Genomic DNA, 57,671 nt, shown 5'->3' with positions numbered 1-57,671 from the left:
AGGCAGTCGAAAAGACCAGCGTTACCCTCAAGTGGCAAAAGGTGTCCGGCGCAGCCGCCTACCACGTCTACCGGTCCACCTCCCCGGACGGGCCTTTCGGATACGTGGGCCGCGCCACCGAGGTGAACTACACGGACACCACCGTGCTGACCACCATCAAGTACTACTATCGCGTGACCACCGTGAACAAGGGCGGCGAATCCGCGCCGTCGGCAGTTATCGGAACGGAAAAAGTCAGCGTGGTGAACCGGCAAATGGAAAACCTGGACCGAGCCCCGGTTGCGCTGGTCACAGACCAGGGAGTCCGCGTGGGCTGGCGCATGCTGGGCCTGGATCCCGAGCAGATCGGCTTCCATGTCATCCGCGACGGTGTCCAGCTCACCACGGAGCCCATCAGGAACAGCACCACGTTCCTGGACCCCGCCGGAACGGCCGCATCGAAGTACGTCATCAAGGCCGTGGGCAACGGCGGGGACCAGCTCACCGCCGAGTTCACGCCGCTCGCCCGGGACTACCTGGCCATCAAGCTGGACAAGCCCGCTGATGACTACACCAAGGATGGGCAGCCCTACAGTTACTCCGCCGGCGACGCCAGCGTTGCAGACCTGGATGGGGACGGCACGTACGAAGTGATTCAGATGTGGTCACCGTCCATCTCCAAGGACAACTCGCAGGCCGGCTATACCGGCATCGTGTATGTTGACGCGTACAAGATGGACGGCACAAAGCTCTGGCGGATCGACCTGGGCAGGAACATCCGCGCCGGCGCGCATTACACCCAGGTGCTGGCCTACGACTTCGACGGTGACGGCAAGGCCGAAGTGGCCATGAAGACTGCTGACGGTACCCGGGACGCCGCCGGTACCGTGATCGGGAACGCCAGCGCTGATTACCGAAACAGCAGCGGCTACGTCCTTACCGGCGACGAGTTCCTGACGGTGTTCCATGGTGTCAGCGGCACCATTATGGACACCGTCAAGTACGATCCTCCGCGCGGCGACGTGGGAGCCTGGGGCGACACCTACGGCAACCGCGTTGATCGTTTCCTGGGCGCCGTGGCCTACCTCGACGGCGAGCACCCCTCCATGATGTTCAGCCGCGGCTACTACACCCGGGCGGTGCTGGCGACCTACGACCTCGTTGGCGGGAAGATCGTCAAGCGCTGGGTCTTCGACTCCAACGTCTCCGGTGACCAATACCGCGGTATGGGCAACCACAACCTGTCTGTTGCTGACGTGGATGCTGATGGAAAGGACGAGTTCGTCTTCGGTTCCATGACCATCGACGACAACGGACAGCCGCTATACACCACTGGCCTGGGACATGGCGATGCTATTCACACGAGCGACCTGGATCCCTCCCGCCCTGGCCTGGAGACGTTCGCCGTCCACGAGGAAATGGGCGCCAGTGGCAACCGCGGGGCCACGTTCCGCGACTCCGCCACCGGCGAAGTCCTGTGGAGCATCCCTGCTACCAAGGACACCGGCCGGGGGGCCGCCGGCGACATCGATCCGCGCCACCTCGGCGCCGAGGCGTGGGCTGTCGGCGGCGACGCAGCCTGGAACTCCCCCGTGGGCGAACTGAGGTCCGCCAAGGGCGAGCTCCTCAGCACCAATATCCCTGCGGCCAACTTCCTGGCCTGGTGGGACGGTGACCTGCTCCGGGAGATCGTTGACCACGACTGGGACGCCCCGGCCAACAGCGGCACCCCAACCATCAGCAAGTGGAACTGGAACACCCAGTCCAGTGACCGCCTGCTGACGGCGGCCGGTGCCAAGACGAACAACAGCACCAAAGGAACCCCCGCCATCCAGGCGGACCTGTTGGGCGACTGGCGTGAGGAAATCGCCTGGCGTTCCGCAGACAGCACCGAACTGCGGATTTACACGACAGCGTCCGGCACCGACGTCCGGCTGCGAACGCTGATGCACGACCCCGTGTACCGGCTCTCGGTTGCCCGCGAAAATGTAGCGTACAACCAGCCTCCGCACCCGGGCTTCTACATCGGCGAAGGCATGGAAACTCCGGCGATGCCAGACATTGCCTATACCGGAACCAACTAATTCAGCTGCCCTGACCGGACATGAACCACGGTGCCCCCTCCGCAATCTGGGGAGGGGGCACCGTTTCTTTGCGGGCGACCGGCGGGTAACGTTCCTCCTCAGTAAGATCGCAGCATGACTGAGACCGCCTCCAACTCCGTAACGCTCCGCTTCCTGGCCGCTCCCATGGACGTGGGACACAGCGGTTCGGTGGACGCCGGAACCGTGTTGGAGTGGGTGGATAAGGCCGCCTATGCCGCCGCGGTGGGCTGGGCCAAGTCCTACTGCGTCACGGCCTATGTGGGGAACATCCACTTCGCAGACCCGGTGAACAGCGGTGACATGGTGGAGGTTGAGGCCACGATCGTGTACACCGGGCGCTCCTCCATGCATATCCGTACGGTGGTCTCCTCGGGGGATCCGAAGGGCGGGCCGGCCACCATGAGAAGCCAGTGCATGGTCATTTTTGTAGCCGTGGGCGAGGACGGGAAACCCATTCCGGTCAAGCAGTTCGAACCTGTCTCGGCCGCGGAAATCGAACAGCGCGACCACGCGCTGGCCCGGATCAAGGTCCGGGAACAGATCGTCGAAGCCATGAACAGCCAGGAATATACCGACGCCGGCACGGCCGAACGCGTGACGTTGCGGTTCATGGCCGCCCCTACCGACGTGAACTGGGGAGGCAAGGTACACGGCTGCATCGTGATGAAGTGGATCGACGAGGCTGCTTACGTCTGTGCGTCCAGGTACTGCGGAAAGGACACCGTGGCAGTGTTCTCCGGCGGCGTCCGATTCTACCGCCCGCTGCTGATCGGCCACGTTGTGGAAGTCGAAGCCCGGCTGGTCTATACCGGGACCAAGGGCATGCACGTCGCAGTCCACGTCCGCTCGGGGGATCCCAAGGGCCGGGAGCTTAAGCTGACCACGTACTGCCTGACCGTCATGGTCGCCCGCGACGCCGAAGGCACGTCAGTACCTATACCGCCGTGGGTTCCTGTGTCCGAAGAGGACAAGAGGCTGCACGCCCATGCCCGGGAACTGCTGGAAATCCGTGGCACGGCACCGGGAAACCGGCTGCCCAACCACCTGTTGACGCAGCGGACTGCGCGGCCCTGAACCGCCGCGTCACTGGGCGCACAGGCGGGCCGGCGCTAGAAGCCGCCGCCGGCGTCGGCCGCCATATTGGCGAACCGCGAATAGTGGCCCTGGAAGGCAACCACAATGTCCTTCGTGGGACCGTTTCGGTGCTTGGCGATCAGAATGTCTGCCTCACCTGCACGCGGTGACTCCTTGTCGTAGACGTCCTCACGGTGCAGCAGGATCACCATGTCGGCGTCCTGCTCGATGGAGCCGGATTCCCGAAGGTCCGAGACCATAGGGCGCTTGTCCTGGCGCTGTTCCGATCCACGGTTCAGCTGGGACAGGGCGATCACCGGGACCTGGAGTTCCTTAGCCAGCAGCTTGAGGGCACGGGAGAATTCGGACACTTCCTGCTGACGCGATTCCACCTTCTTGCCGGAGCTCATGAGCTGGAGGTAGTCAAGGATCACGAGCTTGAGGTCGTGCTGCTGCTTGAGGCGGCGGCATTTGGCCCTGATTTCCATCAGCGACATGTTGGGGCTGTCATCGATGAACAAGGGGGCATCGTTCATCCGGCCCATGGTGGTGGCGATCTTGGACCACTGCTCGTCCTTTATGGTGCCCTTGCGGAGGTCCTGGAGACCGATAGTCGCCTCGGCAGAAAGGAGGCGCATCGCGATCTCGTTCCGCCCCATTTCCAGCGAGAACATGACTGTTGCCAGGTTGTTCTTGATGGCTGCTGACCGCGCGAAATCCAAGGCGAACGTCGACTTACCTACGGCCGGACGGGCAGCGATAACAATCATCTGGCCCGGGTGCAGGCCGTGGGTCAGCTCGTCCAGCTCATAGAAACCGGTGGGAACACCGGTCATGCCTTCGCCGCGGTGGCCCGAGGCTTCGATCTCGTCCACCGTGGCTTCCATCACGTCCTTGAGGACCACATAGTCCTCGGCGGTGCGCCGCTCGGCAACGGCGTAGACCTCGGCTTGGGCCTGGTTGACCAGGTCCTCCACTTCGCCGTCGGAGCCGTAACCCAGTTGGACAATCTTTGTGCCGGCGTTGACCAGCCGGCGCAGGACGGCCCGTTCAGCCACGATCTCTGCATAGTAGCCGGCGTTCGCCGCCGTCGGGACGGTCTGGATGAGTTCGTGCAGATAGGCGGGACCGCCAATCCTGTTGATCTCGGCGCGCTTGGTCAGCTCATCGGACACCGTAACGGCGTCGGCGGGCTCGCCGCGGCCGTAGAGGTCGATGATGGCTTCGTAGATGGTCTCGTGTGCAGGGCGGTAGAAGTCCTGGCCGCGGAGGATCTCCACGACGTCGGCTATGGCGTCCTTGGAGAGCATCATGCCGCCCAGCACTGACTGTTCGGCGGGAATGTCCTGCGGAGGCTTCCGGCTGCTTTCGGATCCCCGGGTGTTCTCGATCGGATCCAAGTGCGTTACTGACAAAGCTGCCGTCCTCCGTTGTGTGCTGCGGCTATCCAGCTGCCGCGGCGCGTAAGCCATCTTTCCTGCGGGTGGGTGCGGACCATTGGGACGTCCACAGCGCCATACTCTTTAGGTCTACCGGCGGGCACCGACAATTCCGGGCGGGCGACCCAACGAGCCCCTTTTGGCGCCTGCACAGAGACTTATCCCCACAATCCACAGGTTATCCACAGAGGACATCACCGCGTTCAGGTCCGGGGACTCGTCGTGGTGGGCCACCTATCGGCGGCAGCGTTTCTGCCCCCAAAACAGGTATTCCGCTACGCTAGCCGTCCTCGTGCCCGCAGCAAAGCCGGCAGCCGTGCCCGGTTGTGGATAACCTGTGCACTAAGTGGCATAGCTTGTGCACAGCCTGTGGGCGACACTGTGGAAACAAAAAAAGTTTTGCCTCGCATATGGCTTTGACCTGCGAAAACATTCAGACCAGGGTGTGGAGTAAATATTCTTTCGGGGAACCTTCATCCACAGCTTGCAGGCCGCCACTGTTGATAGTGGCCAGATTCTGCAGGGTGAATGTCACGACCCATGCGCTTTTTGTGATCGATCACACACCGAACGGCTTCGCTTTGCGGTACGGCCTCCTGCGTCCATGCTGCCTGCGGAATATGCTGTGGATAACGCCGAACTGGCCTAAGCTCTATTTATGGGCGAAATACTGATGGTGTTACTGCCTGCCTTAATCCTGGTGGCGGTGCTTTGGGGGCTCGCAACAGCCCTGCGCCCGCGCGATTCCGGAATCTCTGACGCCGAAAGGTATCAGCAGGACCTCGCAATGCGATCGGCTGAGCACTATGCGTCCCAGGTCCGGGCAGCCACAGCAGCACGCGCACGAGTAGACGCCAACACCCGGCCCAGCCAGAACGAGCAGCAGCAGTCGCAGCAGGAGGACCACGCCCGCGCAGCCTTGCATGGGCAGCCGGGCTCCGCCCCTGGGCAGCATGGCTACCTTGCACTTCCCGGCGGGCAGCTGAACCCCCAGCTCTCGCAGCAACTGCAGTCGATGGCGCGTAACGGACAGAAGATCCAGGCCATCAAACTGCTCCGCCAAGCAACCCACGCGGACCTTGCTACCGCCAAAAAGTATGTAGATCGGCTTTAGACATGCAATCCCTATTGATCCCTGCCCTCATCTCGGTTGTTGTGGCCGTTGGCGTGGCGCTGGCAGCGCGGGCCATCAGCAAGCGGGCGGCAGCGGGCGGCCGGTCCTCCACCCCCGCCGTGAATCCCGTGGAGCTTGCCCGTTCGGCCTCCGCCAAGCTTACGGAGGATCAGCACAGGCGGCTCTACGCGCTCATCGCCCAGGGACAGGCCATGGCGGCCATCAAGCTCTACTACGAGGCGACCGGAGAGGGCTTGCGGGCCGCCCGGGATGCCGTGGGCGCATTGGCGGCCCATCCACAGCCTTACCGGAACCCCACGGCTGAACCTGTGCTGGCGGACCCCGATGACGATGATGCGCCCCAGCGTTTCCCCTACCGGTACCGTGCCATCGCCAGTAAAGGCGACGTCACCCGGGAGGTTAGCAGCAACATGCTCAACGACGAGATCTACGGGCGGATCCGCACGCTCGCCCGCAGCGGGGATCCCGAAGGCGCGGCGAACGCCCTCACGCGGCATTCAGACATCTCATTGAAGCAGGCGCGTGAGTTCATCGCGCTCCTGGACGACTGACACCACGCACTGCGATCCCCGGGCGCCCAAGGCGGCAACAGCTAGAAGTCGAACAGGTCCCCTAGCCAGCCCTCTTTCTTTTTCGGCCGGCGCCGGTCGTAGTCGCGGTCAGAGGCCTGCTTCCCGTAGTCCCGGTCATCGTGGCGGTGTTGCTCGCGGCGGGGCTCAAAGTTTTGATACAGCGGCGGCGGGGCCATCCCAGGGCCCGGGGTCACCGGCCGGGCAGCACCGGCCGCTCCCCCGCCCAGGGAATCGGCGGCGCGGTCGATAATCTTGTCCAACTCACCCCTGTCCAGCCACACGCCACGGCACTTGGGGCAGTAGTCGATCTCGATACCACTGCGTTCGCTCATTATCAGGTCAACAGAATCCACAGGACACTTCATGTCCCGGTCAACGTGCGGGGCGGCCGGAAAGTTCGACCACCCGCGTCCGTTCGTGGGCCGGGCCTTCTCAGCGGCTGCCCGAGATCCCGGCCAACAGCTGCTCAAACGGCAGGGATTCAGGCGCTGCCGGCTCCCGGCGCGGCTGGCTTCCCTGGAGCAGCAGGGCGAACTCACCCGCGGCGCGGTCGATCCGCACCGAAAGCGGGGAGCCGCCGTCGTCCGCGTTTCCCCAGTCCTGGGGGCCGGCAAAGACGCCGGTCGGAGTCATCCGCGTCCGCAGGTAGCCAAAGAGCGGGCGCATGGCGTAGTCCAGCACCATCTGGTGCCGGTCAGTGCCGCCTGTCGCTCCCAGCAGCACGGCTTTCCCCTCCAGCGACTTCGGGTCCAGGACGTCGATGAAGGATTTGAACAAGCCGCTGTAGGACGCGCTGAACACGGGGCTCACGGCGATAAGGCCGTCGGAGGCCTCCACCGCCGCGATGACCTCGGAAAGGCGCGGTCCGGCGTAGCCAGTGACGAAGTTGTTGGCGATGTCCACGGCAAGGTCCCTGAGCTCTACAACGTCCACGTCCACGTGGTATCCGGCTGCACTGAGCACCCGTTCCGCGGAGGCTGCGAGCTGGTCGGCAAGCAGCCTGCTCGACGAGGGGACGCCCAGGCCGGCTGAAAGGACGGTGATGCGGCGGGTTTCCACGGTGTGCTCCTGAGGTTCGGCTCGAAAACTACAATACATGTGTATGCATGTATCTGGCTAACCGCGGGTCTTCGGTGTTTATTCCCAGGGGTCAGATGTGGGATCAATCGCAGCTACCTTACCCATGGAGCGCCACGTTTCCACTGATGCAGGTGATGGAGTTTCCCCCCACCCAGATGTCGCCATCGACCGCCTCCACAGTGACTCTGCCCGCACGCCCCAGCACCGTCCCCTGTGCTGCAGTGTAGGACGCCGGTGCGCGGCCCGTCCCGATCAGCCACTCCGCGGCACCGGCGTTGAAACTGCCCGTCACGGGGTCTTCGGCGGCAGCGTCACCCGGGATGAAGGTCCGAACTTCGAAATCTTCGCCGGCGCCTGCTGCATGCGGTCCGATAACACCTATCTTCAGTCCTTCCAGTGCTGGGTAATCGGGCGTGATGGCCAGGACCTGCTCCGCGGATTCAAGGAGCACGCCGATCCAGTCGGGGCCGTTGACCAGCCAGGAGGCGTCCAGGAGCGCTGTAGGGGGCAGACGGAGCCCCGCTGCGATCCTGGCAAGGTCTGTATCGTCCACGGGCCCCGAGCGCGTGAGGGGCGGAGCAGCGAAAGCCAGCGTGCCGCCGTCGTGCTTGACGCGGACCAGTCCGGCGCCACACTCCTGGACCAGCACGCCCTCCTGTTTGGGCACTCCACCGGCTTCAAGCCACGCATGTGCGGAGCCGAGGGTGGGGTGCCCGGCGAACGGGAATTCCTCCCGGCACGTGAAGATCCGCACCCGGTAATCGGCATCCGGATGGGTGGGCGGCAGCAGGAACGTCGTTTCCGAAAGGTTGGTCCAGTTGGCGAATTGCTGCATCTGCTCGGTGGTCAGCCCTTCAGCCTCGACCACCACAGCAAGCGGGTTCCCGCGGTACGGTTCGGTGGTGAACACGTCCACCTGGGCGAACGGACGACGACGGCTGGCAGGGGTTGCGCTCTGAGTCACCGCTGCAGGCTATCACCGCCTGCCGGCCTGCTGACAACAGCGAAGGCCCCCGCTTTCGGTTCCCGGAGGATCCGAAAGCGGGGGCCTTCAGCAGTTCAGGACTGCATAGCGCTCCGCGGCCAAAGGCCGGAGGCGCTACTTGCCTGCGACTACGTCGAGTTCGATCACAGCGGCAACGTCGTCGTGCAGACGGACGTTGGCCTGGTAGGAACCAACCGACTTGATGTGTGCCGGCAGTTCGATCTTGCGCTTGTCGATGCTGCCAAGGCCAGCGGCCTCAACAGCGTCGGCTACATCGCCCTGCTTGACGGTGCCGAACAGGCGTCCGGTCTCGCCAGCCTTGACAACGAGCTTGACCGGCTTGGCGGAGAGTGCAGCGGCCTGCTTCTGAGCATCTTCCAGGGAAGCGTGCTCGCGGGCAGCACGGGCAGCTTTGATGGACTCAACCTGCTTCTCGCCGCCCTTCGACCAGGTCAGGGCGAAGTTGCGGGGCAGCAGGTAGTTACGTGCGTAACCGTCCTTGACCTCGACAACGTCGCCAGCAGCACCGAGACCGGTTACTTCGTGGGTCAGAATGAGCTTTGCCATGTTAGTTAATCCCTTCCTTAGCCGCGGCCAGCGCCGGAGTAAGGCAGCAGAGCAACTTCGCGGGCGTTCTTGATTGCCTGTGCGATCTTGCGCTGTTCCTGCACCGTGACGCCTGTGACGCGACGGGCGCGGATCTTTCCGCGGTCGGAGATGAACTTGCGCAGCAATGCTACGTCCTTGTAGTCGATGACAGTGATGTCAGCGGCCTTCAAGGGGTTGGACTTTGGTTTGGGCTTACGGAGTTCAGCCTTAGCCATCGTGGAGCTCCTATTCTAGGGAGCCCGTGGATATTGATCCACGGGATGGTGGTAGTCCGACAGCGGCAGTCCCTGAGGTGCCTTGCGGCAACCAGGGTGGTCCCGGCGTCGGGCCTTAATTGGTTGTTAGAAGGGAGGTTCGGAATCGGGGCCGTTGCCCCAGCCGCCCGCATTGGAGACTCCGGGCGTTGCCCAGGGGTCTTCCTGCGCTGCGGGCTGGTTGCCGCCGCCCCAGTTTCCACCGGAGTTGCCGCCCTGGTTTGCACCAGAGTTACCGCCTCCGAAGCCACCGCCGCTGTTACCGCCGCCGAAGCCACCTTGGCCACCCTGGGCGCCGGAGCGCTGGGTGCGGTTGACCTTGGCGTTGGCGTAGCGAAGGCTCGGGCCGATTTCATCGACTTCGAGCTCGATAACGGTGCGCTTTTCGCCTTCTTTTGTTTCGTAGGAGCGGCTCTTCAGACGGCCGGAGACGATCACGCGCATGCCCTTGGTGAGGGACTCGGCCACGTTCTCGGCCGCTTCACGCCAGACAGATGCGCGGAGGAACAGGGTTTCCCCGTCCTTCCACTCATTGGACTGGCGGTCAAACGTGCGTGGGGTGGAAGCGATGGTGAAGTTCGCTACTGCCGAACCTGACGGTGTGAACCGCAACTCCGGGTCATTGGTGAGATTACCGATGACCGTAATGGTGGTTTCGCCTGCCATCTACTGCCTCCTTGTTCGATCCTGGGTTGAAGAGAGTTCGTTCCTGCGGGGTAAAGAATGAAAATTGGAGCTGAAATTACTCAGCAACGACCTTCTGCTCTTCGGGGCGGGTGATCTTGGTGCGCATGATGGTCTCGTTAAGAGACAGCTGGCGGTCAAGTTCTTTGGCGGTGTCCGGCTTGGCGGTGAAGTTCACCACGGCGTAGATACCTTCGGACTTCTTCTTGATGTCGTAGGCCAGTCGGCGACGGCCCCAGATGTCAACCTTTTCGATGGTTCCACCATCGTTGGTGATGACATTCAGGAACTTCTGAAGCGACGGCTCAACGGTACGCTCTTCGACCTCGGGGTCGATGATTACCATCAATTCGTAAGGACGCATATGTGAACCCACCTCCTTTGGGCTAAGCGGTTACGGCATTTCCGTAACAGGAGGTTCATTTGCGGTGCGATGCAATGCCCCGCCACCGGAACGGAGGCAGGACGCAGCACAGACTTCAATATCTTAGTGCATTTGTGCCGGTAAAGGCGATTCGCGCTTGACTCAAGGCTAAGGGGCCGGCAGCAGTCCGGACAGCGCCGGTGCGGCTATGTGGAAAACCCGCCTGGCGTGAAGGGGGTGCCTACCACCGGCGGTGTGTCCCGCCGTTAGAGTTCAGAGCATGACTGAAACCACGCCGCCAAGGGTGCGCCGCAGCCGGCTGAGATTCGTGGCCATGATCGTCGCGGGACTGGCAGCAGCGGCGGCCATGGGCGGGACGGGGCGTTGGCTGCAGGCACCCGCGGCAGGCTGGGCCACTGCAGCCCTGGTCTACGTGGCGTGGGTGTGGGTGGTGATCGGCGGTATGGACCCCGCCGAAACCAAGTCGCATGCCACCACGGAGGACCCTTCGCGCGCCACCACCGACCTGCTCATCCTGGTGGCGAACGCTGCCTCGTTGGCGGCCGTCGCCGTCGTGGTTATGGACTCACGTCAAGGTGATGGCGGCACCAGGCTAGGCGGCGCCGCTTTGGTGCTCGCGAGCGTGGCGTTGTCCTGGATGCTCGTGCAGACCCTGTTCACGCTCCGCTATGCGGAGCATTACTACGGCGGAGAGAACGTGGGCGGGGTCAGCTTCAACCAGGACGAGTCCCCGCAGTACACGGACTTCGCATACCTGGCAACAAGCATCGGCATGACATACCAGGTGTCGGACACCAACCTTGAAAACCCGCGCATCCGGCGCGAAGCCCTCAAGCACAGCCTGCTGTCCTACCTGTTCGGGACCGTGATCCTGGCTGCCACGATCAACCTCGTACTCGGTCTCGCGGCCTGAGCCTGCCGGCCCGCCGCACTCCGGCCGCCTGCAGGTGACCTGGGAGGGACATCTGCAGGCGGCCTAGAAGGATTACGACGCCGGGCCGGCGCCTATGACTGCATCTTCACCTTCAGCGGTGTCACCCTGGCGGAGATCGGCGGGGACAACAGCCTCGCCGCCCTTGCGGTACCGCCAGACACCGATGCCCACCACCACAGCGGCCAGCGCCAGCGACAATACGAGCGATTCGCGGGTGGACTCGAGGATGACCATGCCGATGAGCAGCGCCACGATGCTGACAATCGATACCCACGTCAGGTACGGAAACAGCCACATCTTCAAGGCCAGGTCCTTTGCCGCCGCCCCCATGCGCTTGCGCAGGATGAGCTGGGAACCTGCGATCACCAGCCAGACGAACAGGGCGATGGCGCCGGAAGTGTTGACGAGGAAGAGGAAGACCGTGTCCGGCGCGATGTAGTTCAGTCCCACCGTCACGAAGCCAACAACAGTGGATGCTAAGACAGCGGCAGCAGGAACTCCGCGCCGCGAAATCCTGGTCCACGCCTTGGGTGCGTCGCCCCGCTTGGAGAGTGAGAAGAGCATGCGGCTGGCCGTGTAGAGCCCCGAGTTCAGGCAGGACAGCACGGACGTGAGCACCACAATGTCCATGATGGTGCCTGCACCGGGGATCCCGAACAGTTCGATAACCGCGACATACGGGCTCTTGGCCACATTCGCGGAGTTCCAGGGCAACAGCGTGACAACAATCGCGATGGAGCCGATGTAGAACACCAGGATGCGCCAGACGGTGGACTTCACGGCTTTCTTGACGGCATCCACTGGATTCTCGGATTCACCGGCGGCAATGGTGGCGATTTCCGCGCCGAAGAAGGAGAAAACCACTACCAGGATGCCTGCCAGGACAGCTCCCGGCCCGTTGGGCAGGAACCCCCCGTTCTCGGTCAGGTTACTCAGGCCCGGTGCCTGGACACCCGGAACCAGTCCCAGGATGGCCGCGACACCGAAGAGCAGGAACAGCACGATCGCCGCAACCTTGATCGAGGCGAACCAGAACTCGAACTCGCCGTAGGATTTCACCGAACCAAGGTTGGTGAGGGTCAGCAGCACCATGAGGATCAGGGCCCACACCCACTGGTCGATCCCTGGCACCCAGCGGTGCATGATGGCCGCACCTGCTGTTGCCTCGATGCCCAGGACGATGATCCAGAACCAGGCGTAGAGCCAGCCGATGCTGAAGCCTGCCCACCGGCCCAGGGCCTGGTCCGCGTATGTGGAGAATGATCCGGTCTCCGGATTCGCCGCCGCCATCTCTCCCAGCATCCGCATCACCAGGATCACCACGATCCCGGCAGCCATGTAGGCCAGCAGGATGCCAGGGCCGGCCTGCTGGATGGCTGCGCCGGAACCAACAAAAAGGCCTGCACCGATAACGCCGGCGATGGCAATCATGGAAAGGTGCCTCGGCTTGAGGGACTTGGATAATTGCTGGTCAGTTTGCATGCCTGCGCCGTCCTTATTTTGTTGCAGAAAGATTCTGTATGAATGCTAAAAAATCGGGAGCCTGGTTGAGGCGCTGCGGATCCCCGGAACCGAAGCCGATCGTGCCGGTCCAGCCGTGGGGTGGATCACACGTTTCTCCCACCCTAGACGCGCCCGGCCCGAGGGTGAATGTGCACTGATACAGAAGAGTAAGGCCTAAATCGGATGCTTCCACAAGGCAAAACACCAGTGTGAATCAGCTGATGCTTCATAGGCAATTTGGAAACGCGCCCGAAATACGAGTACTTGGACCGGCATTATGAGTACTCGGGCCGACGAAGTTCTCTGGCGCGGACTCTGGATCAGGGTTATATTGGCAAGCAACGGCTGGGTACCGTGCTGGACGCGACAAGCGGACAGGAGTTGGTCCGCTTGTCATCATATTGCGACGGGCAATACCGACAGGACAAAGAGCTACGGGTCTCCTTCTTCAATGGATGGGGACCACATGTCGTTAATAGGCCGAAGCAAGGAGCTGGACCGGATCCTTTCCGTGATCCGGGGCCCCAAGGAGTCAGCACTGACGGTTGTTGGACGGCGGGGTGTGGGAAAGTCCGCGCTGCTGTCCGAGATCCCGAGGCTTACCGGTGACCGGACTGTCTTCCTACGCGCAAGCGCATCAGAGTCCGACTGGCCGCTCTCCGGCCTCACAGCGCTCCTGAACGGAATCGATGATCCCGTACTCAACCGCTTCGCGGACGAGTTGCTCCGCGATTACACAGGCACCATGGATGTTCCCATGGCCTCCACCATGCTTCTTAATGGGCTGCACCAGCGCTCGTCCTCCCGCACCGTCATCGTCATCGATGACGGTGACCAGCTGGATCCCAGCAGCCAGGCGGTGATCGGGTTCCTGGCGCGCCGTCTGTCCGGAACCGACATGGCGCTGTTCATCAGCATGGGCGAAGAAACCCCTGACAGCCCGTTCGCCAGCCTGCCGACCCTTCAACTGAGGCCCCTGAGCTACAACGACACTGTCCGGATGCTTGAGTCGATCCCGGCACCGCAGACCACCACGGCGGCGGTCCATGCGGTTGCCGCCGCAACCCAAGGCAACCCGCTCGCCGCCGTCGAACTTTACACCTGCCTGCTTGAGCGGCAGGCCGAAGGGAAATACGCCCTGCCCGTGCCGTTGCCCTGCAAGGGCAGCTTCGAATCCGAATTCGCCGCGACCGTCGGAGGGCTGACCCAGGACGCGCGGCGAGTCCTGGACCTCCTTTCGCTGTCCTGCCGGAGCGACATCACGACGTTGGAGAAGGTGTACAGCCAACTGTGGCCCGGGATCGATGAGCTCCTGGCCACCGGCATGGTCAGCAGGACCGGCCCGCACCTACGGATCCAGGACCAGCTCCTCCGGGGTTACGTCTTTGCCGCCATGACACCGGCGGTGCGGACCGCGAACCACCGTGCCATGGCAGGAGCAGCCGACCCCACGGATCCCTACGCCCGCCGGTGGCACTTGAGCTTTACCGCGCTGGAGCGGCAGACGCCATTCGGGCTGCTCGGGTTCGCTGTTGACCTCATCCGCAGCGGGGAAATCGCTTTCGCCGTCGAATACATCGAACGTGCCCTCACCATCAACCCTTGGGAAGCAGAAACTGCCGCCCGCCTCGCCACCGTGGCCGAGCTGCTGTTCAACAGGGGTGAGTTTGTTTACGCCAAGCGCTACCTGACCTGGGCCCAGCGGGTGACACGCAACCCCGCACTGATCCTTCGCCTGACCGGCCTTGCCTTCGAGATCCAATTTATCCAAGGGGCCGCGGTGCGCTCAAGCATGGTGGTCCGCCTCGTCAAGGAATTCGGCCAGCACGACCCGGCGTACGCCGCCAGTCTGCTGACACTTGGTGCGCTCTATTACGCGGAACGTTGGGAACTGGAGGACGCACTCGGTCTCCTGCGACAAGCCGAACATTTTCAAGACTTCGCCGCCCCCAACTCCCTGGCCGTCGCCGGGCATGCCAAGCTTCTGATCGAGGCAATCAAAGGGAACACGGAACACGTCAGCCGCAAGTACGATTCCGGCGGGGGCGAAACGGTAGCCACCCTTCTGGTTCAGGGCCGTGCACTGAGCTATGCGGAACACCATGTGGCCGCCCAAGAGGCCTTTGCAAGGGTCCGGAACTCGGTAGACGCGAGCACCGTCAACTGGCGGGAAACCGCAGACTTCCTTGCAGTAGACAACGAGATCCGCGCCGGTAACGTTCGGACGGCAGTGCGCCTGATCGAAGACTTGGAACTGTCTGAGCCCGAAACGAAATACCACCGCGGTATGCGGCATATCTTCCGGGTCTGGCGAGCCAACGCACTTGGGGACAGGGAACTGGCGCGGGTTTACGTGGCGGACGCACATCATTTCTCCGGTGCGGAAAGCCATCCTGCCATCACGGCCCAGCTGGCTGCGTGCCAGGGACATTTCGCCCTCATGCGGGGCGACCTCGCCGAGTCATTCGCGCAATTGTCACGGGCTGCGGAAATCGGCATGGCCTTCAGTAACCCGACGTTGCTGCGCTGCGAGGCGGACCTCGTGGAAGTCCTGGTCAGGCTGGGGCGGCATAGGGAAGCCACTCAGGCGCTCTTCCACCTGGAAAGCCGCGCGGTGGGGCTGCGGTCCCCCTGGCTCATGATGGCCGTGGCCAGGAGCCGGGCCATGCTTGCCGACGGGGAGCAGTCACTGCACCTTTTCAGCCAGGCACTGGGGGGCCGGAACACCCACGATTCCTTGCTCGAACGGGCCCGGACCCTGCTCTGCTACGCGGAGCGGCTCAGTGCCTTCGGCCGCCTGCGGGACGCCCGGGACGGACTGCTTCGCGCAAAAGTGATGTTTGACGAAGCAGGAGCGGACGCCTGGACCCAGCACGTCGACTCCCTGTTGCTCGACGAGCGGGTGGAACCAGTCCGTGCCACCGACAATCCTGCCATGCTGATGCTCGCGGACCACGAACGGGCGCTGGCGAAGATGGTGGCCCGGGGAATGCGGAACAAGGAAATCGCAGCGAGTCTTTACGTCTCTGTCCGGACCGTGGAAGTCCGCCTCACTGCGATCTACCGCAAGCTGGGAGTGGAATCCCGCGCCCAGCTGACGGCCCTCGCAGCGGGTAAGGAAACCGCCGTACGGGAGCCTTACGTCCTCCCCGTGCTCTAGGTCAATTCCACGCGATTGCAGATATCCGCAGTTTCCACACTGTTCCTTTCGCACACCCACAGGGGTTCTTCTTTTCCCAGCCAAACCGGCCTGCGCCGGACTATTTTTGCATCACGGTCAAAGCACATGGTCCGCGATCTGCTGAAATCGCCACGACAAGGAAAGCGGGTGCCCGGTGACTGCGGAAACAGTCCTTGCGCGCATCAATGTCATGAAACCCTGGCTCGGTGAGGAGGAGGCACACGCCCTGGCGGAGGTGGTTGCCTCTGGCTGGGTGTCCCAGGGGCCCAAGGTCCAGAAGTTTGAACTGGACTTCAGGGCCGCGCAGGCGGCGCGTCACGCCGTCGCGACTTCCAGCTGCACCACTGCGCTGCACCTCGCGCTGGTGGTGGCCGGCATCGGAGCCGGGGACGACGTCGTCGTCCCTTCCCTTTCCTTCATAGCCACCGCGAATACAGTGACCTATGTGGGTGCACGGCCGGTTTTCTGCGACGTGGACCCGGCCACGGGCAATGTGACCGTAGAGACTATCCGGGCCGCGCTGACGCTTGATACCCGGGCCGTGATTGTGGTTGACCAGGGCGGCGTCCCGGTTGACATGGCCCCCATTCGGGAGCTGTGCGACCGGCACGAGATCACCGTCATCGAGGACGCTGCATGCGCCGTCGGCTCCCAGTACAGGGGCACGCCCGTGGGCACAGGGGCGGACGTGACGGTGTGGTCGTTTCACCCGCGCAAGATCCTCACTACCGGTGAAGGCGGAATGCTGACGACGCAGCGCGCCGACTGGGCGGCCCGGGCACGGACGCTCCGCGAGCACTCCATGAGCATTTCGGCCCCCGACAGGCCCGGTTCGGTGCTGGCGCCGCCGGAGGTCTACCTCGAGATTGGCTTCGACTACCGGATGACAGATTTGCAGGCCGCCGTCGGGATTGTGCAGCTGGGCCGGCTCGCGCAGGTAGTGGAGAGGCGGCGCGAGATAGCGGCACAGTACGTCGCCGGACTCCACGGCATTAGGGGCCTGCGGTTTGTTGCCGATCCTCCCTATGGCACCACCAACTTCCAGTCCTTCTGGCTCGAAGTCCTGCCTGCGTTCCCCACCGACCGTGAGGGGCTGCTGGCACGGCTGGCGGAAGCCGGGATTTCCGCCCGACGCGGCATGATGGCCGCCCACCGGCAGCCCGCGTACCGCTGGCGCGATACTGGCAATGCGGGGCTGCAGAACACAGAGCGGTTGACCGACAGGACCCTGATACTCCCGGTCTTCCACGAACTGGACGACGCCGGAATCGAGCGGATCATGAGCTGCATCCGTGCGGCGGCCGGTGCGCGGACGTGAGTGAGCTCATCCTCATCTCGGCCAGCGGGCTGGCCCGCGAGGTCCTGGCGATGGTGCGCAGCAGCGGCCAGTACGACGTCGTTGGCCTGCTCGATGACGACAAGGAGATGGCTGGCGTCACAGTGGACGGCGCGCCCGTCCTGGGGACCATCGACGACGCCCCCAAGTACACGCACGCGTTTGTGCTCGTATGCATCGGCTCCGGCAGGTCCAGGGAAGCAGTGGTGGAGCGCCTCACAGCCATGGGCCTGAACGAGGCCCGCTACGGGACGGCGGTGGAACCCTCCGTACAGCCCCCTGAGGGGTGCAGGATCGGCCGCGGCAGCATCCTGCTGCGGAACGTCACACTGACCGCCTCCGTCACCCTTGGATCCCACGTTGTGGCGATGCCCTCGGTGACGTTCACGCACGACGACGACGTGGCGGACTTCGCCACATTTGCTGCCGGCGTCTCGCTCGGCGGCGGAGTGCGGATCGGGCGTGCGGCCTACCTCGGGATGAACTCCAGCGTCCGGGAACGGACGTCGGTGGGGGCCTACGCTACCGTCGGCATGGGTGCCGCAGTACTCAGCAACGTGCCCGACGGTGAGACCTGGGTGGGCGTCCCGGCGCACTCGATTGACGATGGGCAGCATTGGCGGGCCGGGCACTAAAATGTACAGCCGGGCCCCAAATCGAGTGACAGGTGTCATTTCGTTACCGCTCACATAGGGCAAATTTTCTGCCTGGAGCAAAACCGCAGGTGAGCGCGACATTGCCAATGCAAGACGACGCGCGCGTGTCGTTCATTACGTTATCTTAATGTGACTTTCCTGATGGTCTGCTGTACGGTCTTGCACTGGGCCCACCGTTCGGGGCCCAATCCAGGTTGACGCCGAGCTCTGCCGCTTCCCGGAACCCACCTAAAATTTCGGCAGAGACGGGGGACCCAGAGTCTCAGGGCATGGCATTAAGCCAGCCCTAGGGGTGAAGCCGCAACGCTTAGCGTGCGCGGCCGGATGGCCTCATCCGAACCCGACAGCTAACTCCGCAGGCGTTGAGAGGTAATAATCCATGTCTGCATCCCAGGATCAGTCGTGCGCTAAAGCACGCCACGACGCCAAAAAATCCACTCCCCCGACCCAGTCACGGTCACTTCTAAAAAGGGCAATCCGGCCACTCAACCTGACGCTGACAGCCGCTTTGGTGGCTGCCTCGATGGGGATCATGGCGTTCGGCCAGGCCTCCAGTCAAACCGACCTGAGCCTCGCTTCGAGCACGTCGGGCAAATCTGACCAGGCCCCCGGCCAGAACAAGGACAGCGCTCCGATAGCGACGGCTACACCAACCCCAACGGCGGACCCCACGGCCACGACGACCGCGGCACCAGCACCGACCGCCACCGCCACGACGACCCCCACACCAGCTCCAACTGCCACGACCACAGCACCAGCGCCGACAACTACCGCCACGGCCACCTCCGCACCCTTGGCAAGCACATCGACCCCAGTGCCAACGGGAGTTCCCGGGACATGGTCACTGAAGTTCGATGATGAATTCAACGGCACAGCGCTGGACGGTGCCAAGTGGTCAAACTGCTGGTTCTCTCCCACCTGCGGGACGATGAACAAGGTAACCACCAGCCCGGCCAACGTCTCTGTTTCGGGTGGCAACCTCGTCCTCAACCTCAGCTCGTCAACGTCCGGCTCGCTGATTTCAACGAATCCGAACGGCGGCGCATCAACCGGCTACCAGTTCACCACTGGCTATGTCGAGGCGCGCATCAAATTCCCGGGGGACGGCACGAACCTCTACAACTGGCCTGCGTTTTGGACAACCGGCCAGTCATGGCCCGCAAACGGTGAGAACGACATCGCTGAGGTCCTTAGCGGGAAGATGACTGTGAACTACCACTCAAGTTCCGGCTCACACAACCAGGGAACCGTCGCGGGGGATTGGGGCAACAGCTTCCACACCTTCGGGCTGGACAGGAAGGCCACGTCGGCCGACGTGTATTTCGACGGTGTGAAGGTTAAGTCCTACGCCACTGACGACGGCAACGCACCCCAATACCTGGTCCTTAACGTCGGGGCCTCTGGAAGCAGCCCGGCAGCGTATGGCACCGCGTCGCAGGTCCAGGTCGATTACGTTCGTGCCTGGCAGTAAATAGCGTCGCAACGCAGGGCCTGCATGGGACCGGTACTTCCACAGCAGGACCGCAGTGCAAAAGGACGACGGCGGACAAGCCGTCGTCCTTTTGCCTTACGGTTTTGACTGCTTGTGTGGGCGGCGGAAGCAGGGCCTATTGCTTGCGCTGCCGGAGGGTGAATGAGCAGCGCGGTCAAGTAAACTCATGCAATGAAGCTTCTGTACATCACAGAAAGTGTGCCCAACCGGGATCCGGTGCTCGGCGACGGGAGCTCAATGATTCCTTTCGAGGTACTGCGGAATCTTCCAGCTGACGTCGAGCTGACACTGCTCACGTTCTCAGGTCCGGTAAGACTGCCCGACGAACTCCGCGAACGCTGTGCATCAGTCCACGTCATGGCCACCCGGAGACGTCCCTGGGCCATGCTGCGTTCCTTCTTTGGCTTGAATGGGCAGGGAAAGCACGAGCGGTCCACTTCCAAAGCCATCTCCACGGCAGCGAGGCTTTCCGCCCAAAATGACGCCACCCTGATACACGGGCCGCACGCGCTGTTTCTCGCCCGCCACCTCCGTGGACCCCTGGTTCTGCAGACAGTGGACCCGTGGTCCATTCGGGCCGCGATGGATACCAATATTGCACGGTGGTTGCGGTTCGCGTACCGGGCCCGGGAACGCCAGGCCTTGCGTGCCGAACTTGGGCTGCCGTCACGGGCGCGGCTCCTGACCGTGGGTGCCCAGGACGCCCTGGCGTGGTCAGAACGCCTGGGACGGCCGGTCAGGAACATTCCCAACGGTGCGGAGCAGTCCCTACCCTCCGGCACCGGACGCAACGGTCCGGTGCTCTGCTTTGTGGGGAGCCTGAACTACGGCCCAAACATCGACAGCGTGAAGATCCTGATAGGCAAGATCGCCCCATTGTTGTGGCAACGAGTTCCCAACGCCCGGTTTGTCATCGCCGGACGCCGTCCCGATCCTTCAGTTCTGGCACTGGCAGGTCCCCTTGTGGAGGTCTTGGCAAACGTTCCGTCCGTCGTCGATGTCTTCCACGCGGCGGACGTGGCCGTCTTTCCCGATGAACACGGGGTGGGCATCAGGAACTCTGTGCGTGAAGCACTGGCCGCAGGCCTTCCAGTAGTAGCCACGCCTGTGGCGGCCCGGGAACAGGATGCCCACCCCCTGCTGGCCGTCGAAGAGGACGCTGAAAAGTTTGTCGAGCTAATAGCGACCTGCCTGTCCGGACCCGGGCGCCAGCTGGCTGCACCGGAGGACGCCCCCATCCGGACATGGAAGATGGTCACAGACGACTACCTCGATGAGGTTCGCACCGCCATCCGCTCCAGCGTCGGTCTTCCGGCAGGAAGCTCAACGGGATGACGTACGCAGCCGGAGAACTGGCCCGGACCGGAGTCCGGGGAGCCGCATGGCAGGGATTGGCCTTCGCTTCCGGCAAGTTGATCGTCCTGGCCACGACCATCGTGCTCGCGCGGCTCCTGTCTCCCCAGGAGTATGGCTTGGTGGCGTTGGCGCTGGTACTGATGGCCTACGCAGAGACCATTGCCGATGCCGGTGTGGCGCAGGCGCTGGTATATTTGCCCCGCACCGGGATTATTGCCCGGTCTGCACTCCTCATCTCTGTGCTGCTGGGCTTGGCCCTGGCCTCGGCCGCCGTCCTGGCAGCCCCGCTGATTGCCGGGCTCTTCGACCTTCCCGACGTGGCACCCCTGGTCCAGGTGCTGGGACTTTCGGTGCTTGCCACCTCATGCGGCGCGGTCCCTGAAGCCCTGCTGCGACGTGACCTGCTGTTCAAGCAGCTGACGGCGGCTCCTATAATTCGCGCCACCACGATGGGCACGGTGACCCTCCTGCTCGCGTTTGGCGGCCACGGCGCATGGTCCCTGGCTGTGGGCACTGCTGCTGGGTCAGTAGCGTATGCCGCCACCTGCTGGTTCCTTGTCCGGGAACGTGCACCTTGGCAGATATGGAGGGTGGGCAAGGACGCGTTGCGGGATAACATGAAGTACGGCGCTCCAGTTGCCGGCAGCAGCTTGCTGGCCAGGCTGATATTCGACGTCGACTACCTGATTATCGGCCTCTTGCTGGGGGCGCAGGCCCTGGGCTTCTATACCTTGGCTTTCCGTCTTCCCGAGACGCTGATCCTCAACATCTTCTTTGTGCTCTCCACAGTCCTGTTCCCCCTCTACGCCCAAGTCCGCAGCGATCCGGAGCGGCTCAGGGACGGCTACCTGAAAAGCGTCCAGATCCAGTCCCTCTACGGCGTCACCGCCGGCGTCGGGCTGGCCGTACTGGCGCCCATCCTCATTCCCCTGCTTTTCGGAGAAAAGTGGGCGGATGCCGTGCTGCCGCTGGTTTTCCTGGCGCTGTACGCGGCAGCCCGTTCCCTGGGGGCCGGCGCCAACGACGTATATAAGGCGCTTGGGCGGCCAGGACTTTCCATCGGAATTTCTGTCGTCCGGCTCGTCATCCTTGTCCCGGCCCTGCTCTTCGCCACCCAGTGGGGCATTATCGGCGTCGCTTGCGCACAGCTGGTTGTGGCAGTGCTTTTTGCATGCGGCATGCAAGCGGTGGCTGCCAGGGTGATACGGATCCGGTCACGCCGCCTGTGGCGGGCTGTCGTGCCGGGCCTGGTGTGCGGGGCTGCCGTAGCTGTAGCCGGGCTGGGCACCTTGGCACTTCCGCAATTGGGCGGCGTGATGACTATGGGCTTGGTTGTGGTTACGGCAATAGCCCTGGTCTATGGGATCCTGCGCCTCGGGTTTTCATCGTTGCACGATGAGCTTCTGCATTTCGCTCGGCGGCGGTGACTATACCGGCTGACCGTCCACCACGTGGCGCCAAAGCCAAAAATCCCGGTCGGAGGCAACGGCCGTACGTACCTGGCCCGTTCCGCCCCCTGCCGCCGCCTGCCCCGCCAGCCGGTATGCCAGCGTAGCTGCCGACCGGGCCCACGTTGCTGTGACGAGCAAGGGAAGCAGGCCACTATCCACGCCTCTCAGTTCCAAGTGTTTACGAAGAGGCGCCAAAGCCCAGCCGCCTGATCCAAATGCCTTCTCGAAGGCGGCTAGCTGGTTCACGCGGGAGAAGGCCCGCTCATTTGATTCGCTCAGATATTGCAGATAAAACACCAAGTCGTGTCCTGGAAGGCCATCCGTGCGGGAGCGTTCCCAGTCAACCACCTGCAGCCTCCCGGTGCTTTGCAGAAAGAGATTTGGGTGGCTCAGGTCGCCGTGTTCGACGACGGCTGGCAGTTGGGCGGAACGCAGCGGCGCCAATTTCTCGTGTGTACGTTCGACCAGCCAGCTGATCTCAGTTTCGGTCCCCACTAAACCGATAAGGGCCTGCAGCGGACCGGTGACGGTCCGCTCGTACCAATCTGCGTTAACAGGAGCGGATCTCGTGCAAGGCAGGGCGCCCACAAAATGAGTACCTGCCCGGACGGCAACGGACAAGTCAGCAGCAGCCAGTCTGGGGTCCAACGGAGCACCTGTCACCGCGGTTTCCACGAGGACGGTGTGGGCGCCGACGTCGAGCACGCCCGCTACCTCGGGGACTCCGTGCGAAGACCCCATGCCTCCAGCCTTGAGCTGCTCTAAGACTTCGGCTTCATGCCGAACGCCGTCATTGTCGCCTGGCTGGCGTGGCACTTTAACCACGAGGCTGGGTTCGCGGGCTCCGGCCGCGAAAACCAGTGCCACGACGTGCCTGGATGTGACGAATCTCGGGGTGAGCAGGACTGTATGCCATTGCCTGCCAATGCCGTACCTATCCAGCTCAAGTTCCCGGCGGTGCTCCGTGAGGAAGCTGTCAATGAACCTCATGGGACTCCCCTCCCTGGGGGCGGCGCCCCGTGACAGTCCCTTCCGGAACGGCCAGATCGACCAGACGCAGAGCCAGCGCAAGGTGACCCGCGATGGCCTTGGCCTTCCCGAACCGGACATCCTTGTGAAGTGACAGTGTGTCGCTGATCGCGATCGCTGACGCCACGGGCACGATGCGGGTGGGACGCTCCAGGCTCGGCACGTGCCAGTCAACTCCAACGTCGGTGAAGCCATTCCGTGAAAAAGTTCGCTGCCAACCTTTCAGGGTGCGCGGACCAGAGCGGTTTAGCAACGAGCGCCGAACTCTGGCGCACATCCACCCTCCTGGCTCCACGGTGGCGGCCGCCGCCTCGAAGAGACGGAGATCAGGTGCCGAGAGAAGAACGACGTCGAAGAAATTGCCGGAGGTGCCGTTGTTGCCAGACCGTATGAGGGTAGCCCGAGGATCCAGCATGTGCAGTGCAGACTTCAGGTCCCCACTGATCTTGCCGCCATAGCCCACGCTTCGGGGCTCGAGGACGGGCAGCAGGAAGCGCCAGTCAAGTAACGTCCATAGATTCAAAGGCAAGGCCGCAGAGCTAACGCCGTCCCCGTCTTTGGATTCGCGGCCGCCGGGTGTGATGCTGCCCCACACGATCCCGGCCGCGTGCCTCCGGACAAGGTCCTGGGACCGGTCAGCGTTAAGAACATGGGCTCCAGGCAGCCGATCGGCCAGCCGAAGGTAGGACTGCCTCCAGCTCTCCAGGATCTCAACGGAATGTTCGCCCTTCCTCGCAAACATCACCTCACCAGGCGCATCGAGCACCAGCAGCACATCCGGTTTCGGCCCCATCCGCAGGGCGACAGCATCGGTCACTTTGCCTGCCATGCCGGCATCAGCTGAGCCACTAAGGAGGACATCGTAGGCGACACGGTCCATGAGCACCAGGCGGCCTCTTAGCCTGTGATATCTGGCGGCCAATCCTCCTCGGATGGCGCGGAAGACCTTCTTGGCGGAACGGCCCCCGGGAATCTTTCGGATGAGGGAATCCCAAGGACCAACGCCCCACATGCCCATGTACACATACTTGATGGGCAGCGGGAATGCTGCACTGAGGCCATGGAGCAAAGTTGTCTTGCCGGCTCCATCAGGAGCCATTACACCCACCACTGGCCCACGTCCCCGCAGCCGGGGGCCTGGCAATCGAAGGCACCTGTTCCTTATGGCAAGCAACCACGGTGATGCCGAGGTTCCTGCCCAGCCGGCCCTCATCCGGGCTGCCATGGCCGGGACCTCTTCAAATCTCTCCGACCGGATCATGTTGAGCAGCTGCGAGGCCGTTCCCGGTCCCATCCGGCGGTCCACAAAGTGCGCGATGGAGTCGTCAACGCTCGCGGCGTAGACCGCGTTTCGGGCGATATCAATTCTGGGAGGGGCAATTTCCCCTTTGTCCAGCATCAGGTGGAGAAGCTGCAGCCACGCCTGATCCTCAGGAGCAGGGAGCCACAACATGCCCCCGCGCACGCGATGCCGCAGGCAGCGCTGCGCGAGTGACGTCCTCCATTGCTGATAAGGCCCGAAGGTGATGTCCGACACGATGTCGAGTTTGAGCCAGAAGTCTCCACCGCTGGAATAGCAGAAGTAGAAGCGGTGACTGCCGTGGCCTGCTGCAACTACACGGCAAAACCCCACCCCCTCAAAAAGCTCATCCAGCTCGGGCAACAGCTCCTTGGAAACGAGGAGGTCCACGTCTCCTGAGGGGCGGGCCAAATCGTTTTCACCACGTAAGAGCAACCAGGGCAACCCCGTCCCGTCAAGCATTTGCAGGGCACTGGCAAGGTGCGCGTCGATCATGGGCCCAGCTTCCCATTTATCCTGATAGGACCGGCGGTCACTGACTGTACCCATCGTGCATCCTCCTCTTAGTCCGGCGGAGCTGTGGAGGCCTCCGCCACATGGTGGGTTTACGGTACGTATGCATACTGCACAGCCCAATCGATCTGCAGGTGTCCTGCGGTTGCCGGGTCAGGGTAAGTGCTGGTGGCCCGATCGGAGGTCTCCGCCTGCAGCGTCCACCGCATTGGAGTGTTTGGAACTCCCTCTGGAATCGTTGTCTGATCCGTAAGTTCCCCGTCAAAAAACCATTTGACTTTGCCGGGTGTCCATTCAGTGGTTGCCACATGCCAATCACCAGGTCCAGCAGGGGAAAAGGTGCGGTCCGACGGGTCGAATTTCATGGTGTCCTTGTCGAAGGAGTCCTTTATGGCTGATCCACCATAAAGAGGCCCGTCCAGACCGCCTTCCGGCCAGTCGATTTCTCCGTCGTTCCACCTGTCGTTGACGGGCCAAAGCATAAAGGCAATCTTGTAGCCGGGCATTGAGTCATACCTGAACCTGACGGAGTAGCGGCCGTATTCTTGTCCCGCGTATCCGAAAGGAATGACACTGGCAGCCCGCGGCACGCCGTCCTCTGTATGGAGAAAGTAGTCAAGTTTGCCGTTATCTACAGATAGGACGGAGTCAGGGCTGTAGGTTCCCCTGCCCGAGGAGTCAGGGAATCCGGAATATCCTCGCATGTCACGTCCGTAGATCTCACCCACCTGGCCCAGCGCCGCCGATCGGGAAAATTCCTGGAAGCCCGTCTGCCTCCACCCAGGGAGATCGCCCTCAGGGATTTCCGAGGCTTCTCCGGCCCTTCCGGAACTGCTCTTCGTCAGTAGCGAGAACATGGCTGCCCCCATGGTGAGAATGACAATTGCCGCAAGGGCCGTGGCGGACTTTCGGGCGCGAGAGCTCCTAACCCGTTCGGGTGAACTTGTAGATACGGACCGTTCCGTTGTTGAAAACATTCTCGACGCCGGCTCCCTTCGCGAGTACCTTTTCAAGCTTTGGCAGCATGTAAGCATCAATGCCGCTTTCTTCAATAGCCTGGCGCTTTTGCTCATCGGACATGACGATGTAATTGTTCTCTGCACCGCGGAGGTGATCAGCGTACTTTCGCAAGCTGCCCATGCTGATATCTCCCTTTACAGCTTTCAGGTAATCGGTTATTGAAGCGACACTTCCCCATTTGAGATAGTGGGGATAATTGGGGCCGATCAGCAGCGGAAAGAAGGACTTTGAGTCAAAAACAATATCCCCTGTTTCGACGTTCTCATCAAGCCACTGGCTGGCGAGGACGTCGTTCTTGGAAACTCGATAATCCGCCTCCGGCTGGAAGTGCACCACAGTGAACAACATGGCCATTGCAATGAGAGCAGCAGCTGCTCCAATGGCTGCCTTGCGGGATCGCACCGGGCCGGACCAGAACAACCAGGCCACACCGATCGAGAGCCAAGGCAGCGCAAACAGATACACCCGGAAGCGGGCCTCCCCGCCGTAGGACTGGGCGAACAGTCCGAGGACTGGCGCGAAAGCCAGCCAGGCGATGACCAAGGTTGTACGCACCTGGCCGCCAAGCAGGCGCCTGATGAATCCGGCGACCGCCAGCAGCCCGGTCAAAAGGGTGAGCACAACAGCCAAGCGCGAAAGCGTCTGCCCTGTGAGGACCCATTGGCCCAGGACAACGGATTCTGTTTCTGGTGGCTTATAGCCGGTGTTGGCGAACAGATTGAATCCGCTGAACAGACCGTATTTACTGCGGATGTACTCAACATTTGGAACCAAATACAAGAGGGCAATGATTAGAAGCGCAGGGCCAACCCAACGGGGCCTGAAGTAACCGGCGAGAAACAGCGGAAAGAGTCCCAGGACAACTATGTACGGGGTGAGTTGATGGCTTACGACAATCACTACCTGGAGAGCCAGAATGGCGGCGACGGCCAGACCTTGTGTAAAAGTCGGTCGCTGTCCCCACCGTTCCGCCAAGGCCGCCGCTGGCCGCTGTTTCCCTAGCTTCTGCAACATACGCGATTTTCGGAGGCGCCCTTCAAATGCGATCATCCACCCGGTCGGAGCGTTCCTAAGAAAAGTGAGGGCAACCAGGCACATGGCGAGGTACAGGGAGTATGAAAAAGACTGGGGGGCGTAGTAATTCTGGTTCACCCAATTCGACAGTGTGAACACCACCGTCGCGGTCCAATAGATGCGCGCCCTACTGGAGATTGTCCGCACAATAGCGAGCACCAGTACCGCGTCGACGAGGGCAAACCCAGTCTCCGCCCATGCGGCGTAGTCGATGGCGTTGCGATATCCCATCGCTTCGCCAAGGAGGGCACTCAGTGAAAAGAAGCCTGGCCAGCGGTTGTAGATGTCGATCGCGGGATCAACGTGGCCTGTCGCGGCAATGAGGTTGGTGACAGCGATGTGTTTGTAGGTCCAGGGGAAGCGGGGCGCGTCCGCGAGCAGGCCGGCTGTTGCATAGAGCATGACCACGAGGCTGGTTACCGAGGCGCTCATAAGCCAGTTTGAAGGCCCCTTCCGGGCCACAACCCCCCAGGCGCAGAGAGCCACGGCGATGCCCACCGCGCCGTACCACACGGGGGGCAACTCGCGCAGCAGGCCGAAGTCACTCAACACCTCGGAGTTCGTCGTCGCCAGCCCGAAGACCCACATCGCAACCGCCGCCGCCAGGACCAGCCAAGGAATCATTGCCTTCATCCGATACCGCCGGAGGCCTTCCCTCGTGCCATGGGCGCGCAGCCGGGGCACGGGATATTCCTTGCGAGGCGTAAAGACGAGGAAAGCCGAGGAGGCAAGTACGACCGCAGCGACAACCGGGCGGGGATACCAGAACCCGGTCCAGGCCATTAGGGCGGCCAAGAGGGCATACAGCGAAGAACTCGCCGCTACCATCCACACCGTCCGCGCCGCCGGATCGGCGACGGGTAGCCTGGATAGCGCGACCCATCCTGGCATAGTGAGGCAGACCACAAGCTTGAAGGCAGCGAAGGGTAGCCCGCCGACGTCCAGGAGGACGAGGATGGCGCCAGCCGCGCCGAACATGGCGAGGACCACCTCGACGTAGTGCAACCTTCTTTTCGATGGGCGCACGTGTGGCACTAGCGAGGAAACGTCGCTTCGGATTAGTAGAGCCATAACGGCGCAACCTCCTGGATCAGCTTGGGTGAATGTCCAGAGTGGTTCTTGTGAACAGCCCACGGGTTGTTCACAAGAGTCCTACCCCGCACCGGACCGGCGTTCCAGCAGGTAATTGAACGGTCCGCGGGCGACCGACAAGACCTCAAGCCGCAACACCTTTGCAAGTTGCTCATCCCAGGAGTCAACGGTACGGTTAAGCCCTTCCGATGCCCGACGCGATGCGCGGACATCCTGCAGGAATTTCCAGACGACCCGCGGAGTCCGCGCCAACGCGAGCCGCGCCGTGCGGGGGTTCAAAAGGATTTTTGTGAGCCACGCCCCCAGTCCAATGCCGTAGTTCCGCGCTTGGACGCGCAACTCATCCAGACCATCGCGGTGACGATGCCAAACGATCGCGGAGGGCTGGACTACTAGGGAGTACCCCTCGAGGATTACGCGGGTGAACATGTCAATATCTTCGCCGCCGCCGGTGCGGGTTCCGACTCCCAGTGCGACATCGAAACCGCCCAGACTGATCGCAACACGGCGATCCAGGGCGAAATTGGCTCCCGTTCCGAAGGCTCCGGGGCAGAACGGAAACTTGGGAAGATCGGCCGGAGGATCGCTGAGGGAGTAGATCTTCGGCGCGAGGCAGTCCGACCAGCTGACCCGGTCGTCGAAGTATCCCTGGACCCGGGACCGCACTTCGCCGGCCGGAACCAGGCCTGTCACGCATGCCGCGTGGGGAGCGCGCTCAAATCCCGTCGCAATCTCCCGCAGCCAGGCGTTGTCCACGATGACGTCGTCGTCGGTGAAGGCAACGATGTCACCCCGCGCATTGCGGAGGCCGGCATTGCGGGCCTGTGACAGCCCCGGAACGGGCTCAGAGATCAAGGCTAGGCGGTGGTCCTGCAACTCTTCGCCCACCAAATCATAGGTCTCCGAAGTGGTTGCCGCGTTATCGATCACAAGGATGTCGAAATTCGGGTAGTCAAGAGCGAGTATCGCCTCAAGAGCCTCGCGCAGGAGGGAAGTCCGGTCCCTCGTGCAGATAATCACAGTGATAGATGGAGTCGATAATCCATGGGACGTTGACGCCACTGCCGGAAGGGCAGCCACAGCTCTCTCCAGCACCCCACGTTCAAGGATGCCGTCGGGGATTTCGACATCGACGAAACCGCGGACCGCGGCCCCCTCCCGGACCAGCAACCGCGCACGCCCATATCCCGTGTGATTTTGCAGCCTTAGGTGCGTGTGCTGTGAGAGGGCCCCCAGGTCGACGGTCCCGATCCACCGGGCTCCGGACCAGTCCGGCCGGACGTGGCTCTGCATGGCGGGCACCAGCTCCAGGGTCAGGTACTCCTCAGTCTGGAGCATCTCGCCTGCCGGCTCGCTCATTGGACTTCCCTCCACATGGCGTCGGGGAGAGCAGCCCGGCTGGGCAGCGGATGCGGCGAAGTATGGCTCAGCCGGCGGCCACGCAGGTAACCGGCCGCAGTGAAAGCCAGAACCGCCATGATGGCACCGGCACGGCCGAGCCCGCCCAGGTTTCCGTCCCTGCTCCAGTCGTGGATTCCAGCCGCTACAGCCCGTGGCAGGATGCTGCGTACGTAGCGTCGTTCCGGCCCCAACGCGCGCTTGTGCCCCACGATTTCGCTGACTTGGGCCTTGGATATCCCTTCCGACCAGGAACGCGCCAGCATGTAGCGCACTGTTCCCCTGTTGGCTGGCACGTGATGACGCACCACAGCTGCCGGTTCATAGACGATGCGGGACCCGGGTGAGCCCATTGTGGAACGGATACAGATCTCCGTCTCTTCACAGCCAAGGGGTTTTGTCCCCTGGCGGCCAAGATCGAGGTTGAAGCCTCCGACTTGCCGGAGAACCTCAAGCCGGAATGACATATTTGCGCCAATGACGTTTCGGACCTCGGAGGCCACCTTGGGCATGCCGCGGTGGCTGCAGCCAACAATCCAATCCAGCTCCTCGCCGAAGTAGGCAGGACGGCCGGATTCCCAGACGGGTTCAACCCGGCCGCCCACCGCCAATACGTCGGGATCGTCATAGAAAACGACCAGCCGCTCGAGCCAGTCGGGGGCCGCTTGGGCGTCATCATCAACGAAAGCGACGATGTCCGAGTCGGCCATCCCCGCCCCCGTGTTGCGCGCACCGGAGAGCCCCCGAGGACCCGCACTCTCCACGAGCGTGACGTCATCCACAACGGCTACGAGACGCTTATACAGGTCCTCATTGTGGTCGACAACAACAATGACCTCTTGCGGGGGCATCGTCTGAGCGCGGACGGATTCTATGACATCCAGCAATATTTCCCAGCGGGCCATCGTGTAGCAGCATATGACCACGGAGGTGGTCGGACGCTCAATAGACGTGGACATGTTATAGTCCCTGCGCCAGTGAGAGAATGCTCTGAGGATCCGTGGGTGTGTGCGGAAACTTCACGTTGGCATACGCATACTTCACTCTCCGAAGGGCCTCCGGCCGGGCACCTGCCGTGGGCGCCTCCCACAACGCACATTCCCGCGCGAGCGTAGCAAGGACCCGCCACCCGTCACGGAATGTCTGCAGATGCGAGGCCCCGGAGATGCGGTCCAGCTCAATGCTGGGCACCTCGGCAATGCGAAGACCGGCCCTGGCTGCGCGGACAATCAGCTCAGTTTCGATTTCGAACCCGTCCGACTCCAGCTGCAAAACCTCCAGGCACTCCCTCCGGAACGCTATGTATCCGTAGCAAAGATCGGAGTAGTTACTGCGCAATACGGCGTTGGCCAACCCGGTAAGCGCGCGGTTGCCGGCACTCCGTAAGAACGTTATGTCTTCGGACCCGCCCCCGGTGACATAACGTGACCCCTTCACGAAGTCATAGTCATGCTGGAGCGGGGAGACGAACCACCCAATCTCCTGGGGATCCATACTTCCGTCGGCATCCAGCATGACGATGATATCGCCGGAGGCTGCGGCGAATCCGGCACGGAGTGCAACACCTTTTCCCTTCTGCTGCTCATCAACTACGACGACGTCCACACGAAGTGCGCGGGCAACATCGACGGTATGATCCTCGGAGCGTCCATCCACAATGACCACCTCGTCCACATACGACGGCATGCGTCGAAGTACCCACGGGAGATTCATTGCTTCATTCAGGGTTGGGATGACCACACTCACTGACGCCCTCGGTGACCAAACGGCCGGCGCAGGGAACGAAATTGGAAGCTGGGTGGAAATAGACAAAGGCCTCACCACTTCATGACAGTAAACGGACTTTTCAGACGACCTCGCGCTCAACTCAGACGAAGAGCGCGCTTCTAGTACTTATCCGGTCATGGTCTGGTCTCTGGCCCCAGCTCTCATTGCCTTTGACTCTGCCCGTAAGGAAAGACTAGGGGCGGTCCCGGAGGACTGTCACCAGTAGTAGGTACTCACCTTTTGCGCCCCTAACTGCGCTCCCTACCTAGGTACCGGGTTTATTTGCCGGTTTAAAACTTAGGTATAGGGGTTATGTTCCGGACAAATACTTAGGTATAGGGGTAATTGCCTAGCCGGCCTGAGAATTCATTGCGCTTCCTCATGCCAGGGACTACGCTGTCGCATAACTGGGATTCTGTCGTTTCTGGGTCGACGTATATCGGGACCTCGGATGTGCAATTTCAAAGGCCCAGGAGATCAGCAATGAAGACAAAAAGTTCCATCAGCTGGCTTAGCCAGACGCTCGTCCTGGCCACCCTCATCGCGGGGACCTTCATCGTAAATGCCAGCAGTGCGTGGGCAGACGGTAGTTATGGAACCCCCAGCGTCAGCTATTCCGGCGTCAGCAATCCGCCCACTTCGGACAAGCCCCAGAGCAAGTTGTGGTGGAACGACGGTTCGTGGTGGGCGGACCTGTGGACGACGGGCAGCGGCTGGCACATCTACCGGCTAGACCGTGGAACTGAAACTTGGGTGGACACCGGGCTGCTTAATGACAGCCGTGGCAGCACGCTCGCGGACACCCTCTGGGACGGGAGCCATCTGTATATCGCCTCCCACGTGGCAACCATCACCGGCGACGGGACTCCCAAGCCCTCGCTTTCCGGACAGCCAGCCAAGCTGTACAGGTACAGCTACGTAAACGGCAGCTACAAGCTAGACAGCGGCTTTCCCACAATGATCACCGATAATTCCAGTGAATCCATGACCATCGACATCGACTCCTTGGGCGGCGTTTGGGCCACATGGACGCAAGTAGGCGGAAACTCGACGACAGGATTCACCAACGCGGTTTACATGAACTACTCGGCGAACAGTGGCGCCGTCTGGGGATCGCCGTTCGTCCTTCCCGTCACCAATCCGAATCCGAACCCCGCTCCTGATGACATCTCCGCCGTGGTTGCCTTCAGCAAGGACAACATTGGCGTGATGTGGAGCGATCACCTCAGCGATACGGTGTGGTGGGCTACGCACAAGGATGGCGACGCCGCCACCGCATCCTGGAAGGTCCAACCGGCCATCCGGGGCAAAGGTCAGGCGGATGACCACTTGAACCTCAAGACCCTGCAGGCAGATACCACCGGCCGGGTCTTCGCCGCCATCAAGACAAGCCTCAACGACACGTCCTCGGACCCCACCCTGCCGCAGTTGCTCCTGCTGACGTTCAAGCCGGGAACCGGCTCATTCACCCAGTCCACCATCTCAAAGATCGGTGACTGCGTGTCCCGCCCCCAGATAGTGCTGGACACCCAGAACAATCTGGTGCGGGCCTTCCAGACCGCTCCGCCGACGTCAGTGAGCGGATGCGCGTATTCGGGTGTTGCCGGAAGCATCTACGAGAAGACTGCCTCCATGGACAACCCGGTCTTCGGGTCAGGGCGGGGTACTCCGATTATCCAGAGTGCCTCCTCCTCCAACATGAATGACGTCACCACAACCAAGCAGAGCGTGGACAACTCAACAGGCCTGGTGGTGATGGCTAGCGACAACGTGGCAAAACGCTACTGGTTCTCGGACCGTCCGTTGGGCTCAGCCCCGCAGGCCCCCGTGGCGTCCTTCACAGCCACACCCACCTCCGGGACGGCCCCGCTGAACGTCAGCTTTATCGACACCTCGACAGGCCGCCCCACCTCCTGGGCCTGGAACTTCGGCGACGGCGGCACGTCCTCAATACAGAGTCCTTCCCATTCTTATTCCGCGGCCGGCACGTACACGGTGACGCTCACTGCGACCAATAGTGCGGGTTCGAACTCTGCTACCGCCACTATCGCGGTTAGCCCCGCCACCACGGCGACAGGGGTGACAGCAGTGGGCTCCACCACCACCTATTCATCGACAGCGGGGACCGCAGCGGGGCTGTCGGCACCCTCAGGCACCACAGCCGGTGATGTGCTGATCGCCTCCATCACCGCCGACCTGAACCCATCGATGGCTTCGGTACCGGCCGGCTGGACACCCATCGTGAACGCCCTGTCGATAAACAGTTCGTCGACGTCCGGGGCCCGGGCATTCGTTTACTATCACGTGGTGGGAGAATCCGACCCGTTAACCTACACCTGGAGCTTGAGCTCAGCCGCGAAGTGGGGCGGGGGAATTACCGGCTACCGCGGGGTCAACAACACCACCCCACTGGACACTTCAGTCGCCACTGTTGTGGATACGAGCTATTCGGCCACCGCTATCACCGCACCGAGCATCACCACGGCCAGCAACGGCGCGATGCTGATTGGCGGCGCTGCGTGCGATTGCGCCGCGCCCGTCGTATCCCCGCCGGGCGGCTGGACCGAGCGCTGGGAAGCCGCCGCCGGTCAAATAGCCGAACTTGCCGATCAGGCGCAGACAACTGCGGGAGCCACCGGCACTGCCACCTGGACCTTCAGCGCAGCCAGAGCGGCTGCCGTCTGGCGGACAGCACTGAAACCGGCGAGCTGAAACTAGCGGGCCCGGTATTGAGTTCCGCACGCCCCTGACGAGCCCTACGCGGCAGTCCGGAAGAACAACTCCGTGACCGTGGCCAGCCGGTGCGGGTCCTGCACGCCGCAGAGTTCGCGGGCGGAGTGCATGGACAGGAGCGGAACCCCGACGTCCACCGTCCGGATTCCCAAGCGGGTGGCGGTGAGGGGACCGATGGTGGAGCCACAAGGCATCACATTGTTCGAAACGAATTCCTGGTAGGGCACCTTAGCCTCGGCGCAGAGACGGGCCCAGAAGGCAGCACCGTTGGCGTCGGTGGCGTAGCGCTGGTTGGCGTTGATCTTCAGCAGCGGACCGCCGTTGAGCACAGGGTGGTTGGCGGGATCATGCCGCTCCGGATAGTTGGGGTGGACCGCGTGCCCGGCGTCCGCAGAGACACAGAACGACGCCGCGAGCGCCTGCCGCCGCTGGCTCACCGTGGCGCCGAGTCCGTCCGAAATACGCACCAGCACATCCTCGAGGACGGGCCCGCATGCACCAGAACGCGAATTCGAGCCAATTTCCTCGTGGTCGAACGCCGCCAGGACGGCTATCGGCGCTCCGGCGCCGCCGGTAGCGCTGCCGGCGGAGGAGCCACTGGAAGCGCGCGACGCGTGCGCGATGAGCGCCGCCAGCCCCGCATGCGTGGCTGAAAGGTTGTCCAGTCGTCCGGAGGCGAAGAATTCACCGCCGGCCCCGAAAACCGCTGGGGCCTGCGTGTCCGCAACAACGACGTCGTACCCGCCGATCTCCGCCACATTAACGGACGCATCCGGTACATGCGACGCCAAAACAGCCAGCAGGTCCGCTTCCGCAGGGTTGCCCAATCCCCAGACAGGGTTCATGTGCCGCTGCTTGTCCAGGGTGAGGCCGTCGTTCACGGCGCGGTCCAGGTGGATGGCCAACTGCGGGAAGCGGAGCATGGGGCCGGTGGCGGTCAGGTGCTGCGTCCCGTCATGCAGGACCAGCCTGCCGGCCAGTTGCAGCTCACGGTCAAGCCAGGAGTTCAGGAGCGGTCCGCCGTAAATCTCCACGCCAGCCTGAAGCCAGCCGTGGGCGCCGATGGTGGGCTTCGGCTTGAGCTTGAACGACGGCGAATCCGTGTGCGCGCCCAGGATATTGAACCCGGTGGCGGGGCCGGCCCCTTCCGGGACCACCCAGGCAACCAGTGCCCCGTCGCGGATCAGGAAGTACTTGCCAGCCCCGCCCTCCCAGGGTTCCACCTCGTCCAGGCCGGTAAAACCGGCCGCCTCAAGCCTCTGCGCCGCTTCGTGGACTGCGTGAAAGCTCGACGGCGATGCGCTGACAAATGCGCCAAGGTCCTGGATGTGGGCTTCGGCGGTGGAAGGTGAAGGCATGGTGTCGAGTCTAATGCCGGCAGACAGCCGGCATTACGGCCGCCAGACCGGCGGCTAGATGGTGACGTTGAGCCCAGCTGTGTATCCGGAAGCTGCCGAACCGCTCATAGCGGCGAGCTGGTAGGTGCCGCCGTCGTCCCCGAACACATTGTCCGACTTTAGGGTGGTGCGCTTCATGTTGGCCACACTCGCCTCGTAGCCCGCCGTGGCGTAAACGTCATCACAGGCCGCCTGGGTGAGGGCGATCTGGGAAACAGCCAGCACCTGCCCGGCGGAAGTGGCATTACTCATGGACTCGAACACCTCAAAGTGGATGTGGGGCCACCGCCCGGAGTATGCGCCCGGGAAAATGGAGGTGAAAGTGACTTGACCGTTGGCGTCGGCTTCCTGGACCCCCCGGAGGTAATTTTCGTTCGCGAGCCCGGCATCGTACATGGAGTACTTTCCACTCCGGTCGCAGTGCCAGGCATAGACGGCGGCTCCCGCCAGCGGGACGCAGCCGTTGGCGTTGTCCAGGAGTGTCAGGGTGATGGTCAGCGGCACGCCTTCGGCCTTGGTCGTGGACGTCCCGAAGCTCGAGGTAATGTCCTGTCGCACCACGCCCGAAGCCTCCAGGACGTTGGGGCCATTGGAGCCGTCGCCGGGGTAGGGTCCCGCCGTTTCCTCCGGAATTTCCACCCCGCACTCTGCGATGGCCCGGGTCAGGGTGGGGCTGGCGGTAGCCGCCGAAGTGGCCGGCGTGGCGGCTGCACTTACGGTGGCAGTCTCCGTGGCAGTTCCGGTCGCCCCCGACGCCGACGTGCTGGCTGTGGAGGTCGACCCGGCTGGAGTGCACGCGGCCAAAGCCACGGCGGCGCCGCCGGCGCCGATGAACATCCCCAGCGAGCGGCGGCTCATGAGCGTAGAGAGGTCGAACTCAAGCCCTCGATCATGGCTGGGGTGCGGGACCTGCAGGGTCCGGTCAAGGGAAGTGTGGGGATCAGAGGGTGCATGTGAAGGGTTCATGGGTCCATCAAAGTAGCTGGCACTATGTCGCGCATAGTGTCTTCCTGTGAGGAGGCTGTGAGTGGCCGGCGCACCAGAGCTCTTAGTAGTCAGGGTTGCTCGGGACCACCAAGCCTGTCTCGTAGGCGTACACCACAGCCTGGACGCGGTCCCGCAGATGGAGTTTGGTGAGGATCCTGCGGACGTGGGTCTTGACCGTCGCTTCCGACAGGAAATACCGGTGGGCGATCTCGCCGTTGGAGAGTCCTTCGGCCATGGCCTCCAGCATCTCCGTTTCGCGGGGTGTGAGATCCTCCAGCAGTGGATCCTTCGTGGCGGCAGCAGGCGCCGGCCGGTCGGCTCCCCGCACGTACGTTTCCAGGAGCCGCTGCGTGACCCGGGGCGCCACCACCGCATCCCCGCTGGCGACCACCCGGACAGCACTGATTAGTTCCTCGGGTGCCACGTCCTTCAAGAGGAACGCGGAGGCGCCCGCCTGCAGACCGGCGAAGGCGTACTCATCCACGTCGAACGTGGTCAGGATGATGATCCTGGCACCGGAGCCGGTGGCAGTGATGGCACGCGTCGCCTCAATGCCGTCCAGCACCGGCATCCGGACATCCATCAGCACCACGTCGGGGCTCAGTTCACGGACCAGCCGCACCGCCTCAGCGCCGTCGGAAGCCTCGCCCAGGATCTGGAGGTCATCTTCGCCTTCGAGGATCAGCCGGAAGCCCATCCTGAGGAGAGGCTGGTCATCCACCAGCAGGACGGTGATCCCTTGTCTCTCAGTCATGTTCTGCCTTGCAGTTGTTCGGCTGGTTTGTGGAGATGGCCATTTCCTCCCGGAGGCAGTTCGTCCGCCCGTTCCCCGGGCCACGCCAGGACGGCCCGCACGCTCCAGCCCTGGCCTTTCCGGCCGGCCTCTACCGTGCCGGAGTAGATGCGGGCACGCTCGGCCATGCCTGCCAGCCCCTGCCCCGATCCCCAAACGGGACCGGATCCCGGCCCAGGCCCCCCTGCCTGCCCGGACCCCGCCTGGCCTGAACCCACCGGACCGGCCTCAACGGTTCCCTGCCCCGCTGACCCGCTGCCGTCGTCGAGCACTTCAATCGTGACGGTGGAACCGGCGCGGACAATCCCGACGTCAACCCGGCTGATGGCACGGGCGTACCGGAGCACGTTCGTGAGGGACTCCTGCACTATCCGGTAGACGGTCAGCTGGAAGGCCGCGTCCTGGGGCAGTGCCGGACCTGTGTGCGAGTAGTGCAGCGGCAGGCCCGCGGTTCGAAAACCCTCCAGCAACTTGTCCAGGCTGTCTGCGGACGCGAGCGGCTGCCGGGGCGCCGCCCCTCCGGCGTCGTCCCGGAGCACGCCGAGTACGCGTCGCATGTCCGCAAGCGCGGTCCGGCCCGTGCGGACAGCTCACCGAGCACCTCGCCCGCGCGCTCGGGGCTCTTCCTGACTACGACGGCGGCGCCGTCCGAGAGGCTGATCATCACCGTCAGCGAGTGGGCCACGACGTCGTGCATTTCACGGGCAATCCGGGTGCGTTCGTTCACGGATGCAAGGCCGGCCGTCCGGGCGGCCCACGCAGCGATTTCCTGCTCATGTTCGCGCCGCTGCCGTACAGAGATCCCGATGCCGGTGGCGATGACGTTGGACAGTGCAATAGTGGCACCCGTGGCAATGCTGGTCAGGAGATGGAAGTCCGCCGGATTCGGCCCGGCCTCATGGACGAACGAGTTGTCCATCGGGCCGACGGCGGCGAGGAGGTACAGCAAAGCAAGTGGCGCGGTGGCCGCAGCGAGCGTGATGAGCGCGAACCGCCGCTTCTGCATGGCGGCCACGGCGTACAGCGAAAACCACAGCCCGGCCGAAACGTTCGAGCCCCAGGGATGAAGGAGGGTGACAGCGACTTCCACTACGGCCACGAAGGCCACCAGCGCGACGGGATAGGTACGCCGGAAAAACAATGCTCCGGCTACTGCCACAAGGAGGGCGGCGGCCAGCCATGCCCCTGACATGAGCGCATCCACCACCGTTGGAGCCACCAGCAGCGCATAGCAAAGGGCCACCACCGCGTCCATCATCCGCGGATGCTTGTAGAGGTAGCGGCGGAGCAGGCCGCGGCGCTTTGCCGTGATTTCGGCAAAGGACGCGTCGGCCTGGCCAGCCGGCGCGTCCTTCACTGGTAGCGGGTCGTTCATGGTCTGAGCCTAGACGCTGCGGCTTCCTAGACGTCGCGCTTCTTCAGCACGATCATGGCTGGCACCACGAACAGCAGAACGTAGCCCAGGAAGATCAGGCCGCCCTGCCAGGGGTCGATCACACCGTCGGTGTGGCCGATGGAAAGGAAGCGCCCGCCGGCCTCACTGGGGATGTACTGCGGCACGTACTTCCAGAAGTCACCGGGAATGAAGGTCATAAAGCTGGAAGCAATGGACAGGACGAAGAACAGGCCCACCAGGACGGTAATGCCACCGGCCGAGTTGCGCAGCAGGGTCCCCAGCGACAGGCCGATCAGTGCCACACCGGACACGTAGAGGCCGCCCGTGAACACGCTGTACAGGACACCGTCAGTAAACCAGCCAAGATCAAAGCCCAGTCCCCGGAACACCGGCATGGCAATAAGGAACGTGACCACTGCTGCAAGGGTGGTGATGACGTAGGAAACCACGGCCAGCAGGATGGCCTTTGCCACGAAGGCCGGGGTCCGGCGGGGGACCGCGTTCATGGTGGAGCGGATCATCCCCGTGGCATATTCCGAGGAAATGAACAGGACAGCCAGGGAGCCCAGCACCAGGATGCCGATCTGCAGGCCGGCGTTGGGCAGGTTGTAGAGATCAAAGCCCGATCCGGGAGGAAAGCTCTTTTCCATCATGTCCGGGGTCATGGTCTGGCCCTGGTCCCGTGCAGTGCGCGCCATGTTTTCCAGGACGGAGTACCGGATGAGGACGGCAAGGCCGCCGACGCCGATGATGGCCACGAGGGTGAGCAGCAGCAGGATGCGGGTGGACATCAGTGACCGGAGCTTGATCCATTCGGACCTCAGCACTCCTCCGAAGGTCACGCTGCCTGAACCTGCGGTAGAACGGACAGGGGTGCGGGTTTCAGTCATGGTGGTCATCGTCCTTACTTTCCTGCCGTTGCCGTGGCGTATGCCTCGGTGGGTCCGCCGGACAAGTGCGAGTGGTACTCCACCTCGTCCTTGGTGAGATCGAAATATGCGTCCTCCAGGGACGAAAGCTGCGGGGTGAGCTCATAGACCAGCACGCGGTTCTCCAGCGCGACCTGGGCGATCTGCCGCGAATCCATCCCGGTCACTTCCAAGGTCTCGGCCTCGCTCTGGTCCACCTTCACGCCTTCCCCGGCCAGGAGCGCGGACAGTTGCGAGGCTGAGGAGGTGCGGACCAGCGTGCGTGCCTGGCGCGTACCGGCAATGATCTGCTCGACGGGGGCATCGGCAATGATTCGTCCCCGGCCGATCACAATCAGGTGGTCCGCGGTCTGGGCCATCTCGCTCATCAGGTGCGAGGAGAGGAACACCGTTTTGCCCTGATCGGCCAGGTACCTCACCAGGTTGCGGACCCAGAGAACACCCTCCGGATCCAGGCCGTTGACCGGTTCGTCCAGGATCAGGGTCTGTGGGTCACCAAGCAGGGCCGCGGCAATGCCCAGACGCTGCCCCATCCCGAGCGAGAACCCGCCCGCCTTCTTTTTCGCCACGGCCTCCAGGCCCGTCATCTCTATGACCTCATGCACCCGCGACTTGGGGATGTTGTGCGTTGCCGCCATGGCCAGCAGGTGGTTGTAGGCGCTGCGGCTCGTGTGGACGGCCTTGGCGTCCAGCAGCGCGCCTACCTCGTGAAGCGGCGCTTTGTGTTCGGCATACGGGAGTCCGTTGACGGTGACCGTGCCCGACGTCGGCCGGTCCAGTCCCATGACCATGCGCATCGTGGTTGATTTGCCGGCGCCGTTGGGGCCCAGGAAGCCCGTAACCTGCCCCGCCTGGACGGTAAAACTGACGCCGCCGACTGCGGCCTTGCCGCCGTAGACCTTGGTCAGGCCTTTTGCCTCGATCATGGGAGTGTTCCTTCGAACGGCAGCTGTGGCTGCGGGATGCAGGGATGTGTGGTGTGCATCCTCAACGCTACAGACGGGAGGCGCGGGTTTCGCCGGTCTCAGGGATGATTCAGGGTTGATTCAGGGTAGTCCGGACGGATGACCGGAATGCGTCAGCGTCGTGGCGAGTAGTAGGCCAGGGCGTGCCGTTCCACTCGGAACTCGACACTTCGTACTCCCGCCAGGGCCTCGCCGTCGACCGCCAGAACCATCGGCGAACCTGCCGATTCGATGCGGACGCGCGTGGCCTCCCTGAGGTGTGTGATCCGGGATGTGGCCACAGTTCCTGTCAGGACGGACCACAGCAGGCGCAGCCGGGCGAAGGATTCATCGGCGGTGATCATCCGGATATCCAGCACTCCGTCGTCGAGGACCGGACGCAGCAGGGGTGCGTGGTCCCGGGGGTAGTACCGGCCGCGGCCGACATAGGCGATCCAGAGCTTGTGCCGCATCCCGTCCACGATCAGTGTGGTGGGTGTGCCGGCGGCGAACGTCCGGAACATGGCCACTACTCCGGCCAAGGGCTTGCCGAGGGCAGGTTGAAGGTGCTCGCGGCGCCTGACCAGGTTGGGGTACATGCCGATGCTCGCCGTGTTCAGCATGATGAGTTCCGCGTTCTCGGGATTCCCTGCCATGCCACGCTCCAGAGACACCACGCCAACATCGGCAAGGGCTGCCTCGCCACCTGAGGCGGCCTCCACGGCATCTTTGAGGCTGCTGATGCCCGCATCGCGGGCGAAGTGGTTAAGTGTTCCCCCGGGCAGCACAAGCAGCGGGAGGGAATGGCCGACGGCCGCAGCGGCCGCTGCACCCACCGTGCCGTCGCCACCCCACACGCCAAGTGCCCTGGTTCCGGGGACGGCGACAGTGGATCGGATCTCATCCACGAGGTTCTCGCCGGGGTGAACCGACTTTATATACGCCTTAGGGAATACGTCTTGCAACGCTGCTGCGGTCTCGTCGGTGAAGGAGCCTCCGAGGGTGTTGACTACTATGCTGAGGCCCTCACCTCCGGGGAGTTCCGGGGCTGTCGTCCAGGTGCGGGCCGTGTCCGGAAACGGCGGACGCACGGGCCACCATTTGCGGGTGATCAATGCGGCCCCTGCGCCAATGGCGGAGCCGAACAGGACGTCCGATGGCCAGTGCGCGCCGGTATGTACCCGCGAATAGGCGACTCCCGCGGCTGCCGGGGCCAGAACGGCGCCGAGCGAGGGCTTGACGAGCCCGGCCCCCACCGCGAATGCTGTGGCCGACGCCGAATGTCCGGATGGCATGGAGGAGCTCTTGGGCTGCGGGTGGACGAAGCGGAACACGGGAAGATGCTCAGGCAGGGGACGGGTCCGGGGCAGCAAGGTCTTAAACACCACGTTGGTCACGGCGGAGGCAACTGCCTGGGCGATAAGGCCGTGCAGCGCGGCCCGGCGGGGCTTTCCACGGAACGCTGCCATCACGGCTGCCACACCAATCCAGAGCTTTCCGTGGTTGGCGGACGCAGAGAGCCGCCGGAAGAACTCGTCATGGTTTCCGCCGGGGAACGCCGAAACGCCGCGCACCAGATGCCGGTCAAAGCGGCTGATCCATCCAGGGCCTTTGCGCCAGGTGCTGTGCATCTCCCCACCCTACCGCCGGTGTGGCTGCCTACTTTGAAGGCAGAGGCCTGGCCGCGCCAGCCAGGACAAGGGCAAGCACGATCGGTGCGAGGATGGCCAGCAGTGCCAGCCGGATTCCCGTGAGGTCGCCCAGGTATCCCAGCAGCGGCGGGCCCGCGAGGAAGGAAATATACCCAAGCGTGGATACAACAGAAACCCGGACGGCTGCACGCTGCGGATCATCGGCCGCAGCGGACATCCCCATCGGGAATGCGAGTGCTGCGCCAATCCCCCACAGGGCGGCACCCGCTGCGGCCAGCCAGACGTTTCCGGCCAGGACAAACAGGCAAAGGCCAGCTGCTGCTGCCGCCATGCTGGCCCGCAACACCGCCACGCGGCCATACGCGTCGATCACACGGCCGCCGAAGAAGCGCATGCACGTCATGGCCAGCACAAAGAGGGCAAACATCAGTGCACCGGTGGATTCCGAAGTGCCCAAACCGTCGACAGAGGCCTTCGAGATCCAGTCATTTCCGGCGCCCTCGGTCAGCGTGGCACCCAGGACCACTACCCCGATCAGCACGGTGCGGCTTTCCCGCCAGGCCGAGGGTCCCTTCGGCGCCTTGGGCTCACCCTCGGCGGGCTCGGCCACTGCAGCGTGGGGAAGGAAGTAGCGCGGCGTCAGCATCGTCGCAAGGGCCACCAGCGCGGCGATAGCCAGCAGGTGCACCGGCAGGCCAACTCCAACGTTTGAAAGCCCGGCGCCGATCAGTGCACCAATGAAAGCTCCGCCACTGAAGGCAGCGTGGAACTGCGGCATGATGGTGCGCCGGAGCCGGTGTTCGACGTCTGCTCCTTCGATGTTTTGGGACACGTCCCAAAGACCGATGCCGATTCCGAAGAAAAACAAGCAGACAGCCGTTCCCACTTTGGATTCACCCGAGAGGGACAGTGCAATACCTATGCTGGCCAACGTAACCATCAGCCCGCTGGCGCGGATGGTGTTTGCGGTGCCGATCCTGCTCACCACCAGACCCGCCGTCGGAAGCGCCAGCAGCGACCCAATGGCCGCGCACAGCAGGAGCGTGCCCATCTGCCCGGAGGTCACCTGGAGGGTTTCCGTAACGGCCGGGATCCTCGCGGCCCAACTGGCAAAGACCAGTCCGTTGATTCCGAAGACCACGAAGGTCGCGGCTGCTGCTGCCTTGAGTGCCGGACCGGCTTTGGTGCTGGTGTTGATGCTCATACGTTCACTACTTCCACCGAGAGCTTGTTGAGTTGTGCGAGTTCTTCCGCACTAAGGTTCTTTTCCGTCACAATCACGTCCACCGACGCCAAGCCCGCCACGAGTGCAACGGCGTTGGCATTCCACTTGGAGCCGCCGCAGGCAACGATCACCCGGCCAGCCGATTCAAGGCCGGCTCGTTTCACGGCTGCGTCGTCGAGGTCGTGGGCCAGCAGTCCGTCCTTGAGGTTTAGGGCGCAGGGCGTGACTACCGCGGTGTCGAAGCGAAGCGAGCGGATGTTCGATTCCGCGAGGGGCCCGCGGAAGCATAGCTCACCGGGGATGAGGCTGCCGCCGGGAAGCAGCAGGGCGGGGCGCTGGCCGGCGGCCTGGTCTTCGCCCGTAACCGCGTTCAGCGCACGAATGGACATGGGCATCAGCGTCAGGTCGCGGCCCCGCAGGCTCCGTGCGATCTGTGTGGCAGTGGTGCCACTGTCCAGCCAGACATGCTCCCGGTCCCGCAGCAGTCCAGCCACGGCGGAAGCGATCCGGACCTTGATGCTTTGATCCTCCAGTTCCCGCTGGCCGTAACCCGGGTTCTCTCCGCGGACGATCAGGCTCTTGGCGCCGCCGTGGACACGGCGCAGGACCCCGTGGGCCGCGAGCACCTCAAGGTCCCGGCGGATCGTGGCACCAGAAGCATCGCAGGCGGCGGACAGCTCGTCCACTGTCATCTCGGCCCGCTTGCGCAACAACTCCCCGATAAGACGGTGCCGTTCGTCTGTCTTCATGCTCAAATGCTAGCAAGTCTTGATCATTTAAACACGGCGTGATCACTTCCCTCCGGCCAAGGGGTCATCTTCGCCCCCGACGGGTCCGAATCCCAGCGCAAGACTGTTGCCCCAGCCCAACCCTCTCTCACTTCCTGCACCAAAAGCACGAACCCTCTCTCACTCAGTGAGAGAGGGTCCATGAAAAACACGCAGGATGTGAGAGAGCGTCCTGATCAGCGGGCGCGCTCCACCCTCTTCTCATCCCACACGGGCTCAGCGGATTCGTACACGCGGCCGTCGGATCCGAATACGAGGAAGCGGTCAAACGTCCGGGCAAACCAGCGGTCGTGGGTGACGGCAAGGACCGTTCCTTCGAAGTGGTCTATGGCCCTCTCCAGCGCCTCGGCCGAGTGCAGGTCGAGGTTGTCAGTGGGCTCGTCCAGCAGCAACAGCGTGGCTCCGGACAGCTGCAGCAGGAGGATCTGGAACCGGGCCTGTTGACCGCCAGACAGGGACTCGTACTTCTGCTCGGACTGCCCGGCCAGGCCGTAGCCGTCCAGGGCCCCGGCGGCGGCTTCGCGGCCCAGCCCGGAACGGTGCTCGTCTCCGCGGTGAAGGATCTCCAGGAGTGTTTTGCCCAGGAGATCCGGCCGGACGTGGGTCTGGGCAAAGAAGCCGGGCCGGATGCGGGCGCCGAGCTTCACGGTGCCTTCGTGCGGTACCTCGGCGATCTCGACGTCGGACACGGGCACGTGCTCCCGTTCAGGATCCGTGCCGCCCATGGCGAGCAGCCGCAGGAAGTGGCTCTTGCCGGAGCCGTTGGAACCAAGCACACCCACGCGGTCACCGAACCACACCTCGGTGGAGAAGGGCTTCATCAGCCCGGTCAGCTCCAGCTTCTCGGCCACGATGGCGCGTTTGGCCGTGCGGCCGCCCTTGAGCCGCATGTGTACGTTTTGTTCAATCGGGAGAGCCTCCGGCGGGCCGGCCTCCAGGAATTTCGCCAGCCGGGTCTGGGCCGCGTGGTAACGGTTGGCCATATCCGAGCGGAACGCTGCCTTGTTCTTGTACATGTTGACGAGTTCCTTGAGCTTCACGTGCTCCTCGTCCCAACGCTTGCGGAGTTCCTCGAAGCGGGCATTCCGGTCGGCCCGGGCGTCCACGTAGGAGCCAAAGCCGCCACCGTGGACCCATGCACCGGCCCCGTTGATGCCGGGCTCCAGGGTGACGATGCGTCCCGCGGCGTTGTTCAGCAACTCGCGGTCGTGGCTGATGAAGAACACGGTCTTCTTGGACTCGTTGAGCTTGTCCTCCAGCCAGCGCTTGCCCGGAACGTCCAGATAGTTGTCCGGTTCGTCCAGGAGCAGCAGTTCGTCGGGGCCGGCAAACAGCGCCTCCAGGACCAGCCGCTTCTGCTCGCCGCCGGAAAGGCTCGACGCCGGGCGGTGCTGCGCACGGTCAAACGGCACGCCCAGAGCGGCCATGCACACTTCGTCCCAGACGGTCTCCACGTCGTAGCCACCTGCATCGCCCCAGTCCACGACCGCCTGGGCGTACCGCATCTGGGTGGGTTCGTCGTCGTGCTCCATCATGGCGAGTTCAGACTCGTCAACTTCGCGGGCAGCCGCCGCCAGTGCCGGTGGCGCGGCGGACACCAAGAGATCGCGGACGGTTGAGTCATCCCTGACCTGGCCCACGAACTGGCCCATGATGCCCATGTTGCCGGACCGGCCGATCGCGCCTTCGTCCGGCGTAAGGTCGCCGGAGATGATGCGGAACAGTGTGGTTTTGCCGGTGCCGTTGGGGCCGATAAGGGCCGTTTTGGTGCCGTCCGGGACCTTGAAAGTCACACCGTTGAGCAATTGGGTACCGTCGGAGAGGAAGTAGTCGATGCCGGAGACGTCAATATGGGCCACGCCAACAATCTTCCCACGGCCGTAGCACGCCGCAGTTCGTGCGTGTCAGCCCGCAGCGGTGAGGAACTGCTTGAGCAGCGGACCGGACGTGGTGGCTCCGAGGCCGCCATCCTCCACGAAGACAGCAACCGCCAGGTCACCGTGCACGGCCACAATCCAGGCATGCGTCTTGGGCGGGTTGTCGTTGCCAAATTCCGCCGTGCCGGTCTTGGCCCCCACAGGCGCACCAGGAACGCTGGACAGGAAGCCCGCATGGCCTGACGTAACAACGGCACGCATCATGTCTGACAGTGCTGCAGCCTCCGCCGCGGTGATCGGCTTGTCCGACGCCTTGGACGGTGCCTCCGGCGTAACGGTGGACGACGGCGACGGCGCAACAGATGCCGACGGCGAAGCAGCGCCTGCTGTCGGGTCGCCGGTCTTCCCTGCCGCGGCAGCGCCTGCGCCCGGATTGAGGACCAGCTGCGGTGAAACGGGGGAGCCCTTGGCCACAGAACCGGCCATAATGGCTGCCGCAAGCGGGGAGAGAAGTATCTTGCCCTGGCCGATCATAGAAGCCGCGTGTTCGGTGCCTTCGGCTGCGCCCGGTACTGACCCCAAGAACGCGGCCGCACCCAGGGAGGGCGCTTCCACGGCTACGCCCATGGCCATGGCGGCGGCCTCGAGTTGGTTCTGGGCGACCTTGTCCCGCTGTGAAATAAACGCCGTGTTGCAGGAGTGGGCGAAGGCATCCCGGAGGGTCACAGATCCCAAGGAAGAGGTGGGATAGCCTTCCGCATTCTTGAAGGTCCGGCCGTCCACGGTAAGGGTAGGCGTGCATTCCACCTTCGAATCCGGGGACATTCCGTTACGCAGCATGGCGAGTGAATCAACCATCTTAAACGTGGATCCAGGAGCGTGCTGGCCGAGCATGGCCGTGTTGTAGCCGTTGCTACCGGGACCCGACGCCGCCGCAAGCACGGCCCCGCTCGAGGGGCGTATCGCGACGATGGCGGATGCCGGACCGACATTGGCCAGAGTACTTTCCGCGAGTGCCTGCAGATTCGGGTCCAGAGTGGTTTTCAGGGGCGTGCCCGGGGTTGGCGCCACTTGAAAGACGACCCTGCGGGGATCGGTCGCCGCCCCTTGGATCTCTTCACGAGTGAGATCAGCCCGCTGGGCACGGATGACAACGGCAGGGGTGCCACGAAGCTGGGCGTCGTACTGCTGCTGCAGGCCGCCGATGCCGGTCACGTCCCCTGGGCTCAGGGCGCCGCCCGAGGCATCAATCTGTTCGGCTGTGGCCTCCCCGACAGAACCGAGTACGGCCCGGGCGAAGGTGCGGCTGGGCGCGAGCGGCACGTTATCGGGAATTCCCCGTGCCCCCGGAATGGCAGCGATCTGCTGGTCAGTGATGGTCCGTCCCTCATCACGCAATGTGAGGGCGGAAACGAAGGCTTCCGCGCCGGACGCCTGCACCTGCTGCACGTAGGCAGCCGGATCCACACCCACGAGTTTGGCGAGCTGGGTGGCTGATGCGGCAGCGTCGGCGGTCCCGAGCCGGGGCTTGTCGATGCCGACATTAACCACGGGGCGGTAGGTCACCAGTTTTGCGTCACCTGCGCCCAGGATATCGGCGCGCTGTGGCGCCTGGGTGCCCTTGCTGAGGATTTCGTTGTCTGCCAGGCCGGGCACCAGGTTGGTGGGGTCCCACACCGTCAGCCACTTGTCGCCGGATTTCTTGAACTTGGCGGAGACTGTGTACTTCCACTCACCAGCCCCGATTTTCCACGTGTAATTCAGCGGAGCCGTGGCGGTGTCGCCATCAAGGGTCACGTCGCCGGCCTCCACGGTCGGCTTGTCCGGATCGAGGGCTTTGAACACGTCCTGGACCTGCTGCTTGGCAACCGCGGAATCCCGGCCATCAAAGCCGACGGATCCGACATCGAGCGCGGAAAACGCCGATGCAAGTTGCTTGGCGGCGCTTTCGGCACCCCCGCGGCCATCGTCGCAGGCAACCAGGCCGGTGCCGAGAATGAGTCCGACTATGGCAAGTGACAGTTTTTTGGAGTTCCCCACTGCGCCATTATGCCCCCTTTTTGGAATGCGCTTGCTGTCACGCCCAATCCGGGGCCCAAGGGCCCTCGCGCAGGGGTCGGAATCCAACGGGGTGAGCTGCCTAGAGGCCAAGGCCGGGAACTGGCAGCCCGAATATGTCCTTGAGGGCATGCTTCGCCGCGTGATACCCCGGCATGCCTGTGACGCCGGGTCCCGGCGGGGTTGAAGACGAACAGAGGTAGACCCCACGCAAGGGCGTCCGCCACGGAACCGGCGAGACGACCGGCCTCTGGAGCAGGCCGCGCACATCCATGACACCAGCGCTGAAGTCACCACCGACGTAGTTGCGGTTGTACTGGGCCAGCTCCGCGGCAGTGGTGACGTGGGCCTGCACTACTACGTCGCGGAATCCGGGAGCGAAACGCTCCAGTTGCGCCGTGACGGCCTCTCCCATGTCCAGCGTTGATCCGGACGGCACATGGCAGTATGTCCACAGGATCTGGCGTCCGGAAGGCGCACGGCCGCTGTCGAATGGCGACGGCTGTGCCACCAACACATAGGGCCGCTCCGGGTGTCGTCCGGCCGTGACCTCGTTCTCCGCGTGCGCTATCTCGGCGCGGGTACCGCCGACGTGCACTGTCCCGGCCTTTGCCAGTTCCTGGTTCGCCCACGGGACCGGTGCGGAGAGGATGAAGTCCACCTTGCATGAGCCGTTTCCGTAGCGGAAGGCCTCGAGGGACCGCCGATACCTGCCCGGAAGTTCGAGGCCTGCGATGCTGAGTAATCCTCGTGGTGCGACGTCAAGCAGGGTGGCCCGCGGTTTGCCCAGTTCGTGCAGGCTTTCCACGGGCGCCCCGGTGTGAATCACGCCGCGGTGCGCCTTGATGTCCTCAGCCAGCGCTGCTGCAATGGCGCCGGATCCGCCAACGGGAATGGGCCAGCCTTCCGCATGGCCCAGCGCGCCCAGCATCAGCCCTGCCCCCGCGGCCGCCAGCGACGGAAGATGCGACACGGCATGGGCGGCCACGCCGCTAATCAAGGCAGGGGCCAGTTCCTCGCGGAAGCGTACGTTCCATAACGGCGAGCCCTGTTCAAGGGTCCGCAACCCGAAGAGGACTGCGGCAACAGGGTCTGCCGGAAACCGCAGAAGCTGGTGTTGCGTGAGATCCATGACGCCGTCGATGCGATGAACCAGCGGGCCCATCAGTTTGCGGTAGGCATCCCCGTCGCGCCCCAGGGCAGCGGCAGTGCGGTCCAGGGACCGGTAGGCAAGAGCCGCCCTGCCACCATCCAGGGGTGACCCGAAGGAAAGCTCCGGCACTACCAGATCCACCCGTCGCGCCAACTCGAACGCGCGGAAGAAAGGTGAAGCCAAGGCCATCGGATGGACCGCCGAACAGATGTCGTGGATGTGCCCGGGCTGCATCAGCTCGGCCGTGCGGGTCCCGCCGCCCATCGTCTCTGCCGCCTCGTACACCTCTACGGACAGCCCTGCCCTGGCCATTACTGCGGCAGCAGCCAGTCCATTGGGTCCGGAGCCGACGACGGCGACGTCAGGCATCGACCTTCGCTCCCCAAGGCGTTACGGACTCGAAAGGACGCCGGACACTTAGCCGCAGCCTGTCGGGCGCCCCATCGAAGGGACCGCCGTGGGGGTCATCCAGGTCATGCCGACGGATGGGGTCGTAACCGGGATCGTAAATGTCCCACACCACCCGCAGCATCAGATATGCCGTTGCAAGCATGTGTGCCGCCACGGCGAGGACATAGTAGGGCATGTCTATATTGTGCTGGGACGGGCCGCCGCTGGTCACCTGTCCCAGGTACATCCAAATGGCAGCCCAGTGCAGGCCCTCAATGCCCTGCCAAATGAGGAAATCGCGCCATCGGGGCCTGGCCAGTGCCAGAAGGGGAATCAGCCAGATCACGAACTGGGGCGAATACACCTTGTTGGTCAGGATGAATGCCGCCACGATGAGGAACACGAGCTGTGCAAGGCGGGGACGCCGCGAAGCCGTCAGGGCTACGAGGCCGATTCCCACGCAAGCCGCCACAAAAGCGTTCAGCGCGAACGAGTTGATAGTGTCCGGGTCCAGTATCTTCCACCGCAGCCTGTCGGCCACCAGGTTATAGGCGAACCAGATCGAACTGTATCCGGCCGGCCTCTCCTCGGTGAACTGGTAGAAGTACTTCCAGCCGGAAGGATTCAGGACCGCAATGGGCACGTTGACGGCCAGCCACGAAACGGCGCCGGCCGCGGCAGTCACCAGGAATGCGCGGATCCGCCCTGTGCGCAGGGACAGCAGCAGGATGGCTCCGAAAATCAGGACCGGATAGAGCTTGGTGGCCGTGCCCAGGCCAATGAGTAGCCCTGCCAGCACCAGTCGCTCACGGGAGAAGAAATACATCCCCAAAGCGAGAAAGCCCACCGCCCACATGTCCCAGTTGATGGTTCCGGCGAGGACGATCCCGGGCGCCAGTGCCACCATCGCCGCATCCCATGGCCGGCGATGCGACATCCGTGCAGTCGCCAGCACCGTAACAATCCAGACCGCGGCGATGAGCGTGGCGTTGACGTCGAAGTATCCCAGGATTCGAGAGCTACTGACACCATCTCCCGGGACCATTAATGCGGTGACTCCGGCAATCAGCCCCATGAGGACGGGGTATTCAAACAGGCTCCCCTGGCTGAGGAACGGGAACGTGCCTTCTCCCAAGCCCCTGTTGCGGAACAGTTCGGGGAAGTCGGAGTAGCACGTGGCGTAGAACTGGCCAGGGGACTCCCAGCCATTGACGCGGCAGTAGCCTTTGATGACGATGCCGGCCAGTGCGGCCAGGACCGTCAGGATGATCAGCGCGCGTTCCACTGTGAACACGCCGGGCGAGACAATTCCGGGGGCCGACCGTGCACCCATGGGGCCGCCGACCAGTTCCGTGAAGTTCCTCAGCAGCAGGTCGCTGCGGCTTGGAACAACCAGGCGGGCGCGTCGTCGGTGCACCGGCGGTTTAGTCTCCTGCATGCTCTCGAGCTTACCGGTGTGCTTAAACGGGGGAGCCCACGCGTCGCCGCGTGGGCTCCTTGCGGATTGGTGGCGAGGTGGGCCAACAGATCCTCCTAGGCGAACGAAGAGGGACTGTTGGATCAGCTCAGGCCACGTATTTGCTGGTGCAACAGTAGGTAGGCGTCCTCACGATGCCCGTCCAGCAGTTCCCCATTGAATTTTCGGGGGCTGTCACGGACTGGCTTGCGGCCGGAAAACAGCATTTCCTGGATCTTCTTGATCATCTTAGTCACCTCCTTCCGCGGGTTTCGGGCAGCCCGGGTGACAGGCTGGGAGCGGGATGTTGCGGCATTTGAGGCGGTCATCGTTTCCTTGAACATCCGGGAATGGAAATGGGCATGACAAATAGAGCCGTCTAAAGTCGCGACAATATCGGGCGTAAATTTGGACAAAGAAATGCCCGGCTTGATTAGTGGTGATTTCGCAAAAGCGAAATTGCGGCGCCTGAGGCAATTGCACGGCAGACCCAACAAGAAGCTGGTTCCGAACTATGGGATGCTGCGCAAAGGGTTCCGCATGGACGGACGCTGACCTTCAGCCACCCACTGACGGGGCGGCTACTGAACTGCTATCGCTGCACTGGTGCCGGGCACCAGGAGCGCAGAGTCCTAGGAGTCAGTTCGTCGGTCAAGACGGCGTGCATGAGCGACAGGGGCCGGGAACGCGGCGATGGTCATCTTCCATCCGCTAGTCAAAGTAATCATTTTCCCAACCTCCTTTTCCGCTCTGCCGCTGCTCGGGCTGACTCGCCAGGCAACGTGCGCCGTGACCCCGGCAATCCGCTCTGGGGTCAGAAATAAAATTACACTACGAATACAGCAGTTCGCCACTTAATCCGCAAAGATTTCAAGAAAGATTGTAAATACGGCTTTTATAGTCCCCATCGGACAATGGCCGGAGTCTTTTTATCCCAGCCAAGGGTGCACACCTTAGCCGTTCCCAGGATGAAGTGCCGGCCTTCGCCGGGCGGGAGCTCGAGCCAGCGCGCGGTGAGAATCCTGGAGAAATGTCCGTGGGCCACAATGAGCACGTTGTCTAACCCTGATTCGAGCACCCGTGCCACGATCTTGTCCGCGCGGGCAGCCACCTCGTCCAGGGTTTCGCCGTTGGGCACGCCATGCGTCCAGATCAGGTAGTCCGGGTTGTCTTTGCGGATCAGGTCCGAGCTGATGCCCTCGTAGTCGCCGTAGTTCCATTCCACGGCGAGGGGCTCATGCTGGGCGTCAGGGAAGCCTGCCAGTTCTGCCGTGCGGCGGGCCCGGCGCAGGGGAGACGTCAGCACCAGATCGAAGTCAACGGAATCCAGGACCTTCCGTGCCTCCACTGCCTGCTGCTCGCCCTCCACGGTCAGGGGCAGGTCCGTGAGGCCTGTGTATTGTCCGCTCTTCGACCATTCGGTCTCACCGTGGCGCAAAATCCAGAGCTGAGGACGGGGCGTCATCATCGGAACGTTCACTTGGACTCCTCTTTGGGGGAAAGTTCGACGCCGGCAGGGGACTTGTCCGCCTCCGGCACCGGAGGCGCTGATTCGGGCTGCTCCGCCCACCAGCGAAGCAGCCTGGACCTCGCGTCATCCGGCTGCAAGGGACCGTATTCCATCCGTTCGTCGAGCAGGAACTTATAAGCCCGGCCTACGACGGGTCCCGGTTTGATGCCCAGGATGGCCATGATCTGGGCGCCGTCAAGATCCGGACGGACGGCGTCCAGGGACTCCTGCTCCCGCAGGGCCGCAATCCGGGCTTCAAGGTCATCGTAGGCAAAAGCGAGCCTTTCGGCCTTCCGCTGGTTGCGTGTGGTGACGTCCGAGCGTGTCAGCAGATGCAGCCGTTCAAGCAGCGGGCCGGCGTCAGTGACGTAGCGGCGGACGGCCGAGTCACTCCAGCCGGCCTCTCCGTAGCCGTAGAACCGCATGTGCAGCTCCACCAGGCGGGCCACTGCCTTGATAGTGTCGTTGTCGAAGCGCAGGGCCTTCATCCGTTTCGCCGTGAGCTTGGATCCCACCATGTCGTGGTGGCGGAAGCTGACGGCGCCGCCCGGTTCAAAACGGCGCGTTGCCGGCTTGCCGACGTCGTGCATCAAAGCTGCGAACCGCAGCACGAAATCCGGGGCGGGCACGTCGCCGTCGGAATCTGTTTCCAGGCCTGCGGCCTGCTCCAGTACCTGCAGGGAGTGCTGGTACACATCTTTATGGCGGTGGTGCTCATCCGATTCGAGCCGCAACGCCGACACTTCGGGCAGCACAAACTCCGCCAAGCCCGTTTCCACCAGCAGGTCAACGCCCACGCGGGGGCTGGCGCCGCAAATGAGCTTGACCAGCTCGTCTCGGACCCGTTCTGCGGAAATGATGGTGATCCGTTCGGCCATCTGGCTCATGGCCAGCCGGACGTCGTCGTGCACGCTGATCCCGAGCTGGGACGCAAACCGTGCCGCGCGCATCATCCGGAGGGGATCGTCAGAGAAGGAGGCTTCGGGTGCTCCGGGCGTGGCCAGCACCGAGGCGTGGAGGTCCCGGACGCCGCCGAACGGGTCGATGAGTTCCAGGGTGGGCAACCGCAGTGCCATGGCGTTAATAGTGAAATCGCGGCGTAGAAGATCATCTGTCAGGGAGGAGCCGAAGGCCACCACGGGCTTTCGGGACTCAGGATCGTAGGCCTCGGCACGGTACGTGGTGACCTCGATCTGGAAGCCCGCCTTACGCATGCCGATGGTTCCGAAGGCCCGGCCGATTTCCCAGTAGTTGTCAGCCCATTTCTTGATCAGGGCCACCGTCTGGTCGGGTGTTGCGTCCGTGGTGAAGTCCAGGTCAGGCGACGTCCGCCCGAGGAATAGATCCCGCACCGGCCCCCCCACCAGCGACAGTTCGTGGCCGGCGTCGACAAAGCGCTGGCCGAGCTCCAGGACCACTGGATCCACCTGGAAATCGACGGTGTGGGTATCAGTCTTGTGATGTGCGTGCGCCATAGTTACTTAAGCTTGTCAGAAACCAGCGGCTCGGCAGGCCAAAATCGTGTCAAGATCTTGCCTATTCGCTCGAAGGCCAGCAAAGCGCGTCATACGCAGTCCATCTTGATGTCATGTTCCGGTCATCACCGGGGGGCAAGAGTCGTTAGAGTGGACTTCATGGCCCATCCCGTACCGAGCGCTCCCGGCAGGAGGACAAACCCACCGTTGCCGTCGGCAATCGGTGCCCATGTCGCGCCTGCCCCGCATTCGGCGCCGGCCTCGCTCCCTACGGTGGAGGAAATCTCTGCTGGCGGCGTTGTGGTGGACACGTCCGACGCCGAACTTAGGGTCGCAATTATTGCCCGCCTTAATAGGGGCGGTCGGCTGGAGTGGTGCCTGCCAAAGGGCCATCCGGAAGGCAACGAAAACAACGAACAGGCTGCCGTCCGGGAGATCGCCGAAGAAACAGGCATTGACGGGCGCATTCTTGCTCCGCTGGGCAGCATCGATTACTGGTTCACGGTCAGCGGGCACCGCGTCCACAAAACCGTGCACCACTACCTCCTGCGGGCCACCGGCGGGGAGCTCACCATCGAGAACGATCCCGATCAGGAGGCCGTTGACGTGGCGTGGGTGCCCATCCAGGAGTTGGCGCGCAAGCTCTCCTTTCCGAATGAGCGGCGTATCGCGGACCTGGCGCGGGAAGTCCTGCCAGAGCACCTTTGAGCTTTGTGCTCGCTTTAGTCGGCCCATGCATTGCGGCGTTAACCGTGTCCGGGTGAGACGATAAAGTCGATGTCAGCTACCAACTTTCCTTCCGATAATGCAAGCCCTGCCGGTGAGTCGGGGCCCGCTGCTGCCCAGCCGGCTCCGGCGCAGCAGAGTGAGTCCCGCTCCAGTGCCATCATGGCCGCGGGCACTCTGGTTTCGCGCTTCCTGGGCTTCGGCAAGACGTGGATGCTTGGTGCCGCGCTGGGGCTTGGTTCCACGGTCAATGACACGTTCATCAATGCGAACAACCTGCCCAACCTGATCTTCCTGCTGGTGGCCGGAGGCGTGTTCAACGCCGTGCTGGTGCCGCAGATCATCAAGGCCAGCAAGGCTGCGGACAGGGGAGCGGACTACATCAGCCGGCTGCTGACGCTGGCTGTGCTGCTCCTGCTGGGGCTTACCGCGCTGGTCACCCTCGCCGCCCCCTGGGTCATCGAGCTGACCACCCAGGGCTATTCGCCACAGCAAAAGTCGCTGGCGGTTGCCTTTGCATTCTGGTGCCTGCCGCAGATCTTCTTTTACGGCCTCTACGCGCTGCTCACCCAGGTCCTCAACGCCAACGGGGCGTTCGGTCCGGCAATGTGGGCCCCGATCCTTAACAATCTCGTGGCCATCGCCGGCCTGGGCATGTTCATCTGGATCTTCGGCTCTAACCTGGACGATCCGCACACGCTGGACAACTGGGGTTCCTCGCAGACCCTGCTCGTCGCGGGTTTCTCCACCATCGGGGTAGTGGCCCAGACAGCGATCCTGCTTATTCCGGTGTTCCGCCTGAAGCTGGGCCTCCGGCCCCGGTTCGGCTGGCGGGGTGTGGGACTGGGCCAGGCAGCGAAGCTGAGCGTGTGGACCCTGCTGACTGCCGCCGTCGGGCAGTTGGCCTTCCTGTATGTCATGAGGATCGCCACCATTCCCGGTGCAGAGCGCCTCCGCTTACAGGAGGCCAAGGACCCTGCTGCCGCCATGCTCCCCGGTAATGCCGTCCTGGAAGTGGCAAGCCAGTTGTACCTGCTGCCGCACTCGATCATCGCGCTTTCGCTGGCCACCGTGCTCTTTAACCGCATGACGCGCGCTTCCCAGGACGGCAACAGGGCGGAGCTTCGCGATGCCCTGTCACACGGGCTGCGCACCATGGCCGTGGCCACAGTTTTTGGCGCCCTGGCCCTCTTCGCACTGGCTGGACCTTTGGGTATGTTCTTCTCCGGCGGAAATCGCCAGGACGGCGTGATGCTGGCCCAGACGCTCACCATCCTGGCCCTGAGCACCCCCTTCATGAGCGCCAACTTCATGATGTCCCGCGTCTTCTATGCCAACGAAGACGCCCGCACCCCCTTCTACGTCCAGCTCCTCCTGGCCTTCGTGTATGTCGCCGGTGCCTTTGCCATCCAGTTCCTGCCCGTGGGCCAGATCATCTACGCCATTGCCATCCTGTACATGGTGGGCAATATCCTCTCGGTGGTCATCAGCGCCTACTTCCTGCGCCGGCTCCTGGGGCACCTGGACGGCCCGCGGATCGCCAATTCGTACATCCGGATGGGGTATGCAGCCCTCGGTTCCGCCATGGCGGGCGCCTTGGCTCTGTGGCTTATGGGCAGCTACAGCCCGGACGGCTTTGCGTGGAGCGACCGGCTCGCTGCCCTCGTGACGATCGTCGTCGTCGGCCCGGTCATGCTGGTGGCCTACCTGTTCCTCCTCAAGCTCTTCCACGTGGCCGAACTGCGGGATCTGCTGCGCCCCCTGCTGGGTCGCTTCGGGCGGGGCACGCCCGGGCCGGCTCCTGTGGGGACGCCGTCGTCATCCACGGCGGAGGCGAGCGGCTCCGGAACGCAACATCCGACGCCGGGCCGCGCCACAGTCTCGGTGGACACCGGCCTGATTCCCCGGATCTCCGGCGAGTTCGACGCTGCCTCCTTCCGGGCGGGACCGGCCCCCGAACGCTTAGCACCGCGGGGGCCTGCCGTGGACCGCGGAACCGCCCCGGAGGGCGCCGCCACGGATGCACGCTACCTCCCCGGCGAGGACGTACCCGGTACGTCGCGGGGGAGCCTGCTGCGCGACGAGATCCCCTTGCCTGGCCGTCACACGTTCCAAGGAAAGGCTGGCCACAACCCCTACTTCAGGTCTCGGCGGCCGCGGAAAAAGTGATCCCGACGGGCTTTTTGGCCGCCTGTCTCCACCGGCCGCCGCGGCCCATCGGCTAGGATCGACTGTGAACAAGGGTAGTTGCAGTGAAGCATCAGCCAGCTCGCCGGCAGGCCTTTGACCGGTGATGGCATCATCTACACCGGCAATTCCCGGACAGTCTAGGAGGAACACGTGTCCCACCCGATCGATGTTGGATCAGTACTCGGCGGCCGGTACAAGGTCACAGCCACTGTATTGACCTCGCACGGCCACGATCTGGTGCTGGACGGGGTGGACCAGGTTCTCAACCGTCCGGTCAGCATTCTGGTTGCCGGGCCGGACAACACCGAGCAGGTGGCGCAGAGCGCACGCGAGGTTGCCACGGGTGAGCGCCCGGGCAACGTCCAGGTCCTGGACCTCGGCGTGACCGACGCTGCCACGTACCTGATCACCAACCACACTTCAGCCGCAGACCTGCTGGACCTCGTGGTCGCCTCCAACCCGCCTTACGTTGAGCCCTTCTTCACGGACACGCTGGGCAGTGAAATCTTCGGCCAGCCGCGGTCGCAGGAGCCGGAACCGTACGACGACGAAGAAAACGTCGATGCCGGCTACATCAGTTACCGGGACA

The 57,671-nt window shown here is 63.3% G+C and carries 47 protein-coding genes, 1 pseudogene and 1 riboswitch (2 of these 49 cut by a window edge); of the genes and pseudogenes, 15 read left to right on the top strand and 33 right to left on the bottom strand.

Features of this window, described 5'->3' with window-relative positions:
• Together J7E83_RS21540 and J7E83_RS15590 are read left to right on the top strand one after the other, a co-directional pair.
• Window positions 1–2,063, top strand: the end of a protein-coding gene (locus tag J7E83_RS21540) for a GDSL-type esterase/lipase family protein (RefSeq protein WP_311379719.1). The gene continues 2,338 nt to the left of window position 1, outside the view; only the last 2,063 of its 4,401 coding nucleotides appear in the window; its start codon lies off the left edge, out of view; its stop codon occupies window positions 2,061–2,063.
• A gap of 114 nt (window positions 2,064–2,177) precedes the next feature.
• Entirely contained in the window at window positions 2,178–3,158 is a 981-nt protein-coding gene (locus J7E83_RS15590) for an acyl-CoA thioesterase (RefSeq protein WP_214963922.1), read from the top strand.
• A gap of 35 nt (window positions 3,159–3,193) precedes the next feature.
• On the opposite strand, the gene dnaB is transcribed toward J7E83_RS15590, so the two are convergent.
• Entirely contained in the window at window positions 3,194–4,573 is a 1,380-nt protein-coding gene (gene dnaB / locus J7E83_RS15585; protein WP_214963920.1) for a replicative DNA helicase, read from the bottom strand.
• 682 nt (window positions 4,574–5,255) lie between these two features.
• On the opposite strand from dnaB, the gene J7E83_RS15580 reads away from it, so the two are divergent.
• Both J7E83_RS15580 and J7E83_RS15575 read left to right on the top strand, forming a co-directional pair.
• On the top strand, window positions 5,256–5,711 hold the full coding sequence (locus tag J7E83_RS15580) for a hypothetical protein (protein ID WP_214963918.1): 456 nt from the start codon (window positions 5,256–5,258) through the stop codon (window positions 5,709–5,711).
• A 2-nt stretch (window positions 5,712–5,713) separates the two neighbouring features.
• Window positions 5,714–6,283, top strand: coding sequence for a hypothetical protein (locus J7E83_RS15575; protein WP_214963916.1), 570 nt, complete (start codon window positions 5,714–5,716; stop codon window positions 6,281–6,283).
• 41 nt (window positions 6,284–6,324) lie between these two features.
• On the opposite strand, the gene J7E83_RS15570 is transcribed toward J7E83_RS15575, so the two are convergent.
• The 7 genes from J7E83_RS15570 to rpsF all read right to left on the bottom strand — a co-directional run bounded on the left by J7E83_RS15570 (window position 6,325) and on the right by rpsF (window position 10,280).
• On the bottom strand, window positions 6,325–6,669 hold the full coding sequence (locus tag J7E83_RS15570) for a zf-TFIIB domain-containing protein (RefSeq protein ID WP_214963914.1): 345 nt from the start codon (window positions 6,667–6,669) through the stop codon (window positions 6,325–6,327).
• A gap of 67 nt (window positions 6,670–6,736) precedes the next feature.
• The gene (locus tag J7E83_RS15565) at window positions 6,737–7,363 is read right to left on the bottom strand and encodes an FMN reductase (RefSeq protein ID WP_214963911.1); all 627 of its coding nucleotides are present in this window, start codon (window positions 7,361–7,363) and stop codon (window positions 6,737–6,739) included.
• Window positions 7,364–7,481: 118 nt separating this feature from the next.
• On the bottom strand, window positions 7,482–8,348 hold the full coding sequence (locus tag J7E83_RS15560) for a PhzF family phenazine biosynthesis protein (RefSeq protein ID WP_214963907.1): 867 nt from the start codon (window positions 8,346–8,348) through the stop codon (window positions 7,482–7,484).
• 135 nt (window positions 8,349–8,483) lie between these two features.
• Window positions 8,484–8,936: a 50S ribosomal protein L9 gene (gene rplI / locus J7E83_RS15555; RefSeq protein ID WP_214963903.1), complete on the bottom strand. Its 453-nt coding sequence runs from the start codon at window positions 8,934–8,936 to the stop codon at window positions 8,484–8,486.
• A 17-nt stretch (window positions 8,937–8,953) separates the two neighbouring features.
• Window positions 8,954–9,193 carry a 30S ribosomal protein S18 gene (gene rpsR, locus J7E83_RS15550; protein ID WP_003800144.1) on the bottom strand — a complete coding sequence of 80 codons (240 nt, stop codon included), beginning with the start codon at window positions 9,191–9,193 and terminating at the stop codon, window positions 8,954–8,956.
• Between the two features lie 126 nt (window positions 9,194–9,319).
• On the bottom strand, window positions 9,320–9,898 hold the full coding sequence (locus J7E83_RS15545; protein ID WP_214963900.1) for a single-stranded DNA-binding protein: 579 nt from the start codon (window positions 9,896–9,898) through the stop codon (window positions 9,320–9,322).
• A 76-nt stretch (window positions 9,899–9,974) separates the two neighbouring features.
• A complete protein-coding gene (gene rpsF / locus J7E83_RS15540; protein WP_050683795.1) occupies window positions 9,975–10,280 on the bottom strand; it encodes a 30S ribosomal protein S6 in 306 nt (101 codons plus the stop codon).
• 280 nt (window positions 10,281–10,560) lie between these two features.
• Here rpsF and J7E83_RS15535 point away from each other — a divergent pair, with 280 nt between their 5' ends.
• Window positions 10,561–11,214 carry a DUF1345 domain-containing protein gene (locus J7E83_RS15535; RefSeq protein ID WP_251043924.1) on the top strand — a complete coding sequence of 218 codons (654 nt, stop codon included), beginning with the start codon at window positions 10,561–10,563 and terminating at the stop codon, window positions 11,212–11,214.
• A 72-nt stretch (window positions 11,215–11,286) separates the two neighbouring features.
• Here J7E83_RS15535 and J7E83_RS15530 read toward each other — a convergent pair whose 3' ends face one another.
• Entirely contained in the window at window positions 11,287–12,717 is a 1,431-nt protein-coding gene (locus J7E83_RS15530) for an amino acid permease (RefSeq protein ID WP_251043923.1), read from the bottom strand.
• Between the two features lie 487 nt (window positions 12,718–13,204).
• Between J7E83_RS15530 and J7E83_RS15525 the strand changes: the two genes are divergently transcribed.
• The 3 genes from J7E83_RS15525 to J7E83_RS15515 all read left to right on the top strand — a co-directional run bounded on the left by J7E83_RS15525 (window position 13,205) and on the right by J7E83_RS15515 (window position 17,890).
• Complete coding sequence (locus J7E83_RS15525; protein ID WP_214963897.1) at window positions 13,205–15,898, top strand: LuxR family transcriptional regulator; 2,694 nt, start codon at window positions 13,205–13,207, stop codon at window positions 15,896–15,898.
• 175 nt (window positions 15,899–16,073) lie between these two features.
• The gene (locus J7E83_RS15520) at window positions 16,074–17,237 is read left to right on the top strand and encodes a DegT/DnrJ/EryC1/StrS family aminotransferase (protein WP_311379701.1); all 1,164 of its coding nucleotides are present in this window, start codon (window positions 16,074–16,076) and stop codon (window positions 17,235–17,237) included.
• Window positions 17,234–17,890, top strand: coding sequence for an acetyltransferase (locus J7E83_RS15515; RefSeq protein ID WP_214963894.1), 657 nt, complete (start codon window positions 17,234–17,236; stop codon window positions 17,888–17,890). The genes J7E83_RS15520 and J7E83_RS15515 overlap by 4 nt, the downstream gene beginning before the upstream one ends.
• Before the next feature lie 236 nt (window positions 17,891–18,126).
• Window positions 18,127–18,287: riboswitch (cyclic di-AMP (ydaO/yuaA leader) on the top strand.
• 179 nt (window positions 18,288–18,466) lie between these two features.
• Here the strand turns inward: J7E83_RS15515 and J7E83_RS15510 are convergent.
• The gene (locus J7E83_RS15510) at window positions 18,467–18,856 is read right to left on the bottom strand and encodes a hypothetical protein (RefSeq protein ID WP_214963891.1); all 390 of its coding nucleotides are present in this window, start codon (window positions 18,854–18,856) and stop codon (window positions 18,467–18,469) included.
• Here J7E83_RS15510 and J7E83_RS15505 point away from each other — a divergent pair.
• The 3 genes from J7E83_RS15505 to J7E83_RS15495 all read left to right on the top strand — a co-directional run bounded on the left by J7E83_RS15505 (window position 18,840) and on the right by J7E83_RS15495 (window position 22,186).
• Window positions 18,840–19,382: a family 16 glycosylhydrolase gene (locus J7E83_RS15505; RefSeq protein ID WP_214963888.1), complete on the top strand. Its 543-nt coding sequence runs from the start codon at window positions 18,840–18,842 to the stop codon at window positions 19,380–19,382. The genes J7E83_RS15510 and J7E83_RS15505 overlap by 17 nt on opposite strands.
• Before the next feature lie 192 nt (window positions 19,383–19,574).
• On the top strand, window positions 19,575–20,738 hold the full coding sequence (locus J7E83_RS15500; RefSeq protein WP_214963885.1) for a glycosyltransferase: 1,164 nt from the start codon (window positions 19,575–19,577) through the stop codon (window positions 20,736–20,738).
• On the top strand, window positions 20,735–22,186 hold the full coding sequence (locus J7E83_RS15495; protein ID WP_214963871.1) for a lipopolysaccharide biosynthesis protein: 1,452 nt from the start codon (window positions 20,735–20,737) through the stop codon (window positions 22,184–22,186). Before J7E83_RS15500 ends, J7E83_RS15495 begins: the two co-directional genes overlap by 4 nt.
• On the opposite strand, the gene J7E83_RS15490 is transcribed toward J7E83_RS15495, so the two are convergent.
• The 7 genes from J7E83_RS15490 to J7E83_RS15460 form a co-directional block, all read right to left on the bottom strand.
• Entirely contained in the window at window positions 22,187–23,200 is a 1,014-nt protein-coding gene (locus J7E83_RS15490) for an aminoglycoside phosphotransferase family protein (protein ID WP_214963868.1), read from the bottom strand.
• A complete protein-coding gene (locus J7E83_RS15485) occupies window positions 23,187–25,088 on the bottom strand; it encodes a hypothetical protein (RefSeq protein ID WP_214963866.1) in 1,902 nt (633 codons plus the stop codon). Before J7E83_RS15485 ends, J7E83_RS15490 begins: the two co-directional genes overlap by 14 nt.
• A 56-nt stretch (window positions 25,089–25,144) precedes the next feature.
• Window positions 25,145–25,921 (bottom strand): glycoside hydrolase family 16 protein, encoded by a 777-nt coding sequence (locus J7E83_RS15480; RefSeq protein WP_214963855.1) that lies wholly within the window; start codon window positions 25,919–25,921, stop codon window positions 25,145–25,147.
• Window positions 25,922–25,976: 55 nt separating this feature from the next.
• Window positions 25,977–27,830 carry a hypothetical protein gene (locus tag J7E83_RS15475; protein ID WP_214963852.1) on the bottom strand — a complete coding sequence of 618 codons (1,854 nt, stop codon included), beginning with the start codon at window positions 27,828–27,830 and terminating at the stop codon, window positions 25,977–25,979.
• A gap of 468 nt (window positions 27,831–28,298) precedes the next feature.
• Window positions 28,299–29,597 (bottom strand): glycosyltransferase family 2 protein, encoded by a 1,299-nt coding sequence (locus J7E83_RS15470; protein ID WP_214963849.1) that lies wholly within the window; start codon window positions 29,595–29,597, stop codon window positions 28,299–28,301.
• Window positions 29,594–30,595 (bottom strand): glycosyltransferase family 2 protein, encoded by a 1,002-nt coding sequence (locus J7E83_RS15465; RefSeq protein WP_214963845.1) that lies wholly within the window; start codon window positions 30,593–30,595, stop codon window positions 29,594–29,596. The genes J7E83_RS15470 and J7E83_RS15465 overlap by 4 nt, the downstream gene beginning before the upstream one ends.
• Before the next feature lies 1 nt (window position 30,596).
• Complete coding sequence (locus J7E83_RS15460; RefSeq protein WP_214963843.1) at window positions 30,597–31,349, bottom strand: glycosyltransferase family 2 protein; 753 nt, start codon at window positions 31,347–31,349, stop codon at window positions 30,597–30,599.
• Window positions 31,350–31,886: 537 nt separating this feature from the next.
• On the opposite strand from J7E83_RS15460, the gene J7E83_RS15455 reads away from it, so the two are divergent.
• Window positions 31,887–34,115: a PKD domain-containing protein gene (locus J7E83_RS15455; RefSeq protein WP_214963841.1), complete on the top strand. Its 2,229-nt coding sequence runs from the start codon at window positions 31,887–31,889 to the stop codon at window positions 34,113–34,115.
• A gap of 44 nt (window positions 34,116–34,159) precedes the next feature.
• Here the strand turns inward: J7E83_RS15455 and J7E83_RS15450 are convergent, their stop codons facing one another.
• The 16 genes and pseudogenes from J7E83_RS15450 to J7E83_RS15375 all read right to left on the bottom strand — a co-directional run bounded on the left by J7E83_RS15450 (window position 34,160) and on the right by J7E83_RS15375 (window position 54,166).
• Window positions 34,160–35,494 (bottom strand): M18 family aminopeptidase, encoded by a 1,335-nt coding sequence (locus tag J7E83_RS15450; protein ID WP_214963839.1) that lies wholly within the window; start codon window positions 35,492–35,494, stop codon window positions 34,160–34,162.
• Between the two features lie 54 nt (window positions 35,495–35,548).
• Window positions 35,549–36,499 (bottom strand): intradiol ring-cleavage dioxygenase, encoded by a 951-nt coding sequence (locus J7E83_RS15445; RefSeq protein ID WP_214963837.1) that lies wholly within the window; start codon window positions 36,497–36,499, stop codon window positions 35,549–35,551.
• Window positions 36,500–36,581: 82 nt separating this feature from the next.
• Entirely contained in the window at window positions 36,582–37,274 is a 693-nt protein-coding gene (locus J7E83_RS15440) for a response regulator transcription factor (RefSeq protein WP_214963835.1), read from the bottom strand.
• Window positions 37,271–38,688, bottom strand: a pseudogene (locus tag J7E83_RS15435) (sensor histidine kinase). The gene J7E83_RS15440 and the pseudogene J7E83_RS15435 overlap by 4 nt, the downstream one beginning before the upstream one ends.
• Before the next feature lie 26 nt (window positions 38,689–38,714).
• On the bottom strand, window positions 38,715–39,599 hold the full coding sequence (locus J7E83_RS15430; RefSeq protein WP_251043922.1) for an ABC transporter permease: 885 nt from the start codon (window positions 39,597–39,599) through the stop codon (window positions 38,715–38,717).
• A 14-nt stretch (window positions 39,600–39,613) separates the two neighbouring features.
• Complete coding sequence (locus J7E83_RS15425; protein WP_214963825.1) at window positions 39,614–40,564, bottom strand: ABC transporter ATP-binding protein; 951 nt, start codon at window positions 40,562–40,564, stop codon at window positions 39,614–39,616.
• A gap of 152 nt (window positions 40,565–40,716) precedes the next feature.
• On the bottom strand, window positions 40,717–42,213 hold the full coding sequence (locus J7E83_RS15420; protein ID WP_214963823.1) for a bifunctional phosphatase PAP2/diacylglycerol kinase family protein: 1,497 nt from the start codon (window positions 42,211–42,213) through the stop codon (window positions 40,717–40,719).
• Window positions 42,214–42,241: 28 nt separating this feature from the next.
• Window positions 42,242–43,438, bottom strand: coding sequence for an MFS transporter (locus tag J7E83_RS15415; RefSeq protein WP_214963821.1), 1,197 nt, complete (start codon window positions 43,436–43,438; stop codon window positions 42,242–42,244).
• The gene (locus tag J7E83_RS15410; RefSeq protein WP_214963819.1) at window positions 43,435–44,208 is read right to left on the bottom strand and encodes a DeoR/GlpR family DNA-binding transcription regulator; all 774 of its coding nucleotides are present in this window, start codon (window positions 44,206–44,208) and stop codon (window positions 43,435–43,437) included. Before J7E83_RS15410 ends, J7E83_RS15415 begins: the two co-directional genes overlap by 4 nt.
• Before the next feature lie 215 nt (window positions 44,209–44,423).
• The gene (locus tag J7E83_RS15405) at window positions 44,424–46,106 is read right to left on the bottom strand and encodes an ABC-F family ATP-binding cassette domain-containing protein (protein ID WP_214963817.1); all 1,683 of its coding nucleotides are present in this window, start codon (window positions 46,104–46,106) and stop codon (window positions 44,424–44,426) included.
• A 45-nt stretch (window positions 46,107–46,151) separates the two neighbouring features.
• Window positions 46,152–48,164: a penicillin-binding transpeptidase domain-containing protein gene (locus J7E83_RS15400; RefSeq protein ID WP_214963815.1), complete on the bottom strand. Its 2,013-nt coding sequence runs from the start codon at window positions 48,162–48,164 to the stop codon at window positions 46,152–46,154.
• 100 nt (window positions 48,165–48,264) lie between these two features.
• On the bottom strand, window positions 48,265–49,704 hold the full coding sequence (locus J7E83_RS15395) for an NAD(P)/FAD-dependent oxidoreductase (RefSeq protein ID WP_214963811.1): 1,440 nt from the start codon (window positions 49,702–49,704) through the stop codon (window positions 48,265–48,267).
• Window positions 49,697–51,163, bottom strand: coding sequence for a glycosyltransferase family 87 protein (locus tag J7E83_RS15390; RefSeq protein ID WP_214963809.1), 1,467 nt, complete (start codon window positions 51,161–51,163; stop codon window positions 49,697–49,699). Before J7E83_RS15390 ends, J7E83_RS15395 begins: the two co-directional genes overlap by 8 nt.
• A 122-nt stretch (window positions 51,164–51,285) precedes the next feature.
• Complete coding sequence (locus J7E83_RS15385; protein WP_214963806.1) at window positions 51,286–51,429, bottom strand: hypothetical protein; 144 nt, start codon at window positions 51,427–51,429, stop codon at window positions 51,286–51,288.
• A 647-nt stretch (window positions 51,430–52,076) separates the two neighbouring features.
• Window positions 52,077–52,649 (bottom strand): histidine phosphatase family protein, encoded by a 573-nt coding sequence (locus tag J7E83_RS15380; RefSeq protein ID WP_214964454.1) that lies wholly within the window; start codon window positions 52,647–52,649, stop codon window positions 52,077–52,079.
• 8 nt (window positions 52,650–52,657) lie between these two features.
• Window positions 52,658–54,166, bottom strand: coding sequence for a CCA tRNA nucleotidyltransferase (locus J7E83_RS15375; protein WP_214963803.1), 1,509 nt, complete (start codon window positions 54,164–54,166; stop codon window positions 52,658–52,660).
• Window positions 54,167–54,373: 207 nt separating this feature from the next.
• On the opposite strand from J7E83_RS15375, the gene J7E83_RS15370 reads away from it, so the two are divergent.
• From J7E83_RS15370 to J7E83_RS15360, 3 genes are all read left to right on the top strand, one after another.
• Window positions 54,374–54,874, top strand: a complete 501-nt coding sequence (locus J7E83_RS15370; protein WP_214964453.1) for an NUDIX hydrolase — start codon at window positions 54,374–54,376, stop codon at window positions 54,872–54,874.
• Between the two features lie 69 nt (window positions 54,875–54,943).
• Entirely contained in the window at window positions 54,944–57,061 is a 2,118-nt protein-coding gene (murJ, locus tag J7E83_RS15365; RefSeq protein WP_214963800.1) for a murein biosynthesis integral membrane protein MurJ, read from the top strand.
• A gap of 171 nt (window positions 57,062–57,232) precedes the next feature.
• Window positions 57,233–57,671: the 5' portion of an ABC transporter substrate-binding protein gene (locus tag J7E83_RS15360; RefSeq protein ID WP_214963797.1), read on the top strand. Its footprint extends 1,172 nt past the window's final position; the window shows 439 of its 1,611 coding nt (coding positions 1–439); the start codon lies at window positions 57,233–57,235; its stop codon lies beyond the right edge, outside the window.

Source organism: Arthrobacter sp. ISL-48 (genome assembly GCF_018613805.1).
GTDB lineage: Bacteria > Actinomycetota > Actinomycetes > Actinomycetales > Micrococcaceae > Arthrobacter.
Note: the sequence above shows the minus strand (reverse complement) of the source record. Positions and strands in the feature narration are given on the sequence as shown.

What these genes read in the sequence shown, in the direction of transcription:
- J7E83_RS15445 (WP_214963837.1), bottom strand. Translation starts at nt 36,499, where the DNA reads ATGAACCCTTCACATGCACCCTCTGATCCCCACACTTCCCTTGACCGG.
- J7E83_RS15380 (WP_214964454.1), bottom strand. Translation starts at nt 52,649, where the DNA reads ATGATGACGCCCCGTCCTCAGCTCTGGATTTTGCGCCACGGTGAGACC.
- J7E83_RS15455 (WP_214963841.1), top strand. Translation starts at nt 31,887, where the DNA reads ATGAAGACAAAAAGTTCCATCAGCTGGCTTAGCCAGACGCTCGTCCTG.
- J7E83_RS15465 (WP_214963845.1), bottom strand. Translation starts at nt 30,595, where the DNA reads ATGTCCACGTCTATTGAGCGTCCGACCACCTCCGTGGTCATATGCTGC.
- rpsF (WP_050683795.1), bottom strand. Translation starts at nt 10,280, where the DNA reads ATGCGTCCTTACGAATTGATGGTAATCATCGACCCCGAGGTCGAAGAG.
- J7E83_RS15575 (WP_214963916.1), top strand. Translation starts at nt 5,714, where the DNA reads ATGCAATCCCTATTGATCCCTGCCCTCATCTCGGTTGTTGTGGCCGTT.
- J7E83_RS15470 (WP_214963849.1), bottom strand. Translation starts at nt 29,597, where the DNA reads ATGAGCGAGCCGGCAGGCGAGATGCTCCAGACTGAGGAGTACCTGACC.
- J7E83_RS15390 (WP_214963809.1), bottom strand. Translation starts at nt 51,163, where the DNA reads ATGCAGGAGACTAAACCGCCGGTGCACCGACGACGCGCCCGCCTGGTT.
- J7E83_RS15460 (WP_214963843.1), bottom strand. Translation starts at nt 31,349, where the DNA reads ATGAATCTCCCGTGGGTACTTCGACGCATGCCGTCGTATGTGGACGAG.
- J7E83_RS15420 (WP_214963823.1), bottom strand. Translation starts at nt 42,213, where the DNA reads ATGCACAGCACCTGGCGCAAAGGCCCTGGATGGATCAGCCGCTTTGAC.
- J7E83_RS15415 (WP_214963821.1), bottom strand. Translation starts at nt 43,438, where the DNA reads ATGAGCATCAACACCAGCACCAAAGCCGGTCCGGCACTCAAGGCAGCA.
- J7E83_RS15500 (WP_214963885.1), top strand. Translation starts at nt 19,575, where the DNA reads ATGAAGCTTCTGTACATCACAGAAAGTGTGCCCAACCGGGATCCGGTG.
- J7E83_RS15545 (WP_214963900.1), bottom strand. Translation starts at nt 9,898, where the DNA reads ATGGCAGGCGAAACCACCATTACGGTCATCGGTAATCTCACCAATGAC.
- J7E83_RS15570 (WP_214963914.1), bottom strand. Translation starts at nt 6,669, where the DNA reads ATGAAGTGTCCTGTGGATTCTGTTGACCTGATAATGAGCGAACGCAGT.
- J7E83_RS15535 (WP_251043924.1), top strand. Translation starts at nt 10,561, where the DNA reads ATGACTGAAACCACGCCGCCAAGGGTGCGCCGCAGCCGGCTGAGATTC.
- J7E83_RS15440 (WP_214963835.1), bottom strand. Translation starts at nt 37,274, where the DNA reads ATGACTGAGAGACAAGGGATCACCGTCCTGCTGGTGGATGACCAGCCT.
- J7E83_RS15410 (WP_214963819.1), bottom strand. Translation starts at nt 44,208, where the DNA reads ATGAAGACAGACGAACGGCACCGTCTTATCGGGGAGTTGTTGCGCAAG.
- J7E83_RS15430 (WP_251043922.1), bottom strand. Translation starts at nt 39,599, where the DNA reads ATGACTGAAACCCGCACCCCTGTCCGTTCTACCGCAGGTTCAGGCAGC.
- J7E83_RS15505 (WP_214963888.1), top strand. Translation starts at nt 18,840, where the DNA reads ATGAACAAGGTAACCACCAGCCCGGCCAACGTCTCTGTTTCGGGTGGC.
- murJ (WP_214963800.1), top strand. Translation starts at nt 54,944, where the DNA reads ATGTCAGCTACCAACTTTCCTTCCGATAATGCAAGCCCTGCCGGTGAG.
- J7E83_RS15525 (WP_214963897.1), top strand. Translation starts at nt 13,205, where the DNA reads ATGTCGTTAATAGGCCGAAGCAAGGAGCTGGACCGGATCCTTTCCGTG.
- J7E83_RS15450 (WP_214963839.1), bottom strand. Translation starts at nt 35,494, where the DNA reads ATGCCTTCACCTTCCACCGCCGAAGCCCACATCCAGGACCTTGGCGCA.
- J7E83_RS15495 (WP_214963871.1), top strand. Translation starts at nt 20,735, where the DNA reads ATGACGTACGCAGCCGGAGAACTGGCCCGGACCGGAGTCCGGGGAGCC.
- rpsR (WP_003800144.1), bottom strand. Translation starts at nt 9,193, where the DNA reads ATGGCTAAGGCTGAACTCCGTAAGCCCAAACCAAAGTCCAACCCCTTG.
- J7E83_RS15480 (WP_214963855.1), bottom strand. Translation starts at nt 25,921, where the DNA reads ATGGGGGCAGCCATGTTCTCGCTACTGACGAAGAGCAGTTCCGGAAGG.
- J7E83_RS15490 (WP_214963868.1), bottom strand. Translation starts at nt 23,200, where the DNA reads ATGAGGTTCATTGACAGCTTCCTCACGGAGCACCGCCGGGAACTTGAG.
- J7E83_RS15395 (WP_214963811.1), bottom strand. Translation starts at nt 49,704, where the DNA reads ATGCCTGACGTCGCCGTCGTCGGCTCCGGACCCAATGGACTGGCTGCT.
- J7E83_RS15425 (WP_214963825.1), bottom strand. Translation starts at nt 40,564, where the DNA reads ATGATCGAGGCAAAAGGCCTGACCAAGGTCTACGGCGGCAAGGCCGCA.
- J7E83_RS15580 (WP_214963918.1), top strand. Translation starts at nt 5,256, where the DNA reads ATGGGCGAAATACTGATGGTGTTACTGCCTGCCTTAATCCTGGTGGCG.
- J7E83_RS15530 (WP_251043923.1), bottom strand. Translation starts at nt 12,717, where the DNA reads ATGCAAACTGACCAGCAATTATCCAAGTCCCTCAAGCCGAGGCACCTT.
- rplI (WP_214963903.1), bottom strand. Translation starts at nt 8,936, where the DNA reads ATGGCAAAGCTCATTCTGACCCACGAAGTAACCGGTCTCGGTGCTGCT.
- J7E83_RS15385 (WP_214963806.1), bottom strand. Translation starts at nt 51,429, where the DNA reads ATGATCAAGAAGATCCAGGAAATGCTGTTTTCCGGCCGCAAGCCAGTC.
- J7E83_RS15375 (WP_214963803.1), bottom strand. Translation starts at nt 54,166, where the DNA reads ATGGCGCACGCACATCACAAGACTGATACCCACACCGTCGATTTCCAG.
- J7E83_RS15590 (WP_214963922.1), top strand. Translation starts at nt 2,178, where the DNA reads ATGACTGAGACCGCCTCCAACTCCGTAACGCTCCGCTTCCTGGCCGCT.
- J7E83_RS15485 (WP_214963866.1), bottom strand. Translation starts at nt 25,088, where the DNA reads ATGGGTACAGTCAGTGACCGCCGGTCCTATCAGGATAAATGGGAAGCT.